Origin of the sequence: Roseomonas acroporae, from assembly GCF_023223525.1 — a bacterium.
Lineage (GTDB): Bacteria > Pseudomonadota > Alphaproteobacteria > Acetobacterales > Acetobacteraceae > Roseomonas_E > Roseomonas_E acroporae.
Map to the genome: position 1 here is coordinate 1 of NZ_JALPRX010000027.1, position 47152 is coordinate 47152.

Annotated in this window: 39 protein-coding genes, 1 tRNA gene and 1 riboswitch; of the genes, 23 read left to right on the forward strand and 17 right to left on the reverse strand. The window is 73.9% G+C overall.

Annotation, left to right across the window (positions count from 1 at the left end; all coding sequences use genetic code 11):
• Positions 1-201: 201 nt before the first annotated feature.
• From M0638_RS07460 to M0638_RS28780, 3 genes are all read left to right on the forward strand, one after another.
• The gene (locus M0638_RS07460) at positions 202-423 is read left to right on the forward strand and encodes a helix-turn-helix domain-containing protein (RefSeq protein WP_248666339.1); all 222 of its coding nucleotides are present in this window, start codon (positions 202-204) and stop codon (positions 421-423) included.
• A gap of 15 nt (positions 424-438) precedes the next feature.
• Entirely contained in the window at positions 439-720 is a 282-nt protein-coding gene (locus tag M0638_RS07465) for a hypothetical protein (RefSeq protein WP_248666340.1), read from the forward strand.
• Between the two features lie 297 nt (positions 721-1017).
• Entirely contained in the window at positions 1018-1140 is a 123-nt protein-coding gene (locus M0638_RS28780; RefSeq protein WP_282571900.1) for a hypothetical protein, read from the forward strand.
• A 28-nt stretch (positions 1141-1168) separates the two neighbouring features.
• Here M0638_RS28780 and M0638_RS07470 read toward each other — a convergent pair whose 3' ends face one another.
• Together M0638_RS07470 and M0638_RS07475 are read right to left on the reverse strand one after the other, a co-directional pair.
• Positions 1169-1954 (reverse strand): RNA methyltransferase, encoded by a 786-nt coding sequence (locus M0638_RS07470; protein WP_248666341.1) that lies wholly within the window; start codon positions 1952-1954, stop codon positions 1169-1171.
• A complete protein-coding gene (locus M0638_RS07475) occupies positions 1951-2283 on the reverse strand; it encodes a chorismate mutase (protein WP_248666342.1) in 333 nt (110 codons plus the stop codon). Before M0638_RS07475 ends, M0638_RS07470 begins: the two co-directional genes overlap by 4 nt.
• A 282-nt stretch (positions 2284-2565) precedes the next feature.
• Here M0638_RS07475 and M0638_RS07480 point away from each other — a divergent pair, with 282 nt between their 5' ends.
• Positions 2566-4224: a peptide transporter gene (locus tag M0638_RS07480; protein WP_248666343.1), complete on the forward strand. Its 1659-nt coding sequence runs from the start codon at positions 2566-2568 to the stop codon at positions 4222-4224.
• A gap of 124 nt (positions 4225-4348) precedes the next feature.
• On the opposite strand, the gene M0638_RS07485 is transcribed toward M0638_RS07480, so the two are convergent.
• The 5 genes from M0638_RS07485 to M0638_RS07505 all read right to left on the reverse strand — a co-directional run bounded on the left by M0638_RS07485 (position 4349) and on the right by M0638_RS07505 (position 7979).
• Positions 4349-4600, reverse strand: coding sequence for a hypothetical protein (locus M0638_RS07485; RefSeq protein ID WP_248666344.1), 252 nt, complete (start codon positions 4598-4600; stop codon positions 4349-4351).
• Between the two features lie 818 nt (positions 4601-5418).
• The gene (locus M0638_RS07490; protein WP_248666345.1) at positions 5419-6909 is read right to left on the reverse strand and encodes a methyl-accepting chemotaxis protein; all 1491 of its coding nucleotides are present in this window, start codon (positions 6907-6909) and stop codon (positions 5419-5421) included.
• Positions 6891-7175, reverse strand: coding sequence for a hypothetical protein (locus M0638_RS07495; protein ID WP_248666346.1), 285 nt, complete (start codon positions 7173-7175; stop codon positions 6891-6893). The genes M0638_RS07490 and M0638_RS07495 overlap by 19 nt, the downstream gene beginning before the upstream one ends.
• Positions 7176-7519: 344 nt before the next feature.
• Positions 7520-7831, reverse strand: coding sequence for a hypothetical protein (locus M0638_RS07500; protein ID WP_248666347.1), 312 nt, complete (start codon positions 7829-7831; stop codon positions 7520-7522).
• A 73-nt stretch (positions 7832-7904) separates the two neighbouring features.
• A tRNA-Gly gene (locus M0638_RS07505) sits at positions 7905-7979 on the reverse strand.
• 131 nt (positions 7980-8110) lie between these two features.
• Positions 8111-8189: riboswitch (SAM riboswitch) on the forward strand.
• A gap of 152 nt (positions 8190-8341) precedes the next feature.
• Between M0638_RS07505 and metZ the strand changes: the two genes are divergently transcribed.
• The 4 genes from metZ to M0638_RS07525 all read left to right on the forward strand — a co-directional run bounded on the left by metZ (position 8342) and on the right by M0638_RS07525 (position 12313).
• Positions 8342-9529: an O-succinylhomoserine sulfhydrylase gene (gene metZ / locus M0638_RS07510; protein ID WP_248666348.1), complete on the forward strand. Its 1188-nt coding sequence runs from the start codon at positions 8342-8344 to the stop codon at positions 9527-9529.
• 259 nt (positions 9530-9788) lie between these two features.
• Positions 9789-10244: a Co2+/Mg2+ efflux protein ApaG gene (gene apaG / locus M0638_RS07515; protein WP_282571901.1), complete on the forward strand. Its 456-nt coding sequence runs from the start codon at positions 9789-9791 to the stop codon at positions 10242-10244.
• A 329-nt stretch (positions 10245-10573) separates the two neighbouring features.
• Entirely contained in the window at positions 10574-11215 is a 642-nt protein-coding gene (gene folE / locus M0638_RS07520) for a GTP cyclohydrolase I FolE (protein WP_248666349.1), read from the forward strand.
• A gap of 270 nt (positions 11216-11485) precedes the next feature.
• A complete protein-coding gene (locus tag M0638_RS07525) occupies positions 11486-12313 on the forward strand; it encodes a phytanoyl-CoA dioxygenase family protein (RefSeq protein WP_248666350.1) in 828 nt (275 codons plus the stop codon).
• 337 nt (positions 12314-12650) lie between these two features.
• Here the strand turns inward: M0638_RS07525 and M0638_RS07530 are convergent, their stop codons facing one another.
• Positions 12651-13316 carry a 2OG-Fe(II) oxygenase gene (locus M0638_RS07530; protein ID WP_248666351.1) on the reverse strand — a complete coding sequence of 222 codons (666 nt, stop codon included), beginning with the start codon at positions 13314-13316 and terminating at the stop codon, positions 12651-12653.
• Between the two features lie 192 nt (positions 13317-13508).
• On the opposite strand from M0638_RS07530, the gene zapE reads away from it, so the two are divergent.
• From zapE to odhB, 7 genes are all read left to right on the forward strand, one after another.
• Positions 13509-14732 (forward strand): cell division protein ZapE, encoded by a 1224-nt coding sequence (gene zapE / locus M0638_RS07535; protein WP_248666352.1) that lies wholly within the window; start codon positions 13509-13511, stop codon positions 14730-14732.
• Between the two features lie 258 nt (positions 14733-14990).
• A complete protein-coding gene (locus M0638_RS07540; RefSeq protein WP_248666353.1) occupies positions 14991-15701 on the forward strand; it encodes a hypothetical protein in 711 nt (236 codons plus the stop codon).
• A 201-nt stretch (positions 15702-15902) separates the two neighbouring features.
• Complete coding sequence (gene mdh, locus M0638_RS07545) at positions 15903-16856, forward strand: malate dehydrogenase (RefSeq protein ID WP_248666354.1); 954 nt, start codon at positions 15903-15905, stop codon at positions 16854-16856.
• A 170-nt stretch (positions 16857-17026) separates the two neighbouring features.
• Complete coding sequence (gene sucC, locus M0638_RS07550; RefSeq protein WP_248666355.1) at positions 17027-18220, forward strand: ADP-forming succinate--CoA ligase subunit beta; 1194 nt, start codon at positions 17027-17029, stop codon at positions 18218-18220.
• Positions 18221-18223: 3 nt separating this feature from the next.
• On the forward strand, positions 18224-19114 hold the full coding sequence (gene sucD / locus M0638_RS07555) for a succinate--CoA ligase subunit alpha (RefSeq protein ID WP_248666356.1): 891 nt from the start codon (positions 18224-18226) through the stop codon (positions 19112-19114).
• Positions 19115-19575: 461 nt separating this feature from the next.
• Complete coding sequence (locus M0638_RS07560; RefSeq protein ID WP_248666357.1) at positions 19576-22497, forward strand: 2-oxoglutarate dehydrogenase E1 component; 2922 nt, start codon at positions 19576-19578, stop codon at positions 22495-22497.
• Between the two features lie 234 nt (positions 22498-22731).
• Positions 22732-24003: a 2-oxoglutarate dehydrogenase complex dihydrolipoyllysine-residue succinyltransferase gene (gene odhB, locus M0638_RS07565; protein WP_248666358.1), complete on the forward strand. Its 1272-nt coding sequence runs from the start codon at positions 22732-22734 to the stop codon at positions 24001-24003.
• 275 nt (positions 24004-24278) lie between these two features.
• On the opposite strand, the gene M0638_RS07570 is transcribed toward odhB, so the two are convergent.
• Positions 24279-25238, reverse strand: coding sequence for an alpha/beta hydrolase (locus M0638_RS07570; RefSeq protein WP_248666359.1), 960 nt, complete (start codon positions 25236-25238; stop codon positions 24279-24281).
• 240 nt (positions 25239-25478) lie between these two features.
• On the opposite strand from M0638_RS07570, the gene M0638_RS07575 reads away from it, so the two are divergent.
• Both M0638_RS07575 and M0638_RS07580 read left to right on the forward strand, forming a co-directional pair.
• Complete coding sequence (locus M0638_RS07575; protein WP_248666360.1) at positions 25479-26054, forward strand: hypothetical protein; 576 nt, start codon at positions 25479-25481, stop codon at positions 26052-26054.
• A gap of 416 nt (positions 26055-26470) precedes the next feature.
• Positions 26471-27892, forward strand: coding sequence for an MFS transporter (locus M0638_RS07580; RefSeq protein WP_248666361.1), 1422 nt, complete (start codon positions 26471-26473; stop codon positions 27890-27892).
• 149 nt (positions 27893-28041) lie between these two features.
• On the opposite strand, the gene M0638_RS07585 is transcribed toward M0638_RS07580, so the two are convergent.
• From M0638_RS07585 to M0638_RS07600, 4 genes are all read right to left on the reverse strand, one after another.
• Entirely contained in the window at positions 28042-29136 is a 1095-nt protein-coding gene (locus tag M0638_RS07585) for an alpha-hydroxy acid oxidase (protein WP_248666362.1), read from the reverse strand.
• 51 nt (positions 29137-29187) lie between these two features.
• The gene (locus M0638_RS07590) at positions 29188-30486 is read right to left on the reverse strand and encodes a homoserine dehydrogenase (RefSeq protein WP_248666363.1); all 1299 of its coding nucleotides are present in this window, start codon (positions 30484-30486) and stop codon (positions 29188-29190) included.
• Positions 30483-31715: an LL-diaminopimelate aminotransferase gene (locus M0638_RS07595; RefSeq protein ID WP_248666364.1), complete on the reverse strand. Its 1233-nt coding sequence runs from the start codon at positions 31713-31715 to the stop codon at positions 30483-30485. The genes M0638_RS07590 and M0638_RS07595 overlap by 4 nt, the downstream gene beginning before the upstream one ends.
• 246 nt (positions 31716-31961) lie before the next feature.
• On the reverse strand, positions 31962-32456 hold the full coding sequence (locus tag M0638_RS07600) for a hypothetical protein (RefSeq protein ID WP_248666365.1): 495 nt from the start codon (positions 32454-32456) through the stop codon (positions 31962-31964).
• A 450-nt stretch (positions 32457-32906) separates the two neighbouring features.
• Between M0638_RS07600 and M0638_RS07605 the strand changes: the two genes are divergently transcribed.
• The 6 genes from M0638_RS07605 (at position 32907) to M0638_RS07630 (ending at position 41507) form a co-directional block, all read left to right on the forward strand.
• Positions 32907-34919: a PHA/PHB synthase family protein gene (locus tag M0638_RS07605; RefSeq protein ID WP_248666366.1), complete on the forward strand. Its 2013-nt coding sequence runs from the start codon at positions 32907-32909 to the stop codon at positions 34917-34919.
• Between the two features lie 308 nt (positions 34920-35227).
• The gene (locus M0638_RS07610; protein ID WP_248666367.1) at positions 35228-36517 is read left to right on the forward strand and encodes an ABC transporter substrate-binding protein; all 1290 of its coding nucleotides are present in this window, start codon (positions 35228-35230) and stop codon (positions 36515-36517) included.
• A gap of 148 nt (positions 36518-36665) precedes the next feature.
• Positions 36666-37988, forward strand: a complete 1323-nt coding sequence (locus tag M0638_RS07615; protein WP_248666368.1) for an MFS transporter — start codon at positions 36666-36668, stop codon at positions 37986-37988.
• Between the two features lie 12 nt (positions 37989-38000).
• A complete protein-coding gene (locus M0638_RS07620) occupies positions 38001-39266 on the forward strand; it encodes an arsenic transporter (RefSeq protein ID WP_248666369.1) in 1266 nt (421 codons plus the stop codon).
• A gap of 127 nt (positions 39267-39393) precedes the next feature.
• The gene (locus M0638_RS07625) at positions 39394-40470 is read left to right on the forward strand and encodes a tartrate dehydrogenase (protein WP_248666370.1); all 1077 of its coding nucleotides are present in this window, start codon (positions 39394-39396) and stop codon (positions 40468-40470) included.
• Positions 40471-40721: 251 nt separating this feature from the next.
• Positions 40722-41507 (forward strand): hypothetical protein, encoded by a 786-nt coding sequence (locus tag M0638_RS07630; RefSeq protein ID WP_248666371.1) that lies wholly within the window; start codon positions 40722-40724, stop codon positions 41505-41507.
• A 36-nt stretch (positions 41508-41543) separates the two neighbouring features.
• Here the strand turns inward: M0638_RS07630 and M0638_RS07635 are convergent, their stop codons facing one another.
• From M0638_RS07635 to M0638_RS07650, 4 genes are all read right to left on the reverse strand, one after another.
• Positions 41544-42806, reverse strand: coding sequence for a cation:proton antiporter (locus M0638_RS07635; RefSeq protein ID WP_248666372.1), 1263 nt, complete (start codon positions 42804-42806; stop codon positions 41544-41546).
• A gap of 278 nt (positions 42807-43084) precedes the next feature.
• Positions 43085-45505: an AsmA family protein gene (locus M0638_RS07640; RefSeq protein WP_248666373.1), complete on the reverse strand. Its 2421-nt coding sequence runs from the start codon at positions 45503-45505 to the stop codon at positions 43085-43087.
• Positions 45506-45817: 312 nt separating this feature from the next.
• Complete coding sequence (locus tag M0638_RS07645) at positions 45818-46021, reverse strand: hypothetical protein (protein WP_248666374.1); 204 nt, start codon at positions 46019-46021, stop codon at positions 45818-45820.
• Positions 46022-46274: 253 nt separating this feature from the next.
• Positions 46275-47152: oxygenase MpaB family protein (locus tag M0638_RS07650; protein ID WP_345893007.1), on the reverse strand; the 878-nt coding region annotated here is incomplete at its 5' end.

Sequence of the window (47152 nt, forward strand, 5' to 3'; positions counted from 1 at the left end):
GCCCTGGCCGTGGCGGCCGGCGATCCGGTCGAGCCGGGCGGCCCCCTGTGCCTGACCCGGCCGGGCAGCGGCACGCCGCTGCTCGTGCTGGTCGTGCCGCTGCCGCGCCCGGCCCTCGCCTTCTGAGAAGAGGCCGGCGGGCCGCGCGCGCTGCTGCTGGTCGCCGATCCCGAGGCGCCGCTCGGGGCCGCCGCCGAGGCGTTGCGTCTCGCCTGCGGCCTGACCCCGACGGAGGCGCGGGTGGCGGCGCTGGTCGGCGAGGGCCTCGGCGTTCCCGAGGTCGCGGCGCGCCTCGGGATCGCGCCCGGCACCGCGAAGCAGCATCTCGGCCAGTGCTTCGAGAAGACCGGCCTGCGCTCGCAGCTCCGCCTCGCCCGCCTGCTCGGCGCGATGGCGACCCCCCAAGGGGGGCGGCAGGCGTGACGGTGGGCGGGCGCCGTGAGGCCGACGCGCCGCCTTGCCAAGCGCCGCGCGCCCCACTACGCCGCGCCCATGGTGACGCGTGAGGACGTGCTGGTTCTGGGCCTGACCGCCGGGGTGATCGGCTCCCTGGTTGGCGGGCTGCTGCTGGGCATCGGGCTCGGGCTGGCGGTCGAGGGCGCGCATATCGGCTGGCTGCTGATGCTGCCGGCGGCACCGGTCTCGGGCGGCATCGGCTACGCGCTGGCGCGCCGGCTGGCGCGGCAACTGCCCTCGGGGCGGGCCGACCGGCGGGGCTGAGCGCATCCGGCGTCGCACCGGCGAGGGCCGTCGCCCCGGTCCGACCCCCCCGGTCCGACCATGGCCGGCCGCACCGCCGGGGCGCACCGGGCGCCCCATGCCGCCTGCCCTTCCCGAGCCCCATGCCTGGGCGGTCTCGTCCACGGCGCCGTTCCATCCATGGGATGGATGGCCTTCATCAGCACGTCGCGTTGGCCTTCCCGGCGCGGCGCCGCCAATTCCGTGGCGGAAGCAGGGCGCCGACAGCCGGTGTCCGACCGAGGCGGCGATCCGCCTCGCCCCACGAAGGCAGCCGCCATGTTCCGCAACCGCATCACCGCCGCCTGCGCCCGCGAGCTTCTCGTCGATGCCGGCGCCGGCCTCTACGTCCTCGGCTTCCTCGCCGCCGTCGAAGGCGCGCTCGGCCGGCTGTTCTACTGAAGCGTCGCCCTCTCCCGGCGCCGTGGCACTACGGCGCCCGCCCGTTCTCCCGCCGCCCGCGCGCCAGCTCCCGCACCACGCCGTGCAGCGTGCGCAACTCCTGCTCCGTCACCTCGCCGCGCTGGAAGAGGTGGCGGATGTTGCGCACCATCCCCGGGCGCTTGGGCAGGTTGTCGAGGAAGCCGCTCGCATCCAGTTCGGCCACCAGATGGGTCAGGAAGTTCTCCAGCTCCCCCTTGGTGGCGACATGCGTCTCGTTGGTCATCAGGTGGCGCGGCTCGGTGCCGTCGGCCGCGACCCACCACTCGTAGGCCAGCACCATCACCGCCTGGGCGAGGTTGAGGCTCATGAAGGCCGGGTTCAGCGGGTAGCGCACCAGCGTGTCGGCGCAGGCCATGTCGTCGTTGTCGAGGCCCGCGCGCTCCGGCCCGAACAGCACCGCCGCCCGCAGCCCGCGCCCGTTGATCTGCCGCAGGTCCTCGGCGGCGGCGCGCGCGGTGCGCATCGGCTTGATGATGTGGCGCGGCCGCGGGCAGGTGGCGAGCACGCGGTGGCAGTCCGCCACCGCCTCGGCCACCGTCGCGTGCTCGGTCGCCGCCTCCAGGATGCGGTCGGCGCCCGAGGCGGTGCGCCAGGCGCGGTCCTGCGGCCAGCCGTCGCGCGGCGCCACCAGGCGCAGGTGGAACAGCCCGCCATTGGCCATGGCGCGCGCCACCGCGCCGATGTTCTCGGCGAGCTGCGGCCGCACCAGCACGATCACCGGGCTCTCGCCGGGCGGCGGCTCCAGCGGCGCGCCGGCGTCGCGACCGGTCATGCGGCGGGGGCCGCGCGCGGCACCGCCTCGTGGTGGCGGATCACCTCGCGAATCACGAAGGCGAGGAACTTCTCGGCGAATTCGGGGTCGAGCCGGGCGGCGGCGGCGAGGCTGCGCAGCCGCGCCACCTGCTCGGCCTCGCGCGCCGGGTCGGCGGGGGGCAGGTGGTGCGCCGCCTTCAGCCGGCCGACGCGCTGCGTGCAGCGGAACCGCTCGGCCAGCATGTGTATGATCGCCGCGTCGATGTTGTCGATGCTGACCCGGAGCTCGCGAAGCTGGGCCAGCGGGTCGGCGGCATCGTCGGCCGGTCCCATGGTGTTCTCGTTCATGCTTTGCCCGTTCCCCGGCTGCGTCGCGTTCCGGCCGGCCCTGCCGCCGCCCGGCCGCTCGCCGCGGTGTCTCCTACGGCGAACCGCCGTCCCGCCGGGACGGCGGTTCGCCGTAGGCCCTTGTCTTCGAAGCGGATTCACGCCTTCGGGCGTGTCCGCTCTCCGGCGCCCCGCTTTAGAGCAATTCGCCGGCGCGCGGAAACCGCCGCCGGCGCAACGCGCCCGTGCGGCGACCAGGCGGCTGGGCGGCGGGTGGCGGGGCCGGCGATGAGCGCGGCCGGCATGCCGCCCGGTCCGGCAGCGGGGGGGCGGGTGGCGCAGGGAGCAGCGCAGGGGGCGTCGCAGGATGCGGCGCTGCGCGAGGCCATCGACCGGCTACGGGAAGGCGGCTTCGCCGCCGCCGCCCGGCTGGCCGAGCCCGTCTACCATGCGCGGCCCACCTCCCTGGAGCCGATGCTGGTGCTCGGGCTGGCGCTGGGTGGTTGTGGCCATCCCGACCTCGCCGCCGACCTGCTCGACGAGGTGGCGCGGCGGCGGCCGGACGCGCCGCACCCGGCCGCGGACCTGCTCGGCCTGCTCGGCGCCGCCGGCCGCGAGGAGGCCGCCGCCGACTACCTCGCCGCCGCCGGGGCGCTGGCGCCGAGGGACCCGACCCTGGCCCTGGCCGCGGGCGACTGGGCACGGTCGCGGGGGCGCGCGGCGGCGGCGAGGGAAGCCTACGGACGGGCCCTGGCGCTGCGGCCGGGCTGGAGCGAGCCGGCGCTCCGGCTCTCGTCGCTGGCGGTCGCCGCAGACGAGCCGGAGGAGGCGGTCGCGGTGCTGGAGGCGGCCCTGGCCGCCGGCCCGCCGAGCGCCGAGCTCTGCAACAATCTCGGCGTGCTGCTGGCGGGGCTGGGCCGGTTGCCGGCGGCGCTCGCCCGCTTCGAAGAGGGGCTGCGCCTGGCGCCGGACCTCGCGCGGCTGCGGGTGAACCGCGCCATGGCGCTGCTCAAGGCCGGCCGGCGGCGGGAGGGGTGGGCCGAGTTCGAGTGGCGCCTGCGCGACCCCGGGGTGCGCCGGCTGCTGCCCGAGGCGCCGCTGCTGACGCCGGGCGTGCCGCTCGCCGGGCGCACCGTGCTCGTCACCTACGATTCCGGCTTCGGCGACACGATCCAGTTCGCCCGCTACCTGCCGCGCCTGCGGGCGGCCGGGGCGAGCGTGCTGCTCTGGGTGCCGACGCCGCTGGGGCGGCTCCTCGCCGACGTCGCGGGGGCCGATTCCGTGCTGTCGGGCGACATGGTCCTGCCGCGCTTCGACTGGCACTGCCCGATCATGCGCCTGCCGCTGGTGCTGGGCGAGGCGGCCGAGCCGATCCCGGCCGCCCCCTATCTGAAGGCCGATCCGGCGCTGGCGGCGCGCTGGGCCGGCTGGCTGGCGGCGCTGCCGGCGGGACGGCGGATCGGGCTGGTCTGGGCCGGCTCCGCGCGGGCGCACGACGCGCACCTGGCCGAGATCGACGCCCGGCGCAGCCTGGACGCCGCCGCGCTGGCGCCGCTCGGGGCGGTGCCGGGCCTGTGCTGGGTCGGCCTCCAGCACGGCGACGGGCCGCGGGCGCGGCAGGCGCCGCCCGGCCTCGTCCTGCACGACCCGATGGGCGAGGTGCGCGACTTCGCCGATACCGCCGCGATCATCGCCGGCCTGGAGGCGGTGGTGAGCGTGGACACGTCGGTCGCGCACCTGGCCGGTGCCATGGGGCGGAAGGTGCTGCTGCTGGATCGCCACGACAATTGCTGGCGCTGGCTGACCGGGCGGGAGGACAGCCCGTGGTACCCGACCCTGCGCATCTTCCGGCAGGAGCGATGGGGGGAGTGGGGGCCGGTGGTGGCCCGCGTCGCGGCGGCGCTTGGGCATGTCCCGCCGGGGCCCGCTCGACCGGACGACCCGGGACGCGCGCGAGGGTGATGGTCGGGGGTTGATTTCCGCCCGTCACGATCGGGCGGAATCCGGTCCGGTGTCGCGATCGTCACGTCGCGTCTGCGGGAATGGCCCTCCTGCGGCCCCGGCCCGCGATCGTGCCTTCCGAGGCTCAGCCTTCCGTCGCGGCGATGGCCAGGCGCAGCTGATCCAGCACGCGCTGCGCCTCGATCGGCGAGATGCCGCGCTCGGTGTTGAGCATCAGGTCGAGCGCGCGCGCGGCGGCACGGAGCGCATCGGTGGGACGCTGGTCGCGGGCACGCCGATCGACGCTGAAATGCAGGCCAGGAGCCGGCTGGGGCGCGAGGGCCTGGGACGCGAGGGCCTGGGGCGCGAAGGCCGGGAGCAGGGAGGCCGGGAGCAAGGAAGCCGGGATCATGGGCGTAACCCTCAGGAAGTCCGGAATATCTTGTTATGCATATACCAGATCATTTTTTGAACAAAGCACATTTGCGTAATCCAGTCATGCGACTTCGCTTAAGAAAATGTAATCCTCCCGATGACCAGCCGGCGCGGCCATGACGACGAGGGAGGCCTGCACCCGAGCGGGAAGCCCTTCCGCCCGCCCGCAGGAAGCGGCCGGGGCTCACGGCACGGAGGCCCGTGCCGTTCTGCGGCCGGCCCCTGGCCGGCACGACGGACGTGGCCGTCGATGCCGGCCTTCGCCGCCGCGCGGATCGTGGAACCGTCCCGACCGCGCGTGGTCGCCGCGGCAATCGCCGGCGAATCGGGTGCCGTGGCGGAGGCGGCGACGACTCGGCACGCGCCGGCGGCATCCCGCGCCGGCCGTCCCGGCGCTGATCGCCAACCAGGTAAATGCGATGATGCTGCTCATCGGCGTCGCCAGGGCGCAGGGCGGAAGGCTTCGCGTCCTGGGGCTCGCCGCCCGTGCGCGCTCCCCCGGCATGCCGGAGGCGCCGATGCTGGCGGAGCGGGGCTTCAGGCTCGACGCCGATCTCTGGCTCGGCATCCTTGCCGCGTCCGGCATGCCGGAGGCGAGGGCGAGGCGGTTGGGGCCGGGCCAACCTGTCCGACGAACGGGCCCGGCAGGGCGAATGGGGGCGTGGGACAGCGGGGTCGATCAGAACGCCAAAGAGGGTTCCCCATACGGGAACTCCCCCGAGATTTCCTCGCCCGCTGCCCCGGAACCGCGGAAGAACCCGGATGGCGGTCGGCGTGGCCCTATGCCGCTTCCCCCTGCCGGCGCAACTCCTGCGTCAGCCGCGTCACCTCGGCGCGCAGCAGCTCGCCCTGGCGCGCGATCTCGCCGCTCGACAGGCGCAGCGCGTCCAGCGCCTCGCTGGTCTCGCCGACCGCTTGGCTTGCCCGCGCCACGCCCGTGGCCACGCGCTCGGTGCCGACGGCGACGTCCTGCGCCGCGCAGCTGATCTCCCGCGTGGCGTGGTCCTGTTCCTCGACCGCCGAGGCGATGGCGCCGGCGATCTCGCTGGTCTGCTCGACGGTGACGCCGATCGCCCGGATGGCGGCGACGGCGCGGGCGGTGGCCTCCTGCATCTGCGCCACCTGGGCGCCGATTTCCTCGGTGGCCGCGGCGGTCTGGTTGGCCAGCGCCTTCACCTCGCCCGCGACCACGGCGAAGCCTTTGCCCTGCTCGCCCGCCCGTGCCGCCTCGATGGTCGCGTTCAGCGCCAGCAGGTTGGTCTGCGCGGCGATCGTGCCGATGAGCCGCACCACGTCGCTGATCCGCGAGGCACCCTCCGAGAGCGCCTGCACGACGGCGTCGGTCGCGCGGATCTCGGTCACCGCGCTGCCGGCCGCCGCCGCGGCCTCCCTGACCCGGCTGGTGATCTCGCGGATGGTCGTGGTCATCTCCTCCGTCGCCGCGGCGACGGTCTGCACGCCCATGCTGGCTTCCTGGATGTTCCGGGCCGCGTCGTCCGCCTGCCGTGTCGTCTCGGTGGCCGAGGCGGAGAGATCGTCCGTCGCGCGCTTCATCCCGTTCGATGATGTCGCGAGCCCGTTCGCGACCTCGGTCAGCGATCGGTCGATCTCCGCCGCCAGGGCCGCCGCCGCCTCGCGGCGCCCGGTGACCGCGCGGGACTCGGCCAGCGCCCGTTCCCGCTCCCGCTCGGAAGCCTGCCGCGCCACCTCCGCCGCCGCGGCTTCGGCAGCCGTCAGCGCATGCGCGGCGCGGTCGATCAGCCAGCACAGCGCCGCCGTCTCGAACACGACGATCACCGCGTGGAAGACCACCCGGGCGAGGTCGCCGCCGCCGGGAAACACGGCGGCGGGCAGGAGGAAGTTCAGTACCAGGTGGTGCAGGGCGATGGCCGTGGCGGCGACCAGGACGGCATTGCGGTCGAGCAGCGCAGCGGTGACGGCCAGTGCCGCGAAGAAGTGCATGTGCGCGTCCGCCTGCCACGGATGGCGGGAGAAGGCCTCGACGAGCAGGGCCGGCATGAGGCAGAGCGCCACCGCCACGAGGGCCCGGGTGGCCGGCGCGGCCGGGCGCGCGACATGGGCGCCGCCCGCCGCGACGGCGATGCCGAGCCAGAGCGAAAGGGGCCGCCATACGGAGCCGCCGGCCAGCCACGCGGCGACGCCCAGCAGAGGACCGTGCAGCAGGATGATGCCGACGAGGGCACGTTCGGCGTCGCGGCGCAGCGTGCCGAGCGCCCCCATCCCGTCGGGGGTCACGGATCGGGTGAGCATGTGGACACTCCCTGCCAGGCGACGGCGCTTCCGAACGTGGAGCGGATCAACGCCGTGTCTCCCCGCAGCACCGCGTAGCCCGGTGCCGGCAGGGCGAGCAGCCTGACCTCCGCCAGCGATGGCTGGCGCAGCAGCCGTTCCAGGCCGGCGTTCCCGAGCCGTACGAGCACCGGCGTGTCGCCCTCGGGCAGCAGGCGGCCGGGCGCCATGGCAAGCGGCACCAGCGTGGCCATGGCGAGGGCCGGCATCAGGTCGCGTATCCGCATGGGGGCGCACCATGCCGGCAAAGCGATAACGGGGGCTGAAGCGCGGCGCCGGGCGCAACCGCAACACCCGACGGACAGCGTCTCCGTGAGTCACGGCGTCGTCGTGAGCAGCGGGCCCGGGCCCTGCCGCGGCAGACGATCGCGCTACCCGCCACCTTGAGGCCGGCATGGTGGCGAAGGCCGCCGCCCTGGCCCGGCTGGTGCCGCGCAACAGGACGTTGCTCGGCGGCGTCCCGGCGCTGGCGATCCGCAACGGCGCCACCGCCATGACCGTGACGCACCGGGGCCCGATCGCCATGCCGATGCGGTTGGCGATCAGGGCGTGGGTGGTGTCGCGGCCGACCTCACCGCCCGCCGGCGGCGTCCCGGGCGGCGTCCTCGCGCACGCTGCGGCCATCCCGGCTTATGGCGTCGCCGGCACGGGAGAAGGCGCCGCCGACCGCGCCGAGGCCACGCCCGGTGAGGTCGCGCGTCTCGTTCCAGGTGCGGTCGATGAAGCGCCCCACGCGCTCGCCGACGGTGGGCGGGTCGGCCGGGCGGTCGGCATAGGGCAAGGGCGGGGGCAGGGGACGCGAATCGCCGGTCACGGCCGGCTGAGCGAGAGCCGGCAGCGCAGCAAGGCCGAAGAGCAGGGCGGCGGTCGGGATCTGGCGCAAGGTCCGATACCCCTCGACTGGCGAAGCGTGCCCCGGGAAACGTGCCCCCGGCGTGCCCCCGCATCGGGGAAGCTGGAGCGGGCGATGGGAATCGAACCCACGACATTCAGCTTGGGAAGCTGACGTTCTACCTCTGAACTACGCCCGCGCCGGTTCCGGGAAGGCGCGCCCGGCAGTGCGGGGCGCGCGGCAACCCGCTGCCGGCGCTAGGCGTAGCGCAGGCTTGCCGCCCGGGCAAGCCGCCGCTACTGTCCGGCCGCCGTCCAGGGACCCCGGTCCCCGCGCGGCGCTCGCGATTTGTCCGGCCAGCTTGCGGCGAGCCTAAAGAAACGCGCTAAACGGCCTGGGGCGTCCCGCCCCGCCCGGTCCGCATCGGCGACGGGCGGGAAGGGGCGCGCTGCCCGCGAGGGGCCGGACCAATTGCGTCCCGAGGTCCCCGCCATGTCCCGTTCCGATTCCCGTCCCGACCGCCAGGGCCCAGACCGGCAAGGCCCAGACCAGGGCCAACCGTTGCCGCGCGCGCTCCGCCCCGCCACCCTTCTCGTGCGCGGCGGCACCGCCCGCAGCAGCTTCGACGAGACGGGCGAGGCGCTCTTCCTCACCTCCGGCTTCGTCTACGAGAGCGCCGCGCAGGCCGAGAACACCTTCCTCGGCACCGAGCAGCACTACCAGTACTCCCGCTTCGGCAACCCCACCGTCGCGATGCTGGAGGAGCGCCTGGCGCTGCTGGAGGGTGCCGAGGCCTGCCGCTGCACCGCGACCGGCATGGCGGCGGTGAGCGCCGCGCTGCTCTCCCACCTCAAGGCCGGCGACCGGGTGGTGGCGTCCCGCGCCCTGTTCGGCTCCTGCCACTGGATCGTCTCGACGCTGCTGCCGCGCTACGGCATCGCGACCTCCTTCGTGGACGGCGCGGACCTCGCGCAGTGGCAGGCGGCGCTCGCCGAGCCGGCGGCGCTGGTGCTGCTGGAGACGCCCTCCAACCCGATGCTGGAGATCGTCGACCTGAAGGCGGTGTGCGACCTTGCGCACGCGGCCGGCGCCATCGTCGTGGTGGACAACGTGTTCGCGACGCCGCTGCTGCAGAAGCCGCTGGAATTCGGCGCCGACGTCGTCGTCTATTCCTGTACCAAGCACATGGACGGGCAGGGGCGGGTGCTCGGCGGCGCGGTGCTGGGCTCGAAGAAGTGGGTCGAGGAGACCTTGCAGCCCTTCACCCGCAACACCGGGCCGGCGCTCTCGCCCTTCAACGCCTGGGTGATCCTGAAGGGGCTGGAGACGCTGAAGCTGCGCGTGGACGCGATGTGCCGCGGCGCCGAGCGCGTGGCCGAATTCCTGGCCGGCCGGCCCGAAATCGCGCGCGTGCTCTACCCGACCCGCGCCGACCATCCCCAGCGCGAGCTGGCCATGCGCCAGATGAGCGCGGGCGGCACGCTGGTCACCTTCGACGTGGCGGGCGGCAAGGACGCGTGCTTCCGCGTGCTCGACGCGCTGCGCGTGATCGACATCTCCAACAACCTCGGCGACTCGAAGAGCCTCGCGACGCATCCCGCGACCACCACCCACATGCGCGTCGGCGCCGAGGAGCGCGCGCGGCTCGGCATCAACGACGGCACGGTGCGGCTCTCGGTCGGGCTGGAGGACGTGGAGGACCTGATCGACGACCTCGCGGCGGCGCTGGACACGCTGGGCCGGAACTGAGCGGACCGGGGTTTCCCGCCCGCCGGTCGGACTCGTCGGCCGCGCCGGAACATGCGACAAGGGAACGGCCAGCGGCGGGCCGGTTCGCTGTGCCGGCCTCGCCGTGTGGCCGGGCCGGCGACGCGGCCGCGAGCGGGGGAGGACGCCGGTGGCGGGACCGGGCCGGCAGGCCCTGCGGACCACCTCGTCGTCCCCGGCGCGGGGCCGGCCTCCGGCGCGACGGCCTCGCCACCGCCAAGATACGCCAGGGCTGAACGCCATGACCCGCTCCGACCGTCCCCGCACCGAACGCCAGGCCGAGCAGGCCGCCCAGGCCGGCATCTACTCCGCGACCACCCGCGACATCCGGGTCTCCGTGCGGGCCTACTACCTGGAGGACCAGTCGGAGCCGGATCGCGCGCACTACGTCTGGGCCTACAAGGTCTCGATCGAGAACCGCGGCGCGGTCGCGGTGCAGCTCCTGCGCCGGACCTGGCGAATCACGGACGCGCAGGGGCGCATCCAGGAGGTGAGCGGCGAAGGGGTGGTGGGCGAGCAGCCCACGCTGGAGCCGGGCGAATCCTTCGAATACACCTCGGGCACGCCGCTCGGCACGCCCTCGGGCTTCATGCGCGGCACCTACCACATGGTGGAGATCGCCAGCGGCCTCGCCTTCGACGTCGCGATCCCCGCCTTCAGCCTGGACAGCCCGCACGGCGGCAGCGTGGTCCACTGAGCCGGCCGGTCCGGGGCGGGCCTGCTCGGACGGCCTGCCCAGGCGGGGCCCGTCGGGGGGCGCGGAGCGAGGCGGGCCACGCCGGCCGCCGACGCGACCATGGCCGGCCGGAGGTGTCGGCAGCGCAGCGGTTGCCTGCCGGCCAGGATGGCCTAAATAGGCGGCGCGGGTCCTGCGACCGGGCATCGCCTCCAGGGTATCGCCTCCGGGGTATTGCCTCTGGGGCATCGCCTCTGGGCGCCGCTCCGGGCGTTGCCCCTGGGTGCTGCCTCTGGGCACTGCCCCGGCGGCACGGTGCGCGGCCCGCACCGGATGAGGACCTGTCAGCCTTGACCTCGCATCCTTCCGACTTCCCCGGCGGGTTCCACGCCGTGCCCGACGACCGCCCTTCCCGCGAGGAGGCGGAGGCCGCGGTGCGCGTGCTGCTGCGCTGGGCCGGCGACGACCCGCAGCGCGAGGGTCTGCTCGACACGCCCAAGCGGGTCGTGCAGGCCTACGAGGAGTTCTTCGGCGGCTACCACACCGATCCCGTCGAATTCCTCCGCCGCTCCTTCGAGGAGACGGCGGGCTACGACGAGATGGTGGTGCTGCGCGACATCCGCCTGGAGAGCCATTGCGAGCACCACATGGTGCCGATCATCGGCCGCGTGCACGTGGGCTACCTGCCGGCGGGCCGCGTGGTCGGCATCTCCAAGGTCGCGCGCGTGATCGACGTCTTCGCCAAGCGCCTGCAGATCCAGGAGAAGCTGACGGCGCAGGTCGCCAACACCATCAACGAGGTGCTGCAGCCCAAGGGCGTGGCCGTGGTGGTCGAGGCGCAGCACATGTGCATGACCATGCGCGGCGTGCACAAGACCGGCGTCTCCATGGTCACCAGCCGCATGCTCGGCGCCTTCCGCGACGACTTCTCCACGCGCCGCGAGTTCCTCTCGATGATCGGTAACCCGCGCGGCGGCGCGCGCGAGACCTGAGCGGCCCCCGACCCGCCTCTCCAGCGTGGTCCTCATGGCCTGGTGCCTGCGGCCTGCCCTTCTCCGGCCGCCCCGTCCGGCCTGACCCGTTCGAGGCTGCCGCGCGGCGCAGGCGCCGGCCCGGTGGCCGCTGGCATGCCGATTGCTCGCCCGTCCCCTGCGAATAGGTGGCATCACCCACCTGTCCCGGGCCGCCTCCCCGTCATCGGGACGGCGGCGGCGGGGCGGGGCGGGGTGGTCGCACGGCAAACGAGCAGGAAAGGCACGCCCATGCCCGGCTCCCTGACCGACGAACAGGTCGAGCACTTCCGACGCGAGGGCTGGCTCTGCCCGTTCGACGCGATCGGCCCGGACGAGGCGGCGGCGAACCTCGCCGCGCTCGACAGCTACGACGGCCGGCTCGGCCCGGACGCGACGCTGCGGCTCAAGATCAAGGCGCAGGTGGTGGCGCCCTGGATGACCGCGCTCGCCCGCAACCCGCGCATCCTGGACGCGGTGGAGAGCCTGATCGGGCCCGACATCCTGCTGTTCGGCACCTCGGTCTTCGCCAAGAAGGCGCGCGACGTGCGATTCGTCTCCTGGCACCAGGATTCCGCCTATTACGGCCTCGACCCGCACGAGGAGGTGACGGCCTGGGTGGCGCTGACGCCCAGCACGGTGGCGAATGGCTGCCTGCGCGTGCTGCCGCGCAGCCACCGCATGGCCGATTTCCGGCACGAGGAGACCTACGACCCCGAGAACCTGCTCGCCCGCGGCCAGACCATCCGCGACATCGACGAGTCGCAGGCGGTGGACATGGAGCTGCAGGCCGGGCAGTTCTCGCTGCACCACGAGCGCACGGCGCACTGCTCGGCGCCCAACCCCTCTGACCAGCGGCGGGTGGGCGTGGCCTTCTTCTACATGCCGGCGCACACGCGCTCGACGCTGGGGCGGCGCGGGGCGCTGCTGGTGCGCGGCGAGGACCGGCACGGGCACTGGGACCGCGACCCGGAGCCGCGCATGGACCTCGACCCGGTCTGCCTCGACTATCTCGACCGGATGTGGGCGGGGTATCGCGATACCGGCGTGAAGCAGGCGGCGGAGAAGGGGCTGGTCTGAAGGGGGGCTTTGCGGCTGGCGCGCGGGCATCGGGGCGCTGCCCCGAACCCCGCCAAGGGGCGAAGCCCCCTTGGAACCCCCGTTCCGGGAAGAAAGTCCGAAGTGTTTCGACACCCGGACCCGAACGAGGAGAGGTGCAGGAGGGCCTCGCCCTCCTGCCGGATGGGGGCTCCGGGGGCCTTTGGGGAAGGCAGCGCCTTCCCCGGGCATCGGCTAGAGCATTTTCAAGCCGAGCGTCCTCGCTCAGCGGCTCGGAAAATACGAAAAATCAAAAGGCTGGAGCCGTTCCGGCCTGATACAGTCAGGCTGGATCGGCTCTAAGTCGCGGCTTTCCGCGCTACCCCCCGAAGATCCGCTTCAGGAAGCGCGACACGCGGTGCCGCTTGCGCTTGCGCTCGATCTCGGCCGCGTCGCGCAGCCAGGCGATCTGCACCACGCGCCGCTCGCCGACGAAGGGGGTGTGGCCGTGCCAGGACCGGTCGCCGCGCAGGAAGGCGAACATGGTGCCCTCGTCGGGCGGCACCTCCAGCGTGTAGTTGTCGAAGCCCTTGTTGTCGCGCAGCACGCGCAGCCGCCCCTCGGGCGAGGACCAGCCGCGGTTCAGGTAGAGCAGCAGCGTCGCCACCTTGCTCCGGCTGTCCGTGTGGATGCAGCCCTCGTGCGCGGCCGAGACGTACCGGACCGTGACCAGGGAGGGCAGGGGACCGAAGTCGATGCCGAATTTCTCGGTCATCGCGGCCTTCATCTCCGGTCCCTCGATCTCGCGCAGCAGGGTGGCGAAGGCGCCCTGCGGCTCGAAGCCCTCGACCGGGTGGTAGCCGGCCTGCCGGAACACGGGGAAGTCCCGCCGCAGGACATCGGCCGTTCCCGGCAGCAGCATGCCCCTGGCGAGGGTGTGCGGGTACGGATCGGTCAGCAGGGGGGCGGCACGGAAGGCATCGAGATTCAGGATCCGATCGATCGTCTTGACCGTTGACGGCGCGGCGAGGGTGTCGATGGACATGGGAGGCTTCTACACCCGGGCGGGCGGAACCGATCCCGCCAAGACCGAGTTTGAAGCAAGTTTAATCACCTTGTTCATCATTTAGGCAGCGGCGGGCGGCGGCGCTTCGTTCGGTGCCGCGCCGCGCCGCGGTTCCCGTCGCGGGGATCGCTCGGCGGGCCGGGGCGGTTTACGACGGCCTCGGCAGCCTGTATGGCGCGACGCAGCATGCATGCGCCGCAATCCGGCCCCGGGCCGGCCCCTGCCGATCAGGCGGCTCCCGGAGCCGCCCCGGCCGTCCCACCGAACGAGGGCCCGCTCCCGGTCTACCGGGCGCGGCTGGCCGCCGGGCTGCTCCGGCCCGATCCGGCGCAGGAACTGGCCGCCGAGACCCTGCAGGACCTGTGGCGCCGGCTGCGCGGCTACGACCCGCAGACGGAGCCGCCGGCGCAGGGCGGGCTGATCGCGCGCTTCTTCCGGCGCAAGCCGGTGGAGGAGGCGCCCGACGCGCCGCAGGGCCTCTACCTCGTGGGCGAGGTGGGGCGCGGCAAGTCCATGCTGATGGACCTGTTCTTCGACTGCGCCGAGGTGGCGCGCAAGCGGCGCATCCACTTCCACCAGTTCATGCAGGAGTGCCACGGCCGCATCCATCGCTGGAAGCAGGCCCACCCCGGCGACTCCGACCCGATCCCGCCGCTCGCCGACACCATCGTGGCCGAGGCGGCGCTGCTCTGCTTCGACGAATTCCAGGTGCACGACATCGTCGACGCCATGCTGCTCGGCCGGCTGTTCGAGGCGCTGTTCGCGCGCGGCGTGGTGGTGGTGGCGACCTCCAACACCATCCCGAACGACCTGTTCAAGGGCAAGCCCGGGCGCGACGCCTTCCTGCCCTTCATCGCCCTGATCAACAAGCGGCTGAACGTGCTGGTGCTCGACTCGCCGCGCGACTACCGGCGCCACCGCATCCAGGGCCTGCCCACCTGGCATGCGCCGATCGGCGCCCGTGCCGACCGGGCCCTCGACGCCGCCTTCCGCGAGCTCACCGGGGTCGCGCACGGGCAGCCGGCGACGCTGACCGTGCTCGGTCGGCAGGTCTCGGTGCCCGAGGCGGCGCGCGGCGTGGCGCGGGCGGATTTCGAGGCGCTGTGCGGCATCCCGCTCGGCCCCGCCGACTACCTGGCGCTGGCCACGCACTACCACACGCTGGTGCTGGACGGCATCCCGCGCCTCGGGCCCGACAATTTCGACAAGGCGCGACGCTTCATCACGCTGATCGACGCGCTCTACGAGCACCGCTGCAAGCTGGTCGCCTCGGCCGAGGCGGAGCCGGACCGGCTCTACGAGCAGGGCGAGAACGCGGCGATGTTCGAGCGCACCGCGAGCCGGCTGATGGAGATGCAGAGCCAGGACTACCTCGCGCTGCCGCACCTGACCTGATCCGGACCCCGGCCGGCGCCGCGCCCTCGCCCTTCGCGGCATTTTTCGCCGGCGCGTTCAACCGCCCATCCAGATCCTTGTTTCTGCGCGATTTTTCCGTCGACGCCGGGCACCGGCGCGGTGAAGATGCCGCGCAGGGGGGATGATTCTCCACGCGGTGGCTCGCGCGGCCCGCTTCCGGCGGGCGGCGCCGGGGTGCCGGGTGCGTGCCCGCCTCCTTTCCCTGGCCGCGTGCCGACCACGAGGAGTACGGACACCTTGCGACGCCGCCTGCTCGCCTTCGCCGCACCCCTGCTCGCCCTCGCCGTGATGGGTGCTCCCGTCGCCGAGGCGGCGCAGCGAAGAAGCGCGACGCATGTCGTGACGGGCCGGGCCGCGCATTCGGCACCCGCGCCGCGGCTCGCCCGGCAGCAGCCGGCGGCGCATCGCCCCGCCAAGCCCGCCAATTCCCGAGTCGCCGCCCATGCCGGGACCCGCCCGGCCCGGTACGCCGCCGCCCGCCCGCGGCCCGGCCGCGTCGCGGCGGCGCCCGCCCGTGGCGTCGCGGCGGCGCCCGCTCGTGGCAAGGCGGCCGCGCCGGCCCGCACCGGCGCGCTGGCCGCCGGGTCGTGGCGGGGCCGCGCGGCCCGGACGCATGTCGCGACCGCGCCCCGACGGATCGGCGCGGGCCAGGTGGCGGCGTCCGGCCGGACCACGGGCGTGCGGCGCGGCACGGCGGTGGCCCGCCGCGCGCCCACGGCCCGGCCGGGCACCGGCGATGCCTATGCGGCGCTGCCCGGCCGCTGGTCGGGCTATGACGGCTTCGCCGTGATGGGGCGCGCCCATGCCGCCAGCTACGCCATGCCGCGCATGGTCGGCTGGCAGTCCATGCCGGCCGGCGCCGGCGCCCGGCAGCGTGCCTGCCCGGCCGGCACCGTGCCTACCCTGGCGCGGGGCCATGCCGACGTGGTGCGCTGCCTGCCGTTCTGAAGCCCGCAGGCGGAAGTGCCTGCATCCCCCTTTTGGGGGGGCGTGGACGGATCCGGGGGCGGGGCCGGGCAGGGGCAGGGGAGGAAGCCGGGGGCAGGAGGGCCGGGACGTCGGGCCCGCCTTGCCGCTGCGGCCGGGGCGAGGTAGGAGACGCCCCATCCAGAACGCTTTCCCGCAAGCCTTCCGCGAAGGAATTGGCTCATGGCCCGCAAGAAGATTGCGCTGATCGGCGCCGGCAACATCGGCGGCACGCTCGCCCACCTGATCGGCCTGAAGGAACTGGGCGACGTCGTCCTGTTCGACGTGTTCGGCGGGGTCGCCGCCGGCAAGGCGCTCGACATCATGCAGTCGAGCCCGGTGGACGACTTCGACAGCGCCATGTCCGGCGGCTCCGACTACGCCGCCATCGAGGGCGCCGACGTCGTCATCGTCACCGCCGGCTTCCCCCGCATGCCGGGCATGAGCCGTGACGACCTGCTGACCAAGAACGCCGGCGTGATGGCGCAGGTGGGCGAGGGCATCAAGAAATACGCCCCGGACGCCTTCGTGATCTGCATCACCAACCCGCTCGACGTGATGGTCTGGGCGCTGCAGCAGAAGTCCGGCCTGCCGGCGAACAAGGTGGTCGGCATGGCCGGCGTGCTGGACAGCGCGCGCTTCCGCCTGTTCCTGGCGCAGGAGTTCGGCGTCTCGGTCGAGGACGTGACCGCCTTCGTGCTCGGCGGCCATGGCGACACCATGGTGCCGCTGACCCGCTACTCCACCGTGGCCGGCATCCCGGTGCCGGACCTAGTGAAGATGGGCTGGACCACGCAGGAGAAGATCGACGCGATCGTGAACCGCACCGCCAATGGCGGCGGCGAGATCGTGAAGCTGCTGGAGAAGGGCTCGGCCTTCTACGCCCCGGCCGCCTCGGCGATCGCGATGGCGGAGTCCTACCTCAAGGACAAGAAGCGCGTCCTGCCCTGCGCCGTGATGCTGAACGGCGAGTACGGGCTGAACGACTTCTACGTCGGCGTGCCGGTGGTGATCGGCGCCGGCGGCGTGGAGCGCATCGTCGAGGTGCAGTTCACCGAGGCCGAGAAGGCCGCCTTCGACAAGTCCTGCGACGCGGTGAAGAAGCTCGTCGAGGACTTCAAGAAGCTCGGCGTCTGAGACTTCCCGGGCGCCCGGGCCGAGAGGCCCGGGCGTTCGGTTCCCGAGTGACCGCATCGTCCCAATAGAGCTCCGAACGGGGCCGTTCCCGCCACCGGTTCGGATCGTTCCACGCTCGCCCCAGGGGAGCGCCATCGTTCCCCGGGGCCGGCCGGCTGGAGGGTGAACGGATGAACATCCACGAATACCAGGGCAAGGAGCTGCTGCGCCGCTACGGCGTCGCGGTGCTCGACGGCTTCGTCGCGAAGACGCCCGAGGAGGCGGAAGCCGCGGCGAAGAAGCTTCCCGGCCCGGTCGTGGTCGTGAAGTCGCAGATCCATGCCGGCGGCCGCGGCGCCGGGCGCTTCAAGGACGATCCGAACGGCAAGGGCGGCGTGCGCGTCGTCAAGCCGGAGGCGGCCAAGGAAGCCGCCGCCGCGATGATCGGCCACACCCTGGTGACCAAGCAGACCGGCCCCGAGGGCAAGGTGGTCAATCAGGTCTACGTGGAGGCGGGCTGCGACATCAAGCGCGAGCTCTACCTCTCCATCCTGCTCGACCGCGAGACCAGCCGCATCACCATCATGGCCTCGACCGAGGGCGGGATGGAGATCGAGGAGGTCGCCGAGAAGCACCCCGAGAAGATCCTGAAGGTCGCGGTCGACCCGGCCGCCGGCATCCAGGGCTGGCACGCCCGCAAGCTCGCCTTCGGCCTCGGCCTCGAGGGCAAGCAGGTCGGCACCTTCACGAAGTTCGTGACGGCGATGTACCAGGCCTACACCGAGCTCGACATGGCGATCGTCGAGATCAACCCGCTGGTCGTCACCGGCGCGGGCGAGATCATCGCGCTCGACGCCAAGGTCTCCTTCGACGACAACGCGCTGTTCCGCCACAAGGACCTCGAGGCCCTGCGCGACGACAGCGAGATGGACCCGAAGGAGCTGGAGGCGGTCAGGAACGACCTGAACTACGTCGCGCTCGACGGCGAGATCGGCTGCATGGTGAACGGTGCCGGCCTCGCCATGGCCACCATGGACATCATCAAGCTCTACGGATCGAGCCCCGCCAACTTCCTCGACGTGGGCGGCACCGCGACCGCGGCGCGCGTCACCGAGGCGTTCCGGATCATCACCTCCGACAGCAACGTCAAGGCGATCCTGGTCAACATCTTCGGCGGCATCGCCAAGTGCGACATGATCGCCTCGGGCATCGTCGAGGCCTCCAAGGCGCTGACGCTGAAGGTGCCGCTGGTGGTGCGCCTCGAAGGCACGAATGTCGAGCTGGGCAAGAAGATCCTGGCCGAGTCCGGCCTCGCCATCATCCCCGCCGACAACCTGGCCGACGCCGCCGAGAAGGTGGTGGCCGCCGTGAAGAAGGCTGCCTGAGCCATGGCGATCCTCGTCGACAAGAACACCCGGGTGATGACCCAGGGCTTCACCGGCGCCCAGGGCACCTTCCATGCCGAGCAGGGCATCGCCTACGGCACCAACTACGTGGGCGGCGTGACGCCGGGCAAGGGCGGCCAGACCCATATCGGCCTGCCCGTGTTCAACACGGTCGCCGACTGCGTCGAGGCCACCGGCGCCGACGCCTCGGTGATCTACGTGCCGCCGCCCTTCGCGGCCGACTCCATCCTGGAGGCGATCGACGCCGGGGTGCCGCTGATCATCTGCATCACCGAGGGCATCCCGGTGCTGGACATGGTCAAGGTCAAGCGCGCCCTGTCCGGCAGCAGGTCCCGCCTGATCGGCCCGAACTGCCCGGGCGTGATCACGCCGGAGGCCTGCAAGATCGGCATCATGCCGGGCCACATCCACAAGCGCGGCTCGGTCGGCATCGTCTCGCGCTCCGGCACGCTGACCTACGAGGCCGTGGCGCAGACCACGGCGGCCGGGCTCGGCCAGTCCACCTGCGTCGGCATCGGCGGCGACCCGGTGAAGGGCACCGACTTCATCGACGTGCTGGAGCTGTTCCTGGCCGACCCCGAGACCAAGCAGATCGTCATGATCGGCGAGATCGGCGGCCAGTCCGAGATCCTGGCGGCCGAGTATCTGGGCCGCGAGAACAGGCCGGGCAGCGCCGGCTACAAGCCGGTGGTGGGCTTCATCGCCGGCGCCACCGCCCCCCCGGGCCGCCGCATGGGCCATGCCGGCGCGGTGATCTCGGGCGGCAAGGACACCGCCGCGGCGAAGATGGAGGCCATGCGCGAGGCCGGCATCCATGTCGCCGACAGCCCGGCGGCGCTGGGCTCGACCATGGTGAAGGCCATCAAGGGCTGAGCCGACGGGGAGGGCGAAGCCCTCCCCGTACCCCGTCTTGTTGTCGGGGAGAGCTCCGCCCTCCCCGTACCCCTTCGGCCAGGAAGGGCTCTGTCCTTCCGGGTATCTCCCGCCGGGGCATGACGGCCCCGGACGCGGGACATCCCTGTTTTCTTCCGGGGCGGCGGGCGGTCCGCCTCCCGGCGAGGCCGGGGTCGCGCCGCGAACAGGTGGCCGGACCCACCTTCCGTCCACGGCATGGCAGCCATGCCGTTGCCGTCCCCGCCGACTGCCTGAAAACTACGCGCGCAGGCGGTTCTGCCGTACCGTTGCCGCAAGCCCCGTGTTAACCCACCCGCGCCCCATCCATATGGGAGCGGCGTGGGCCGTACCGCGTCGCGCCCGGGAAGGGCGATCCGGGCAGACCGCCGCCGCGGCTGGAAGCGGACGGGCCGGCAATGCCCGCCGAGGAGAAACGAGACATGGCTGGTGTGGACATCCTTGCGAGCGTGATGACGGGGGCGAACGCCACCTACCTCGCCGATCTCTACGCCAAGTGGGTCGAGAACCCGGGCAGCGTCGATCCCTCCTTCGCCGAGCTGTTCGAGGTGCTGAACGACGACGCCCGCGCGGTGCTGACCGACGCGATGGGCGCCTCCTGGGCGCCGCGCCCGAAGGGCGGCTTCGCGCCGGAGCCCGAGGTCGCCGCCAGGCCCGCCAAGGGCGCCCCGGGCGCGCCGAAGTCCGGCAAGGGCGAGGCTGCCGACAAGGCCGCGGCCGCGGTTCCGACCGATCCCGCCGCCGCCCGCGCCGCGGTGGTCGATTCCATCCGCGCCCTGATGCTGATCCGCGCCTACCGCGTGCGCGGCCACCTGGAGGCGCAGCTCGACCCGCTCGGCCTGCAGAAGCAGCACCCGCATCCCGAGCTCGACTACCGCACCTACGGCTTCACCGAGGCCGACCTCGACCGCCCGATCTTCATCGACAAGGTGCTGGGCCGCGAGACCGCGACGCTGCGCGAGATCATCGAGATCATCCGCGCCACCTATTGCGGCCCGATCGGCGTCGAGTTCATGCACATCCAGGATCCGGGCCAGAAGAGCTGGATCCAGCAGCGCGTCGAGGGCGCCCCCTGGACGAAGGCGTTCGACAAGGACGCCAAGCGCACCATCCTGGAGCAGCTCACCGAGGCCGAGGGCTTCGAGGCGTTCTGCGCCAAGAAGTTCGTCTCCACCAAGCGCTTCGGCCTGGAGGGCGGCGAGAGCACCATCCCGGCGATCCAGGCGGTGATCGAGTCCGCCGCGCGCGCCGGCACCACCGCGATCGACATCGGCATGGCGCATCGCGGCCGCCTCAACGTGCTGGTGAACATCGTCAAGAAGCCCTTCACCGCCGTGTTCAGCGAGTTCATCGGCGTCTCGGCCAAGCCGGACGACGTGCAGGGCTCGGGCGACGTGAAGTACCATCTCGGCACCTCGACCGATGTCGAGATCGGCGGGCGCACCGTCCACCTCTCGCTGCAGCCGAACCCCTCGCACCTCGAGGCGGTCGACCCCGTGGTGGTCGGCAAGGTGCGCGCGCGCCAGGACAATGCCGGCGACACCAAGACCCGCCGCTCCGCCATGGCGATCCTGCTGCACGGCGACGCCGCCTTCGCCGGCCAGGGCCTGGTGTACGAGACGCTGGCGATGAGCCAGCTCATCGGCTACCGCACCGGCGGCACGGTGCACATCGTCACCAACAACCAGATCGGCTTCACCACCGTCCCGGCGCACGCCTATTCGGGCCTCTACTGCACCGACATTGCCAAGGCGGTGCAGGCGCCGATCCTGCACGTCAACGGCGACAACCCGGAGGCGGTGGTGTTCTGCGCCCGCATGTGCGCCGAGTTCCGGCAGGAATTCGGCGTCGACATCGTGCTCGACATCGTCTGCTACCGCCGCCACGGCCACAACGAGAGCGACGAGCCGGCCTTCACCCAGCCGATCATGTACCGCCGCATCCGGGAGATGAAGACGACCCGGACCCTCTACGCCGAGAAGCTCGCCGCCGAGGGCAGCATCCCGGCCGAGGAGTCGAAGGCGATGTGGGACGCCTTCGCCCAGCAGCTCGACGAGGCCAACCAGGCCGCCCAGTCCTTCAAGCCGAACAAGGCGGACTGGCTGGAAGGCAACTGGGCCGGCATCAAGGCCACCAGCGAGGATGGCGAGGACCGCGACGAGGCCACCGCCGTCGGGCTGGAGACGCTGCGCGAGGTGGGCGCGGCGCTGGCCCGCGTGCCGGAGGGCTTCAAGGCCAACCCAAAGATCCTGCGCCAGCTCGAGGCCAAGAAGCAGGCCATCGAGACCGGCGAGGGCATCGACTGGGCGACCGGCGAGGCGCTGGCCTTCGGCACGCTGCTGCTGGAAGGCCACCGCGTCCGCCTCTCGGGCGAGGACGTGCAGCGCGGCACCTTCAGCCAGCGCCATTCCGTGCTGATCGACCAGGACACCCAGGCCGAGTACGTGCCGCTCAACAACATCCGTGAGGGGCAGAAGCGCTACGAGGCGTTCAACTCGCTGCTCTCGGAAGCGGGCGTGCTGGGCTTCGACTACGGCTACTCGGTCGCCGACCCGCACACGCTGACCCTCTGGGAAGGCCAGTTCGGCGACTTCGCCAACGGCGCGCAGGTCATCATCGACCAGTTCATCGCCTCGGCCGAGACGAAGTGGCTGCGCATGTCGGGCCTCGTGATGCTGCTGCCGCACGGCTACGAGGGGCAGGGGCCGGAGCACTCCTCGGCGCGCCTGGAGCGCTACCTGCAGCTCTGCGCCGAGCGCAACCTGCGCGTGGGCAACATCACCACGCCGGCCAACTACTTCCACGCGCTGCGCCGCCAGCTCAAGGCGAACTACCGCAAGCCGCTGATCCTGATGACGCCGAAGTCGCTGCTGCGGCACAAGCTCGCGGTCAGCTCCCTCGCCGATTTCGGGCCCGGCAGCGGCTTCCGCACCGTGATCCCCGAGGTGGACGCGATCGCGCCGGAGGAGAAGGTGCGGCGCATCGTGCTCTGCACCGGCAAGGTCTACTACGACCTGCTGCAGGAGCGGCGCGAGAAGGGCATCCAGGATGTGGCCATCATCCGCCTGGAGCAGCTCTACCCGTTCCCGACCCGCAGCCTGCCGGGCGTGCTCGGCCCCTACAGGAACGCCGAGGTGGTCTGGTGCCAGGAGGAGCCCGAGAACATGGGCGCCTGGAACTTCGTCGACCGGCGGCTGGAGGCGGTGCTGCGCGACCTCGGCTTCAAGCACGACCGGCCCGTCTTCGTCGGCCGCGCCGAGGCGGCGAGCCCGGCCACCGGCTCGGCCAAGGCGCACGCGCAGCAGCAGCAGGCGCTGGTGCAGGCCGCGCTGACGCTGGGCTGAGCGCCTGTCCCGGAGGCGGGCCTTCCGGGGCCCGCCTCCCGCTTCCGGCGGTGCGGCGGATCCGCGCCCCGGCGGCGAATGCACGCCGCCCGGAAGCCGGGCGTGAAATCCGACGATCGGCGACGCATCGGGCCTTGACCCCGGAACGTCGCTGAGGCCCCTGACAGCCGGCATCCCGGCACGCGCGCGGCGACGGCATGCCCCCGTCACGGCGCAGGATGAGAGAACGAGAGCATGACCGAGATCGTGGTGCCCACCCTGGGCGAGAGCGTCAGCAGCGCCACCGTCGCCCGCTGGCTGAAGAAGGCCGGCGAGGCGGTGGCGGCGGACGAGCCGCTGGTGGAGCTGGAGACCGACAAGGTCACGGTCGAGGTCCCGGCCCCCTCCGCCGGCACGCTCGAGGCGATCGCCGCCGACGAGGGCGCCGAGGTCGAGGTCGGCGCCGTGCTCGGCACCATTGCCGCCCAGGGCGCCGCCAGCGGTGCCGCCGCGAAGCCCGCCGCGCCGGCGCCGGCCCCCGCCAAGCCGGCCGCGCCGGAGCCCGCCCCGGCCGCCGTTGCCGCGCCCAAGGTCGAGACTCCGCGCGCTCCCTCCGGCCCGGTCGGCCGCCCCGGCGCCGGCGAGCACGCGCCGCTGCCCGCCGCCGCCAAGCTGATGACCGAGAACAAGGTCGAGGCCGGGCAGCTCGGCGAGGGCTCCGGCAAGGACGGGCGCATCACCAAGGGCGACGTACTCGACTTCCTCAGCCGCCCCGCGCCCGCCGCCGCTGCCGCCGCGCCCGCCGCCAAGGCGCCGCGCGCGCTGGAGGAGGGCGAGGAGCGGGTGAAGATGACCCGCCTGCGCCAGACCATCGCGCGCCGGCTGAAGGAGGCGCAGAACACCGCCGCCATGCTCACCACCTTCAACGAGGTGGACATGGGTGCCGCGATGGCGCTGCGCACCGAGTACCGCGACGCTTTCGAGAAGAAGCACGGCGTGCGCCTCGGCTTCATGTCCTTCTTCGTGAAGGCGGCGGTGGCGGCGCTGAAGGAGTTCCCGGCGGTCAACGCCGAGATCGACGGCGACGAGTTCGTCTACAAGAACTTCGTCCACATGGGCATCGCGGTGGGCGGCCCCTCCGGCCTCGTCGTGCCGGTGCTCAAGCACGCCGACCGGATGTCCTTCGCCGAGATCGAGAAGACGATCGGCAATTTCGGCCGTGCCGCGCGCGACGGCACGCTGAAGATGGCCGACTTGTCGGGCGGCTCCTTCACCATCACCAATGGCGGCATCTACGGCTCGCTGATGAGCACGCCGATCCTGAACCCGCCGCAGTCCGGCATCCTGGGCATGCACAAGATCCAGGACCGCCCGATGGCGGTGGGCGGCAAGGTCGAGATCCGCCCGATGATGTACATCGCGCTGAGCTACGACCACCGGATCGTGGACGGCAAGGAGGCGGTGAGCTTCCTCGTGCGCATCAAGGAGAGCGTCGAGGATCCGCGCCGGCTGATGCTGGACATCTGAGGGGCGGCGGGGAAGGCTCCGCCCTCCCCGGACCCCTCCGGCCAAGGAGGGCGCCGCCCTCCCTGGGTATCCACCGACCGGGTTCCCGGACCTCCGCCGGGCCGAGCGGGGTTTCCAAAGGGGCTTCGCCCTTTGGTGGGGCGGGGTTTCCAAAGGGGCTTCGCCCTTTGGTGGGGCGGGGTTTCCAAAGGGGTTTCGCCCTTTGGTGGGAGAGTGCGGAGAGGGCGAAGCCCTCTCTGCCGGGGCCCGGGGCGGAGCCCCGTTCCCGGTTCTCATCACCCCACCCGGAATTCCTCCCACGCCTCCCGCAGCGCCAGGGCGGCGATGCGCGTCACCGTGGCGGCGCCGCGCAGGAAGCGGCCCATGGTCAGGAAGCCGTGGATCTGGTCCGCGCAGTGCAGGTGCGCCACCCGCACGCCCTCGCGTTCCAGCCGGTCCGCATAGGCGCGTCCCTCGTCGTTGAGCGGGTCGTGCCCGGCGGTCATCACGAAGGCCGGCGCCACCCCGGCCAGGCTCGGCGCCCGCAGCGGCGAGGCGCGCCAGTCCCAGCGGTCCGCCACCTCCGGCGCGTAGTGGTCGATGAACCAGCGCATCACCTCGGCGGTCAGCGGCAGGCCGGCCGTGATCCGTTCGTAGGACTCCGTGGTCATGGTCAGGTCGGTGGCCGGGTAGAGCAGGAGCTGGAAGCCGGGGTTCGGCACCGCCCCGTCGCGGCCGAGCAGCGCCAGGATCGCGGCGAGGTTGCCGCCCGCGCTGTCCCCGCCCACGGCGAGGCGCGACGGGTCGATCCCGAGCGACGACGCCTCCGCCGCGACGAAGCGCAGCGCCGCCATGGCGTCCTCGACGGCGGCGGGGAAGCGGTGCTCCGGCGCCATGCGGTAGTCCACCGCGATCACGCAGCACCCGGCCTCGTTGGCCAGGGCGCGGCACAGCCCGTCATGCGTGTCGAGGTCGCCGAACACCCAGCCGCCGCCATGCAGGTAGAGCAGGCAGGGCAGGGCGGCCTCGGCCGCCGTGCCGAGGCCGCGGTAGAGCCGCAGCGGCACCTTGCCGCGCGGCCCGTCGCAGTCGAGGTCGCGCCAGACCGCCACCTCGGGGGGCGGCAATTGCAGCACGTGCCGGCCGTCCCGGTACATCCTGCGCGCTTCCGCCGGCTCCAGGCTGGCATAGGAGGGCCGCCCGGACTCGCGGATCACCTGGAGCAGGATCTCGGCATCGGGGTGAAGCGCGGGCATGGGTCCTCCTTGGCGTCCGTCTCGTTGGCGGCCGGCTGGCAGGGGGCATGGCCCATGCGCCGGTCCTTGCGTCGAGTGTCGCCCGCCATCGTCCCGCTGGCCAGGGTCCGGTCCTCCCCGGCCGCCTTCGGCCGCCCGCCGGTTCCCTTCGCGGCCTCGCCGCGGCCGGTGAAGCGTTTCCTGGTCCCGCGGCCCGGCCGGAGGGATGATGCGGGCACCATCCGGAACCCGTGGACGCCCATGCACGCCATCCGCCGCAAGCTCCGCCTTGCCGTCAGGCCCGCCATCCTGCTGCTCGCCTTCGCGCTGGTGCTGTTCGAGGAGACGGTGTGGCGCTGGGGCGGCGCGCTCGGCGCGCTGCTGGCCCGCATCCCCCTGCTCGCGGCGCTGGAGCGGCTGGTGGCGCGGCTGCCGCCGCCCGCCGTCTTCGCCCTGTTCCTGGTGCCGATGGCCCTGCTGCTGCCGGTCAAGCTCGCGGCGCTGTGGCTGATCGCGGCCGGGCATCCGCTGCTCGGGCTCGGCGTGATCGTCGCGGCGAAGGTCGGCGGCACCGCCGTCTCGGCCCGGCTCTACGCCATCGCCGAGCCGAAGCTGATGCAGGTGCCGGCCTTCGCCTGGGCGCGCGGGAAGGTGGCGGCGCTGCTGGCGCGGGCGCATGCCTTCCTCGATGCCTCGCCGGCCTGGCAGTCGGCGCGGCGGGCGATGGCGGCGCTGCGGGAGCGGGCGCGGGCGTTGCGCGTGCGCCTGGCCGGCGCCGGGGGCGGCCTCGGGCTGCGTCTCGCGGCGGCGCGACGATGCTTGCGGCGGACGGCCTGACGGGCGCCGGCGGCGCGTCTCGCGCGGGGTCGTACTCGCGGCCCCCTCGGGCGGCCCCCTCGTGCGTCCCCGTGTGTTTCCCCGGCCCGGTGCGCGGGGTTGGTGCCGGCTGGCGCGGAATTGAGCCCCGCCTCCGGCGGTGCGGCGGGCCGGGATGCCGGCGCGGGCCGGATGCCGCACGATCCGGTCTTGCCTGACCCAGCCTGCCGAATTCCGGGCCGACCGGCGGGCGGGCCGATGCCGGCGCCCGACCCCGGAACCTTCCGGTCGGGCACATGAAGCGCATGTCACCCGTCGGCCCATGGTGTCCCCCGGTGTTCCGGGGCACCCCTGGCGCCGCGGGCCCGCTCCTTCCGTCCGGGGCGCCCGTCTCCGCCGGCTCGCCCGCCGGCCGGAGGATCGGAGGAAGCGTCGCCATGAACATCCTCACGCCGGGCCGCCAGCCCGGCGCCACGCCGGCCCTCGCCGGCTCGCCCGCCGCCATCGCCGCCCGCCTCGACCGGCTGCCCGCCTCCCGCTACGGCTGGCGGATCGTGCTGCTGCTCTCGCTCGGCGGCTGCTTCGAGTTCTACGATCTGTTCTACACGGCCTACGTGGCGCCCGGCCTGTACCGGGAGGGGCTGTTCACCCGCACCACCACCGGCCTGTTCGACCTGCACGGCTTCGCCAGCTTCGTCGCCTCCTTCTTCGCCGGCCTGTTCATCGGCACGATCGGCTTCGGCCGTGTCGCCGACCGCTTCGGCCGGCGGCGCGTCTTCACCATCTCGCTGCTCTGGTACTCGCTGGCCAATCTGGTGCTGGCCTTCCAGGCTGACGCGCCTTGGATCCTGTTCTGGCGCTTCATGGCCGGCATCGGCGTCGGCGTCGAACTGGTCACCATCGACACCTACATCGCCGAGCTGGTGCCACCGGCGCAGCGCGGCCGCGCCTTCGCGGTGAACCAGACGATCCTGTTCTGCATGGTACCGCTGGTCGCCCTCATCGCCTGGCTGCTGGTGCCGCGCGATCCGTTCGGCTTCGCCGGCTGGCGCTGGGTGGTGCTGATTGGCGCCACCGGGGCGCTCGCCGCCTGGTGGCTGCGCCGCGCCATTCCGGAATCGCCGCGCTGGCTGGCCCAGCATGGGCAGGCCGAGGAGGCGGACCGCGTGATGACGGGCATCGAGGCGAAGGTCGCGGCCGAGCTGGGACCGCTGCCGCCCCCGGCGCCGGCGGCCGAGGTGCCGGCGGGCGCCGGCCGGCTGGCCGAGGCGTTCCAGCCGCCCTATCGCACCCGCACCATCATGATGTCGGTGTTCAGCCTGTTGCAGACGGTGGGCTTCTACGGCTTCGGCAACTGGGTGCCGACGCTGCTGCTGGCCGAGGGCATAAACGTCACCACCTCCCTGCTCTACACCTTCCTGATCGCGCTGGCCGGGCCGTTCGGGCCGCTCGGCGCGGCGCTGATCGCGGACCGGGTGGAGCGCAAGTGGCAGGTGGCGGGGGCGGCCGCCACGGTGGCGCTGCTCGGGCTGGTCTTCGCGACGCAGCGCGATGCCGTCGGCATCGTGCTCTGCGGCATGGCGCTGACCATCGCCAACGCCTTCATGTCCTACGCCCTGCACGCCTACCAGCCGGAGCTGTTCCCGACGCGCTTCCGCGCCAGCGCGGTGGGCTTCGTCTATTCGTGGAGCCGGCTCTCGGCGGTGTTCAGCGGCTATGCCATCGCCTTCACGCTCGGGCTGGGCGGCGTGCCGGCGGTGTTCGCGATGATCGCGGGCGCCATGGCCGTCGCCGCCGGCGTGGTGGCGGTGTGGGGGCCGCGGGTGACCGGGCGCGGGCTGGAATCCATCTCGCACTGATCCGTATGGCCGATGAAATCGGCCATCAGGGATGCGGGTTGGGACCACCCTTCCGGAACGGGGGTTCCAAGGGGGCCTCGCCCCTTGGCGGAGGGTGCAGGGAGGCGGCGCCTCCCTGCCGGGGTCCGGGGCGGAGCCCCGAAACGCCGTCAGCCCTCCCGGCCGCCCCAGATCACCCCCGACCCGATCTCCGCCAGGGTCGGGCAGCCGGTCTGCACCATCGCCACCTCCAGCTCGGCGCGCAGCAGCTTCAGCACGTGCGCGACGCCGGTGGCGCCGGCCACCGCCAGCCCGTGCAGGCAGGGGCGGCCGACCAGCACGGCGCTGGCGCCGAGGGCCAGGGCCTTGAGCACGTCGGTGCCGCGCCGGATGCCGCCGTCGAGCAGCAGCGGCACGCGGCCGGCGACGGCGCGGGCGATGGCGGGCAGGGCGTCGATCGTGGCGGGCTGGGTGTCGAGGGTGCGGCCGCCATGGTTGGAGACGACGATCCCGTCCGCCCCGGCGGCGACGGCTCGTTCCGCGTCACCGGGAGTCATGATGCCCTTGAGCAGCAGCGGCAGGGTGGTGGCGGCGCGCAGCGCGGCGATGTCGTCCCAGGTGGCGGCGTGCGCGAGCAGCGGGAAGATCTCGCCCGTCGCGGTGCCGTCAGGAGGCGGGGGCGGGGCGGCGCCGCGCAGGTTCACCGCCTCGATGCCGGGCGGCAGGCGGAAACCCGCGCGCCGCTCGCGGTCGCGCAGGCTGACCGGCGCGTCGACGGTGACGACCAGCGCACGGTAGCCCGCCGCCTCGGCGCGGCGCACCAGGGCCAGGGTGAAGGCGCGGTCGGGCTGGACGTAGAGCTGGAACCAGGGTGGCACCGCCGCCTGCGCCGCGACCGCCTCCAGCGGCAGGCTGGCCTGGGCGCTGACCACCATGCAGGCGCGCAGCGCCGAGGCGCCGACCATGGTGGCGAGTTCCCCCTCCGGGTGCAGCAGCCGGTGGAAGGCGCTGGGGGCGACGAGGATCGGGTGGTCGAGCTCCTGGCCGAACAGGGCGAGGCGCGTGTGCGCCGCGCGCATCGGCACCAGGACGCCGGCATTCAGGCGCAGCCGCTCGAAGGCGGCGCGGTTCTCGCGCAGGGTCAGCTCGTCGGCGGCGGCGCCGGCGACGTAGGCCCAGGCGTTCTCGCCCATGCGCTGGCGCGCGGGCTGCTCGTAGTCCGGAACCGAGACGATTCCGGGTGGGACGGTGTTGTCGGGGGGCATGCGGCGGGCCTGCTGCGCCCCGCCTTCCGCACGGGAAGGCGGGGCGGGTGGTCAGGCCGATTCGATGCGGATCAGCGCCGGCTTCTCCAGCACCGCGTCGAGCGCCGCGATGCGCTCCAGCGCGGAGCGCATCGCGGCCTCCTCGCACTCGTGCGTGGTCAGCACCACCGGCACCGCCTCGCCCGGGGCGCGGCCGCGCTGGAGCAGGGATTCCAGGCTGATGCGATGGTCGCGCAGGATGCTGGTGACGTCGGCGATCACGCCCGGGCGGTCGACCACCATCAGGCGCAGGTAGTAGGGGCCGACATGGCGCGCCATCGGCACGCTGGGGATGGATGCCAGCGCCTCGGCGCCCCAGACCGGCGTGTGCCGGCCGCGCGCGATGTCGATCAGGTCCGCCACCACGGCGCTCGCGGTCGGGCCGGCGCCGGCGCCGCGCCCCTGCAGCACCACGCGGCCCACCGCGTCGCCCTCGGCGACGACGGCGTTGAACACGCCGTCGACGCGGGCGATCGGCGCGTCGCAGGGCACCATGCAGGGATGCACGCGCGTCTCGATCCCCGCCCCTGGGCCGGCCTCGGTGCGGCGGGCGATGCCGAGCAGCTTGATGCGGAAGCCCAGCTCCTCGGCCAGCCGGATGTCGAGCGCGGTGACGTCGCGGATGCCCTCGACGTGGACGGCGCCGAGATCGACCGGGCGGCCGAAGGCGATCGCCGCCAGGATCGCCAGCTTGTGCGCGGCGTCGATGCCGTCGATGTCGAAGGAGGGATCGGCCTCGGCGTAGCCCAGGCGCTGCGCCTCGGCCAGCACCTCGGCGAATTCCCGGCCCTCGGCGCGCATCACGGTGAGGATGTAGTTGCAGGTGCCGTTGAGGATGCCGGCGACGCGCGAGAGCCGGTTCGCCGCCAGCCCCTCGCGCAGCGCCTTGATCGCCGGGATGCCGCCGGCCACGGCGGCCTCGAAGGCGAGCGGCGCGCCGCGCGCGGCGGCGGTCTCGGCGAGCTGCGCGCCGTGCACGGCGAGCAGCGCCTTGTTCGCGGTGACCACCGGCTTGCCGGCGGCCAGCGCCGCCTCGACCAGCGCGCGCGCCGGCCCCTCGCTGCCGCCGATCAGCTCCACCACCACGTCCACGCCCGGATCGGCGGCGAGCGCCACCGGGTCGTCGTGCCAGCGCAGCCCGTCGAGCGCGAGGCCGCGGTCGCGGCGGCGGTCGCGCGCCGAGACGGCGGTGACGGCGAGGTGCCGGCCGGCGCGGGTGCCGACGATGTCGGCGTTCTCGCGCAACAGGTTCAGCACCCCGGCGCCGACCGTGCCGAGGCCGGCGACGCCGATGGAGAGCGGCTTGCTCATGCGTGCGTCAGCTCGGAATCGCTGAGCGACGGGCCGGACATGGGACCGCCGTTGTCGCCCTGCAGGAAGGCCTTGATGCCGCGCAGCGCCTGGCGGATGCGGTGGTTGTTCTCGACCAGCGCGATGCGGACATGGGTGTCGCCGTGCTCGCCGAAGCCGATGCCGGGGGCAACGGCGACCTTCGCCTTGGCCAGCAGCAGCTTCGAGAATTCCACGCTGCCGAGCTGGCGGAAGCGCTCCGGGATCGGCGCCCAGATGAACATGGAGCCCTCGGGCGAGGGCACGTCCCAGCCCGCCTGCTTCAGCCCCTTCACCAGCAGGTCGCGCCGCTCCTTGTACAGCTTGCGCATCTCGGCCACCGTGTCCTGCGGCCCGTTCAGCGCGGCGGTGGCGGCGATCTGGATCGGGGTGAAGGCGCCGTAGTCGAGGTAGGACTTCACGCGCGTCAGCGCCGCGATCAGCTTCTGGTTGCCCACCGCGAAGCCCATGCGCCAGCCCGGCATGTTGTAGGTCTTGGACATGGAGGTGAACTCCACCGTCACGTCCTTCGCACCCGGCACCTCCAGCACGGAGGGCGGCGGGGTGTCGCCGAAGTACAGCTCCGCGTAGGCGAGGTCGGAGAGGATGAACAGCTCGTGCCGGCGGCAGAGCGCCACCAGCTCGCGGTAGAACTCGATGCTCGCCAGATGCGCCGTCGGGTTCGACGGGAAGTTGACGATGACCGCCGTGGGCTTGGGCACGGAGTGCTTCACCGCGCGGTCGATCGCGCGCAGCATCTCGTCGTCCGGCGTGCAGGGCAGGGAGCGCACCGAGGCGCCGGCGATGATGAAGCCGAACTGGTGGATCGGGTAGGACGGATTCGGCACCAGGATGGTGTCACCCGGCGAGGAGATCGCCTGCGCCAGGTTCGCCAGGCCCTCCTTGGAGCCGAGCGTCGCCACCACCTCCGTCTCCGGGTCGAGCTTCACGCCGAAGCGGCGCTCGTAGTAGCCGGCCTGGGCCTTCCGCAGCCCGGGGATGCCCTTGGAGGCGGAGTAGCGGTGCGTGCGCGGGTCCTGCACCGCCTCGATCAGCTTGGCGACGATGTGTGGCGGCGTCGGGCTGTCCGGGTTGCCCATGCCGAGATCCACGACGTCCTCTGCCGCTGCCCGTGCCTTGGCCTTCGCTGCGTTCACCTCGGCGAAGACGTAGGGCGGCAGGCGGCGGATGCGGTGGAATTCCTCGGTCATGCTCGAACGTCCGGTCAATTCGGGTCGCCCTCCGCGAAGGGGTCCGCGAAGGGGTCGCGGACCATAGCCGAGGCGCCACGGGGCGTCAGCCGCGTTTTCGCCGCCGCTCGCGCGCGCCGCGTGCAACGGCGCGCCCGACGGCGTGCCAGGGAGACGATCCGCGGGGTGGCCGCGGTAACGCGGGCGTGGCCGCCGCGGGGCGTCGCGCGAATTCCGGCGCAGGCCCCGGCCGACCGGGGCCGGGCGTCACGGCGCGCGCGGCGGCCCGAGCAGATCGGGGGGCGGCGGCGCCGGCGGGGCCGGCCCGATCTCGATGCTGGGCGCGGCGGGCGCGGCGCCCGGGGTGGCGGGGCCGAGTCCGCTGTCGGCCGTTGCGTCCCAGGGGATCGGCGGCGCGGCGGCGAGGCGTGGCGGCGGCGGCGGCGTGCCCGGCACGTCCGGCTCGCCGGGCGCCCGGCCCGGCGAGGGAAGGCCGGGCGGCGCGGGTTCCGACGGCTCCAGCGCCCTGCGCGATGCCTCGCGGTCCTGCACCAGGGCGGCCGAGACCGCCTCGCGCGCCCGCAGCTCCGGCCGCACCGGCCGTTCCGGCACCGTGCCCAGCCGCGGGAAGGGGTCGTCCAGCCCGGGCGGCGGCGTGCGCCGGGCGAAGGTCTCGCCGGTGATGCGATCGTAGATCGCGACCGGGTTCACCGCCTCCGGCACCGAGCAGGCGGCGCCGAGCAGCGGCAGCAGCAGTGCCATGCCGCGGAGCGGCGGAAGCAACATGCCACGGAGCGGCGGAAGCAACGTGCCGCGGAGCGGCGGAAGCAACGTGCCGCGGAGCGGCGGAAGCGACATGCCGCGGAGCGGCGGAAGCAGCATGCCGCGGAGCGGTAAAAGCGGCATGCCGCGCCGGGCGCTGCGGTCGCGGCATGGCCGCCCGGCCGTCACGCTCGCTTGATCAGCCTCACCGGGCCCCTTAGCTTGCCAGGAAGCGGCATTGCCGCCGACGCCAGCGCGCATCATTTCCCTACTTTCGAGCCGGTGTCCCATTACCTGAAACCGCAGGCGAGGCAAAGGCGCCGGGAGCAGGCCCTGCCCCTCCCGCCATCCGCCCGGACCTTCGGCGGAAGGCGTGGCGTTGCTGCAATGAAAACGAATCGGGGGAAGGGCGGGAAGCGCCCCCCGGCGTCGCGGAGGACGCTCCAGAACATGGCTCACCATCCCTCGGACCAGGACGCGGCGGATCAGGACGCGGCCCCGGTCGGTCCCCGCGCCGCGCTGCCGGACCCGGTGCTGATGACGCGCACCATGGCGGAGGTCGCCGCGCGCGGGCAGCAGATCGTGGCCGAATTCCTGCGCCGCCAGGCCGCCAACGCCGCCGGCCTCGCCGACGAGGGCCCCGCCGGCGAGCCGGCGGCGCGGCCGGCGGCCGGTTCCGCTCCCGGCCCGGCGGGCGGCCTCTTCGGCATGGCGCCCGGCCGGCCGGCCGGGCGTCCCCTGGCCGTCTCGCTGGCCGACCCGCTCAACATCGGCGGCGCCTTCATGGAGATGACGGCGCGCCTGATGGCGAGCCCGGCGCGGATCGGGCGCGCGCAGCTCGGCTTCTGGCAGGACTACCTGACTCTCTGGCAGAACACGACGCGCCGGCTTCTCGGCGCGCCGGCGGAGCCGGTGATCGAGGCCGAGCCGGGCGACCGGCACTTCCGCGACCAGATGTGGCGCGACAACGAGGTGTTCGACTTCATCCGGCAGTCCTACCTGCTCTGCGCCCGCTACTTCCAGACGGTGGCGGGCGGCATCGCCCTGCCGTCCGGCACCCCGGGGGCGCAGAAGGTCGAGTTCTACACGCGGCAGTTCGTCGACGCGATGAGCCCGTCGAACTTCCTCTTCACCAGCCCGGAGGTGCTGCGCCGCACCGTCGAGAGCGGCGGCGAGAACCTGCTGCGGGGCCTGAGCAACCTGCTCGCCGACCTGGAGCGCAGCCGCGCCCTGCTGCTGCCGGGTGCGCGCGACGGGCGCCATTTCCGCATCGGCGAGACCGTCGCGGCCACGCCCGGCAAGGTGGTGTTCCAGAACGCGCTGATGCAGCTCATCCAGTACGCGCCGACGACGGAGAGCGTGCTGCGCCGGCCGCTGCTGATCCTGCCGCCCTGGATCAACAAGTACTACGTGCTCGACCTGCGGCCGCGGAACAGCTTCGTGCGCTGGGCGGTGGCGCAGGGCCACACCGTCTTCGTCTGCTCCTGGGTCGATCCCGACGCGTCGCTCGCCGGGCGCGGTTTCGAGGACTACATGCGCGAGGGCCCCTACGCCGCGCTGGCGGCGATCGAGCGGGCGACCGGCGAGACCTCGGTGAACGCGCTCGGCTACAGCCTCGGCGGCACGCTGCTCGCGGCGGTGCTGGCGCAGATGGCGGCGCGCGGCGACCGGCGCATCGCCAGCGCCACGCTGCTCGCCAGCATGCTCGACTTCAGCGAGGCGGGCGAACTGGGCGTGTTCATCGACGAGGAGCAGATGCGCGCCATCGAGGAGGAGGGCGACCGGGAGGGCCAGCCCGCCGCCCTCGCCACCTCCCGCATGCTGCGCGCCAACGACCTGATCTGGTCCTTCGTGGTCAGCAACTACCTGCTGGGGCAGGAGCCCTTCCCCTTCGACCTGCTGCGCTGGAACAACGACACCACGCGCATGCCGTCGCGCCTGCACGGCTTCTATCTGGAGCACCTGTACCGGCGTAACGAACTGGCCGAGCCGGGCGCGCTGGTGCTGGATGGCGTCCCGCTCGACCTCGGCCGGGTGGACGTGCCGGCCTACGTCACGGCCGCGCGCGAGGACCACATCGCGCCATGGAAGTCCGTCTACCGCGCGACGCGGCTGCTGGGCGGGGGGCGGAGGAGACCGGGGAGCGGGGCCGGCGGAGCGGTGCGCTTCGTCCTGGCTGCCTCGGGCCATGTGGCGGGGGTGGTGAATCCCCCGGGGGCCGGGCGCTACAGCTACTGGATCGGGGAGTCGCTGCCCGAGGAGCCGGAAGCCTGGTTCGAGGGTGCGACGGAACTGTCCGGCTCCTGGTGGCCGGACTGGCAGCGCTGGGTGCTGGCACGGTCGCGCGAGCAGGTGCCGGCCGGGTCGCCGGGCCGGCAACCGGGCAGGGGCGGCCTGCCGGCGCTGGAGGACGCACCCGGTTCCTATGTCCGGGCGGCCTCCGCCGACCAGGAGCCCGGCTGAGCCGCCTGCCGGGCGGTTCGCGAGGTCCCCGACCGCTCCACCGGGGGCGGCGGCCCCTCGGGCCGCCGTCTCCATGCCCTTCCCGCGAGGCCTGTCGAGCAGGCCGTCGGCGCGTCGCGCCGGATCCCCTCCGGTGCGGGGAATTCCCGCCTTTCCCCTCTCGATCTCCCCGGCCGCTGCCGGGGGGCAGGCCCGGTCGGGAACGGCCGGCCCGCGCGGCACGGAACGATTGTGTCGGGCGACCGATCGAACCTAGCCTGCCTCGGTCCAGGAAAGAACGACACGCCCGGACAGGCGGGGGAAACGGCATGAGCATCACGAGGCGGTCCGCGCTCGGCGCGGCGCTGGGAACCATGGCCGCGGGCGCGACCACCGGCGTGCGGGCGCAGCGCGCCGACGGCGCGGGGGCCCAGCGCGCCGACGGCGCGGGGGCCCAGCGCGCCGACGGCGCGACGCGGCGGAAGCTGAAGCTCGGCATCATCACCGACCTGGCGGGTCCCTACGCGGACCTGAACCGCCCCTCCATGGCCTGCGCGCAGCAGGCGCTGGAGGATTTCGACGTGGCCGGCCGCGGCTGGGACGTGGAGATCCTGCTCGGCCAGCACTTCGACAAGGCCGACAACGCCGTCACCATCGCCCGCCACTGGTTCGACCAGGAAGGGGTGGACGCGGTGCTGGACGTGAACACCTCCGCCACCTCGCTCGCGGTGGCGGGCATCGCGCGGGAGAAGAACCGGCCGCTGCTGCTCTCCGGCCCCGGCACGGCGGAGCTGACCGGCCGGCAATGCTCGCCCAACACCGTCCACTGGACCTGGGACACCTACATGCTGGCGAAGTCCTCCGGCACCGCGATGGTGCGACGGGGCGGGACGAGCTGGTACTTCGTCGCCGCCGACTACTCCTTCGGCCAGCAGCTGGTGCGCGACACGCGCGCCGTGGTGGAGGGGCAGGGGGGCCGCGTCCTTGGCAGCGCCTTCTATCCCTTCCCGAGCACCACCGACTTCTCCTCGATGCTGCTCAGGGCCAAGGCTTCCGGCGCGGGCGTGCTGGCGCTGGGCAACGCGGGGGCGGACCTGATCAACACGATCAAGCAGGCGCACGAATTCGGCGTCAACCGCGGCATGAGCATCGTCAGCCTGCTGACCTACGATACCGACGTGCGCGTCCTCGGGCTCGAGGTGGCGCAGGGGCTGATGACGACGCAGGCCTACTACTGGGACCTCAACGACCGCACGCGCGCCTTCAACGCCCGGGTGCGGCCGAAGACGCCGGCGCTGTGGCCCAACATGGCGAATGCCGGCATCTACGCCGCGACGCTGCACTACCTGAAGGCGCTGGCCGACATGGGGTTCGAGCAGCGCGCGGACGGCGCGGCGGTGGTGGCGCGCATGAAGGCGATGCCGACCGACGACGACTGCTTCGGCCCCGGCCGAATCCGCGAGGACGGCCGCAAGCTGCACCCCGCCTACCTGATGCAGGTGAAGACCCCGGCGGAGAGCCGCGACCGCTACGACGTGCTGAAGCTGCTGGCGACCGTGGCGCCGGACGAGGCCTTCCGGCCGCTGCGGGAAGGCGGCTGCCCCTTCGTCCGGACCTGACCGGGGCGTGGCCCGGGCGTGGCCGGCGCCGATCGCGGGGGCAGGGAAGGGGAGGCGCCGGCCCGCGCGGCGGCGTGCATCGCGCGGGCCGGCGCGAACCGGGGGCGGGCAGGGCCGTTGCCGCGTTGCTCCGACCATGGATCGCCGCATGCGCCAGCCCGCCGCCACGCCGAGCACGACCGAAGCCGTCACGCCGCGCATCCGGCGCGGCCTCGACGGGCTCAACTTCTTCCTCGCCGACGTGCGCGACGGGCTCGGCCCCTACCTCGCCATCTACCTGCTGGCGGTGCGTGGGCCGGAGCGGGGCTGGAATCCGGCCACGATCGGGCTGGTGATGACCATCGCCGGCATCGCCGGGCTGCTGGCGCAGACCCCGGCGGGGGCGCTGATCGACCGGACGCGGAACAAGCGCGCCGTGGTGATCGCGGCGGCGCTGGCGGTGACGCTGAGCTGCCTCGCGCTGCCCTTCATCGACGACTTCTACGCCGTCGCCGCCACCCAGTCGCTCGCCGGCATCGCGGGCGCGGTGTTCCCGCCGGCGCTCGCCGCGATCACGCTCGGCGTGGTGGGGCCGAAGGCGTTCTCGCGCCGGATCGGGCGCAACGAGGCGTTCAACCACGCGGGCAACGCCGCCTCGGCGGCGCTCGCGGCCGGCACGGCGGTGTTCTTCGGGCCGGTCGTGGTGTTCTGGATCATGGCGGCGCTGGCGGTGCTGAGCATCGGCGCCATGCTGACGATCCCGGCCAGCGCCATCGACGACGACGTGGCGCGCGGGCTCGACCGCGATGCCGCCCCCGGCGAGGGGAAGGCGGCGGAACACGGGGAGCCTTCCGGGCTGCGCGTGCTGCTGGCCTGCCGGCCGCTGCTGGTCTTCGCCGCGCTGATGGCCACCTTCCACCTCGCCAACGCCGCCATGCTGCCCTCGGTCGGGCAATTGCTGACCACGGTGGTGGGCAGCGACCACGCCACCTCGCTGGTCGCCGGCTGCATCGTCGCGGCGCAGTGCGTGATGGTGCCGGTGGCGATGCTGGTGGGGGCGAAGGCGGATGCCTGGGGGCGCAAGCCGCTCTTCCTCGTCGCCTTCGGCATCCTGGCGCTGCGCGGGGTGCTCTACACCCTCTCGGACGATCCCCGGTGGCTGATGGGCGTGCAGCTTCTCGACGGCGTCGGCGCCGGAATCTTCGGCGCGCTGTTCCCGGTGGTGGTGGCGGACCTGACGCGCGGCACCGGGCGCTTCAACGTCAGCCAGGGCGCCGTCGCCACCGCCCAGGGCCTCGGCGCCGCGCTGAGCGCCACGCTGGCGGGCGCGGTGATCGTCGGCTTCGGCTACTCGGCCGCCTTCCTGGTGCTGGCGGCCATCGCGGCGGCGGGCTTCCTCGGCTATCTGCTGCTCATGCCCGAGACCCGCGATCCCGCCCCGCGCACCGGCCCCGCTCCCGCTCCCGCGCCCGCCGCCGTCCCGGCGCGGTAGCGTGGGCCGCGCGTGACCGCGGCGATGACGCCCGCGGCGGCGGTGTGGCTGATCGCCGGGCTCGCCACGCTGGGCGTGATCCTGCGCCCCTTCCGCTGGCCCGAGGCGGTCTGGGCCGTCGCCGGCGCCGCGCTGCTGGTGGGGCTCGGCCTGCTGCCGGCGGCGGATGCCTGGCGCGGCGTGCGGCGCGGCGCGGACGTGTACCTGTTCCTCGTCGGCATGATGCTGCTGGCCGAGCTGGCGCGGCGCGAGGGGCTGTTCGACTGGCTGGCCGGCTTCGCGGTGCGCGCCGCCCGCGGCTCGGCGGCGCGGCTGCTGGCGCTGGTCTACGGCATCGGCGTGCTCATCACCGCGCTGCTGAGCAACGACGCGACCGCCGTGGTGCTGACGCCCGCCGTCTGCGCCGCGGCGCGGGCGGCGCGGGCGCGGCCGATGCCGCACCTGCTGGCCTGCGCCTTCGTGGCCAATGCCGCCTCCTTCGTGCTGCCGATCTCCAACCCGGCCAACCTCGTGGTCTATGGCGCGCACCTGCCGCCGCTGGCCGAGTGGCTGCGCCTGTTCGCGCTGCCCTCGGCGCTGGCGGTCGGCGCGACCTGGGCGGCGCTGCGCCTGACCCAGCGCCGCGCCCTGGCCGAGCCGATCGCGGTGGAGGCCGGGCGCATGCCGCTGCCGCGCGGCGGGGCGGCGGCGGGCCTGGGCATCCTGGCCACGGCGGCGGTGCTGCTCTGGGCCTCCGCCACCGGGCGCGACCTCGGCCTGCCGACCTTCCTGGCCGGCACGGCGACGACCCTGCTGGTCCTGCTGCTGACGCGGCAGGGGCCGGCCGGCGTGGTCGCCGACGTCTCCTGGGGCGTGCTGCCACTGGTGGCCGGGCTGTTCGTGCTGGTGGAGGCGCTGGAGAGGACCGGGCTGCTGGCCACGCTGGCGCGGCTGCTGCGCGACACGGCGGCGGCGGACCCGGCGCTGGCCGGCTGGGGCGGCGGCGTGCTGGTGGCGCTGGCGAGCAACCTGGTCAACAACCTGCCGGCCGGGCTGCTGGCCGGGGCGGTAGTGGCGGCGGCCGAGGTGCCGCCGCGCATCGCGGGGGCGATCCTGATCGGCGTCGATCTCGGTCCCAACCTGTCGGTGACGGGCTCGCTCGCCACCATCCTGTGGCTGGTGGCGATCCGGCGCGCGGGGCTCGACATCGGCGCGTGGCAGTTCCTGCGCCTGGGCGCGCTGGTGATGCCGCCCGCCCTGCTGCTCGCCCTGGCGGCGCTGCTGCACCAGCCCTTCTGAGCGGCGGCCGGCGCCGGGCCGGATCCTGCCGGCCGGGGAATAGGCAGGATGCCTTCGCGCGTGGAAGATGGCGGGCAGGACGCGAATGGCCGGCCCGCCGCGGCACGGCCCTGTGGAGGAACACGACATGCCGAGCTATCGGATCGCCGCCATGGGCGGGGATGGCATCGGGCCCGAGGTGATCGCGGCCGGCGTCGAGGTCCTCAAGGTCTGCGCCGAGCGCGACGGGGGCTTCACGCTCGAATTCACCGATTTCGACTGGGGCTCGGACTATTACCGCCGGCACGGCGTGATGATGCCGGCGGACGGCGCCGACCGGCTCCGTGCCTACGACGCCATCCTGTTCGGCGCCGTCGGCGCGCCCGACATCCCGGACCATGTCACGCTCTGGGGCCTGCGCCTGTCGATCTGCCAGCCGCTCGATCAGTACGCCAATGTCCGCCCGACCCGCGTCCTGCCCGGCATCACCAGCCCGCTGCGCAACGTCTCCGGGCCGGAGCTGGACTGGGTGATCGTGCGCGAGAACTCCGAGGGCGAGTATTCCGGCGTCGGCGGCCGTGCGCACAAGGGGCTGCCGATCGAGGTGGCGCAGGACGTGTCCATCATGACGCGCGCCGGCGTGCAGCGGATCATGCGCTACGCCTTCCGCCTCGCGCAGTCCCGCCCGCGCAAGCTGCTCACCGTGGTCACCAAGTCCAACGCGCAGCGCCACGCCATGGTGATGTGGGACGAGATCGCGGCCGAGGTCGCCGCCGAGTTCCCGGACGTGACATGGGACAAGATGCTGGTGGACGCCATGACCATGCGCATGGTCATCAGGCCGCAGACGCTCGACACCATCGTCGCCTCCAACCTGCACGCCGACATCCTCTCGGACCTCGCGGCGGCGCTGGCGGGCTCACTCGGCATCGCGCCGACCGCCAACATCAACCCCGAGCGCGACGCGCCCTCGATGTTCGAGCCGATCCACGGCTCGGCCTTCGACATCACCGGCAAGGGCATCGCCAACCCGGTGGCGACCTTCTGGACCGCCTCGATGATGCTGGAGCATCTCGGCGAGCCGGCCGCCGCCGCGCGGCTGATGAAGGCGGTCGAGCGCGTGACCGCCGACCCGGCGCTGCACACGCCCGATCTCGGCGGCAGGGCGACGACCCGGCAGGTCACCGACGCCGTCTGCGAGGCGCTGCGGCAGGCCAACGACTGACCAGGGCGGCGGGCGCTCCGGAAGACCGGGCAGGGTTCCACGGGCCAGCCCTCCTGCTCCCGCATCGCGCCGGTCCCGCCGTGCCGGCGGAATGGCGGTCCGGAAGCGGGGCGGCCGATATGGGGCGCCGGGCAGGGGCCGTGCGGGTCTGCCGGCGACCGACGATGGCGGAGGAGGCGCTTCCGGTACCTCCCCGGCACCGGCGGCGCAGGCATCCGGCAGGTCGCGGAACGACAGTGGGGGGAAGCAGCATGATCGAAGCCGAACTGCGCGAGGCCACGGCGCCGCCGGAGATCGCCGCCCACTACGCGGCGCTCCGCGAGGCCACCGGGCTGCCGCTGGTCAACCTGATCTGGCGCCGGATGGCGACCCGGCCGGGCCTGCTCGCCTGGGCACTGGAGTCGGTGCGGCCGGCCCTGCGCTCGGGCGCCGTCGCGGCGGCGGCCGAAAGGCTGCCGGCCGCGTTGCCGATGCCGAGGCTGCCGGCGCTGCCGTCGGCCGGGGAGCCGGGGGCGGCGGACGTCGTCGCGGCCTACAACCGCGGCAACATCCTCAACCTTCTCGTCCTGACCGCGCTGCGCCGCCGGCTCGACTCGCCCGGCGAGGTCACCGCCGCATGGTCCCCCGTGCCGCCGCCGCCGATGCTGCCGCCGGTACCGCCGATCCCGACCCTGGCCACGCTGCCGCCGGCCGTGGCCGGCACGGTGCGTCGCCTCGCGGCCTCGCATCCGGACGCCGTCGACGGGGTGATCCCCAGCCTCTACCTGCATCTGGCGCTCTGGCCGGCGCTGCTGGCGGCGGTGGAGCCGGTGCTGGCGCCGGCCCTGGCGGATGGCAGCCTGCGCGCCGCCCGCGAGGCGGCCATCGACGCCGCGCACCGGGAGGCCAGGGCGCTGCTGCCGCTGGTCGGTCACGCCTCGCCCGTGCCCGAGGCCGAGTTGCCGGCGCTGCGGGCCACCCTGGATGCCTTCACCGGCCGCGTGATCCCGCAGATGATCCCGGTCGGCCTTGCCCTGGCCGGGCTGCTGCGCGGCTGACCGCCGCGCCGCCGGCACGGTGCGCGCGGCAGCGGTTCAGTCCGCCCGCCGCCCCTCGGCCGCGATGCGTTCGCCATCCGGGGGGCGCGCCGGCCGCCCTGCCTCCAGGTGCCGGCACAGCCGCACCGCCGGCGCCGTGATCACGGTGCAGACCACCGCCATGGCCACCATGGCGGAGAAGATCTGGCCGCCGATCAGCCCGGCATCGTGCAGCACGGCCAGCACCACCACCTCCATCAGCCCCTTGGTCTGCATCATCGCGCCGAGGGACAGGCTTTCCGCCAGGGTGAAGCCGAGGCGGCGCGCCGGCAGCGCCGTGCCGGCCAGCTTGCCCGCCACCGTCGCCGCCACGGCGATGGCCAGCAGGGCGAGGAAGCTCGCCGAGCCCGGCTCGATCAGCGCCCTGAGCCCGGTGGCCATGAAGAAGAAGGGCAGCAGCACCGTCGCCGTGACCAGCTCCAGCCGGCCGAGCAGCGCTGTCCGCCAGGCCGCCGGGATGGCGATGCCGGCAGCGAAGGCGCCGATCAGGTAGCCCGTTCCCAGCGCCTCCGAGACGCCGGCCGAGGCGATGGCGAGCGACACGCCGATGACCAGCCGCGCCCGTTCCCCGACGTCGCGCAGACGGCCGAGCAGCGGCCGCCCCGCGAGGAGCAGCAGCCCGAGCCAGAGCCCGGCGGCGGCGAGGCCGGCCAGCCCCCCGGCGCCGTGGCTGCCCGCGACGGTCAGCAGCAGCGCCAGCATCACCCAGAGCGCCGCGTCGTTCAGGGCCGCGAGGGCGAGCGCGGTCTGGCCGAGGCGGGTGGCGAGCAGCCCCAGCTCCTGCAGCACGGCCGCCAGCACCGGCAGCGCCGTCACCGCGATGCAGATGGCGACCGAGGCGACGAAGGTCGGGCCGCCGCCGGCCGGCCCGACCGCGCCCGGCATCGCGTGCAGCATCCACCAGCCGGCGAGGCCGCCGAGCAGCAGCGGCGCCGCCACGCTGCCGAGGGCCACGCCGCCGAGCCGCCGCCCGTCCCGCCGCAGCAGCGCCACGTCGAGATGCAGGCCCGTGACGAGGACGTAGAGCAGCACGCCGAGGCTGGCGACGCCGTCCAGGGCGGCGAGCACCGGGCGGGTGAACAGCGCGGCGTGCAGGTCCGGGGCGAGCCGGCCGAGCCCGGACGGGCCGAGCGCCACGCCGACCAGGATCTGCACCACGGCCAGTGGCGCAACGCGGCGCACGGCGCGCAGCCGCCACAACAGCCAGGGCAGCAGCACGATGGCGAAGGAGATGGCGAGAAGGCTGACCCTGGCGGACAAGCAGGCGGCTCCGGCGACGTTCGGCCCCGCCTTACCTCGCCGCGGCCGTCGCCGGAACGAGCGCCGTCGCGCCGCGGGTCAGGCCACGCCGGCGGATGGGGCAGGGGGGCGGTCCGCCGGTCCGCAGATACCGCGATGGCCGGCGGCCGGCCGTGCCGGCCGACCGGCGGATCCGCCCTACAGCGAACCGCAGTCCGGTTGGGACTGCGGTTCGCTGACGCTCATTGTTCTCGGCGCGGATTCACGCCTCGGGCGTAGCCGCCCTCCGGCGATCCGCTCTAGCGGTCCGATGCCGGCCGCGCGGGAAGCAGCCCCGGCTCCCCGCAGATGTCGGGCCGGTCGCCGCCCAGCAGGCCGCTGATCAGCAGGCCGAGCCGGTCGAAGCCATCCGCATCCAGCCGGCCCTGGATACGGCGGAACGGGCCCGACACCACCACCGGCACCTCGACCGGCGAGCCGGCCACCTGCGCCAGCGGCCGCAAGGCGATCTCCAGCGATTCGCCGCCGAGATCCACCTGGCCGGCGCCGCGCAGCCGCAGATAGGTGCTGTCGAGCGCCATGACCCGCATCCGCCCGACGCCCCGATGGAAGTCGCCGATCAGGCCGAGGCAGCGTATCGCCGTCTCCCCCGCCGCCGGCACCTCGATGCCGAGCGCCTCCAGCGGCGCGGCGGCGATGCGCGTCAGCGCGGCGTTGCTCAGGCGGCCCGCCAGCATGGTGGCGCTGAAGGGCCCGTCCAGGGTCGCCGCCAGGTCGCGGGCGCTGCGCCCTTCCGCCCGCAGCCGGGCATCGAGCCGCACCATGCCGGCCGCCTCGCCCGGCAGGCGCAGGGTCCGGGTCACCAGTCCGAGCGGGATGCCTGCCGCGCGCAGGCTCAGGCTGACCGGCACCGCCGCGGTGGCGGCCCCGCCGCCGGCATCCGCGCTGAGCGAGAGCTCGGCCGGCCCGTCCGGCATGGCGAGGCGGAGCTGGGCGAGCTGCAGTCGGTTCTCCGCCACCTCCAGCGCCAGTTCCACGTCGCGCCAGACCTGCTGGTTCAGGGTCAGCGCGCCGACGCGGGCGGCGAGGTCCACCGTGCGGCCCTGCACCCAGCGCCAGGGCAGCGGCGTATCCGGGATCAGCGGTCCGGTCGCGGCGGCGCGCGGGGAGACGGCCGCCGCGGCGCCGGCCAGCAGCGCGTCCAGGTCCAGCCGGGATGCGCGCAGCCGGCCGGTCAGCGCGAGGCGCGTGCCGAGGCCGAGCGTCGCCTCGCCCGTGGCCTCGACCTGACGGGCCGTGAGGGCCGCGTCGCGCAGCCGCGCCGTCGCGAGGTCGGCCGGCAGGACGACCCGGCCGTCCAGCGCCAGCCCGGTGAGCGGCGGCAGCACCGCGGGCAGCAGCGGCTGCCAGGCGGCGAGGTCGGGCAGGTTCAGGCGGATCGCCGCGTCCAGCCCGTCGAAGCGGGCATCCCGCAGGGCGAGCCTGCCGTCGAGCAGCAGGCTGCCATCCACCCCGTTGGCCACTCCGTTGGCCACTCCGCTTGCCGCCCCGCTTGCTGCCTCCCTGGCCGGCTCGCCGGCCGGCCGGCCGCGCGTCGGGGTGGCCCGGGCACGCATCACGAAGGGGGCCGCCGTCCTCTCGTCCAGGCGCGCCGGCACGCCGACCGTGCCGGCGAGGGAGAAGCCGCGCTCCTCGTAGCGGCCGCTGCCCTCGACCGTCGCGGTGCCGCCCGCCTGCGGCAGCGACAGCGACAGCGCCCCGAGCCGCAGCCCCGGCACGCGGTCGCCGAGATCGCCGCCCTCGAAGCGGAGCCGCGTCTCCCCGATCACCGGCAGGTCGCCCGGCTCGCGGCCGCTGGCGAGGTGGGTCGCGAAATCCAGCTTCCGCAGCGCCGGCAGGCGCATCGCCGGCCACAGGGCGTTGAGGCGCGCCAGATCCGGCGCCGTCCCCTCGACGCGCAGGTCGAAGGGGCCGGCCAGCCGCACGCGCCCGGCGGCGGCGACCCTGGCGTCGAAGGCATCGAGGGTGAGACGCGCATCCCAGGGGTCGGTGACGCTGCCGGTCGGCGTGGCGTCGGCGCGCAGCAGGAAGGGCTTGTTGTCCTGGTAGACCAGCTCGGTGGCGAGCTCGACGGGGCCGCCCTCGATCGGCCGGAGGAAGGCGAGGCTGCGTATGCCGACCACATGGGTCCGGCGCGGCAGGCGCAGCGTGACCATGCCGTTGCGCACCAGCGCCTCGGCGACGCGCACCGCGACGGCGGGGCCGGCGGGCGAGGTCGCGCCGGTCCCGCCGTCACGCCGCGCGTCGCCCGCCGCGTCGGCGGCGGTCGCGGCCCCGAACACCCAGTTCGGGCGGCCGTTCACGTATTCCAGCAGGATGTTCGGCCCGATCAGCGTCAGCCTGTCGACCTGGAGGCGGCGGCGCAGCAGGGCGGGCAGGGACAGGCGCGCCTCCACCCGTTCGGCCCGCACCATGTCGGGGCGGCTGCCGCCGGGCAGGTTGGCCAGCCGCACGTCGACCAGCTCGACCGTCGGCCAGAGCGAGCGGCCGATGCGCACGGGGCCACGCAGCTCGAAGGCCCGTCCGGTCGCCTCCTCGACGGCGGCGGCGAGTTGCGGCTTGTGGTCGTTCGGGTCGAGCAGGGCCAGGGCGAGGCCGAGCCCGGCCGGCGGCGCCAGCAGCACGACGAGGCCGGCGAGCCACAGGATGCGCCGCTTCAACCGCCCGTCCCCCGCGGCCCGCTGCGTCCCGGCCGTCCTGGCGCCCTCCCCCCGTTCGTTGCAGCCATCGCTGCGTCGGCTTCCCTCCTTCGGGCACCTCCGGCAGCGCGGCGGCGTGGGGGTGATGCGGCGGCTAGCCGTGGGGGCGGTTCGCGCCGGCCCGATGCGCGGATGCCGAGGCCGACGGGCGTGCCGGCCTGCCCCCCGGTCGCGCGCGGTCCCGAGCCGACCGTGTCCCGCAATCCGTCTCTCCATGCCTCGGCGCCGGCGTGTCGCCGGTCACCGGGGAGAACGCGACAGGGGCGTCCGGGATCACGCCAGCCGGTGTGCCTGGATCCAGCGCCTGGCCCGCCGCAGCCCGCCATGGAGCGTCTGGTCGGGCAGCATGTCCACGCCGGGGACGACGTCGATCCGCCACGCGGACTTCATGACGTAGCCGGTGGTCATGGTGGTCGGGATGGTGGCGGCGTCGAAGGCCAGGAAGCCGAGCAGCAGCAGCAGGGGGCGGCGCTTCACGGGCGCGGACCCGCGACGCCCGTTCCCGTCGGGGACGGGACCCGGGCGGCATCGGCGGGAAGGAGGCGAGGCATGCTCGGGCGTGTCGAAATAACACGGCCGGAGGCGAATTTCGGGACTGCCATGGGCCGAGGGTGTCAGGAGTCCCGGTCCCACACAAGTGGCCCGCCATCCGCAGGCAGGGTCGATGGCCGCCATGCCGATCGGCAGCCACTCTTCGCCACCGCGGTGGTGGCTGCCGCCTCCGCCTTGCTCACGCCTCCCGGCGCTGCCGCGCTCCGGCGCCGCCCTGCCCGAACGCCCAGCGCAGCGTTCCCGCCACGCCGAACATGCCCGCCCGCACGAGCGGCAGATCCAGCATCGGCGCGGGCAGCCCGTGCAGGCGCCTGGCCCATTCCGGCAGCAGGTCGACGGCGGCCCGTGACATCAGCGCCCGCACCGGCTCGACGGCCGGGCTCGCCGCCGGTCGCCGCAGGATCAGCCGGGCCACCTCCTCGGTGCGCGCGTCGCGGCGCAATGCCGGACGCATGCCCCGCATCAGCCGGCGCGCCTCGGCCCGGCTGCGCGGCACCGGGTCGGCGCCCAGCGCCGCGCCGATGACGGCCATCTCGGCGAAATAGCGGTCCTGGTCGGCGGCGGCCATGCCGGGCTCGGCGTAGCGCATCCAGGCGTCGAGGAAGCCGGTCGCCTCCGTCACGTGCACCCAGGCCAGCAGCGCCGGGTCGTCCGCGGCGTAGGGCGTGCCGTCCGGCAGCGTGCCGCGCACCCGGCCGTGGATGGCCCGGACACGCGCGATCGCGGCTTCCGCCTCCGCCCGGCTGCCGTAGGTGGTGGTGGCGATGAAACGGGCCGTGCGCCGCAGCCGCCCGTGCATGTCCTCGCGGAAGCGGGAATGGTCCCACACCCCGGCCAGCACGCCCGGGTGCAGCATCTGCAGCAGCAGCCCGGCGACGCCGCCCACCATCATCGCGCCGACGTCGCCATGCACCCGCCACGACACGGCACCGGGCCCGAACAGCCCGTCCGGGCGGCGTGCCACGGGCTGCTCGCCGCGCGCCTGGTCGTTGAACAGCGCCACGACCGTCGCGGCGATACGCTGTCGCAGGGGGCGCAGGGCGCCCGGAAGGAGCA

Coding starts and splice junctions, on each gene's coding strand:
- M0638_RS07595 (WP_248666364.1), bottom strand. CDS start 31,715: ATGACCGAGGAATTCCACCGCATCCGCCGCCTGCCGCCCTACGTCTTC.
- sucD (WP_248666356.1), top strand. CDS start 18,224: ATGGCGATCCTCGTCGACAAGAACACCCGGGTGATGACCCAGGGCTTC.
- sucC (WP_248666355.1), top strand. CDS start 17,027: ATGAACATCCACGAATACCAGGGCAAGGAGCTGCTGCGCCGCTACGGC.
- M0638_RS07625 (WP_248666370.1), top strand. CDS start 39,394: ATGCCGAGCTATCGGATCGCCGCCATGGGCGGGGATGGCATCGGGCCC.
- M0638_RS07490 (WP_248666345.1), bottom strand. CDS start 6,909: ATGCTCACCCGATCCGTGACCCCCGACGGGATGGGGGCGCTCGGCACG.
- M0638_RS07575 (WP_248666360.1), top strand. CDS start 25,479: ATGCACGCCATCCGCCGCAAGCTCCGCCTTGCCGTCAGGCCCGCCATC.
- M0638_RS28780 (WP_282571900.1), top strand. CDS start 1,018: ATGTTCCGCAACCGCATCACCGCCGCCTGCGCCCGCGAGCTTCTCGTC.
- mdh (WP_248666354.1), top strand. CDS start 15,903: ATGGCCCGCAAGAAGATTGCGCTGATCGGCGCCGGCAACATCGGCGGC.
- M0638_RS07615 (WP_248666368.1), top strand. CDS start 36,666: ATGCGCCAGCCCGCCGCCACGCCGAGCACGACCGAAGCCGTCACGCCG.
- M0638_RS07630 (WP_248666371.1), top strand. CDS start 40,722: ATGATCGAAGCCGAACTGCGCGAGGCCACGGCGCCGCCGGAGATCGCC.
- M0638_RS07600 (WP_248666365.1), bottom strand. CDS start 32,456: ATGGCACTGCTGCTGCCGCTGCTCGGCGCCGCCTGCTCGGTGCCGGAG.
- M0638_RS07605 (WP_248666366.1), top strand. CDS start 32,907: ATGGCTCACCATCCCTCGGACCAGGACGCGGCGGATCAGGACGCGGCC.
- odhB (WP_248666358.1), top strand. CDS start 22,732: ATGACCGAGATCGTGGTGCCCACCCTGGGCGAGAGCGTCAGCAGCGCC.
- M0638_RS07560 (WP_248666357.1), top strand. CDS start 19,576: ATGGCTGGTGTGGACATCCTTGCGAGCGTGATGACGGGGGCGAACGCC.
- zapE (WP_248666352.1), top strand. CDS start 13,509: ATGGCGCGACGCAGCATGCATGCGCCGCAATCCGGCCCCGGGCCGGCC.
- M0638_RS07590 (WP_248666363.1), bottom strand. CDS start 30,486: ATGAGCAAGCCGCTCTCCATCGGCGTCGCCGGCCTCGGCACGGTCGGC.
- M0638_RS07610 (WP_248666367.1), top strand. CDS start 35,228: ATGAGCATCACGAGGCGGTCCGCGCTCGGCGCGGCGCTGGGAACCATG.
- M0638_RS07470 (WP_248666341.1), bottom strand. CDS start 1,954: ATGACCGGTCGCGACGCCGGCGCGCCGCTGGAGCCGCCGCCCGGCGAG.
- M0638_RS07580 (WP_248666361.1), top strand. CDS start 26,471: ATGAACATCCTCACGCCGGGCCGCCAGCCCGGCGCCACGCCGGCCCTC.
- M0638_RS07530 (WP_248666351.1), bottom strand. CDS start 13,316: ATGTCCATCGACACCCTCGCCGCGCCGTCAACGGTCAAGACGATCGAT.
- M0638_RS07585 (WP_248666362.1), bottom strand. CDS start 29,136: ATGCCCCCCGACAACACCGTCCCACCCGGAATCGTCTCGGTTCCGGAC.
- apaG (WP_282571901.1), top strand. CDS start 9,789: ATGACCCGCTCCGACCGTCCCCGCACCGAACGCCAGGCCGAGCAGGCC.
- M0638_RS07525 (WP_248666350.1), top strand. CDS start 11,486: ATGCCCGGCTCCCTGACCGACGAACAGGTCGAGCACTTCCGACGCGAG.
- M0638_RS07475 (WP_248666342.1), bottom strand. CDS start 2,283: ATGAACGAGAACACCATGGGACCGGCCGACGATGCCGCCGACCCGCTG.
- M0638_RS07495 (WP_248666346.1), bottom strand. CDS start 7,175: ATGCGGATACGCGACCTGATGCCGGCCCTCGCCATGGCCACGCTGGTG.
- M0638_RS07570 (WP_248666359.1), bottom strand. CDS start 25,238: ATGCCCGCGCTTCACCCCGATGCCGAGATCCTGCTCCAGGTGATCCGC.
- M0638_RS07480 (WP_248666343.1), top strand. CDS start 2,566: ATGCCGCCCGGTCCGGCAGCGGGGGGGCGGGTGGCGCAGGGAGCAGCG.